Genomic DNA, 57,671 nt, shown 5'->3' on the forward strand with positions numbered 1-57,671 from the left:
AATGTTCGCCAATCACGTTGAAACCGCCAATGATTCGGCGCAGGACCGCCAGCCCGGCTGGGCCAACGCGCTCTGGCAAGCCACGACCGTCGCCAGCACCGTCACGAGCACCCTGGCCGAGACGGTCTGGTCGGCGGCACGCATATCGTCGGCCGGCCCCGCGGTCACCATGCGGTGCTACAGCACGGTGCGCGTACCTCTCGCCGCCGTCGACGCGGTGTGCGGCAAGTTCCGGGTAACCACCAACGACGTCGCGCTCGCCGCCATCACCGAGGGCTTCCGGGCCGTGCTGCTGCACCGCGGCGAACAACCGCGCGCCGGTTCGCTGCGCACCCTGGAGAAGGCCGACGACATCTCGGACAAGCTGCGGTATCTCCCGGTCGAGCACGACGATCCGGTGCAGCGACTGCGGATTGTGCACAGCAGCTTGAACCAGCCCAAGCAGCAGAACACCGGCCCCAGCATCAAGGGACTGGCCACCAGCTCCATGCCGTTTACCTTGTGCGCCAAGGCAGTTCGACTGGCACTGAGCCGACTACCACAACCTGGCATCGTGACGCTGGCCACCAACGCCCCCGGCCCACGGCACCGGCTGGAGCTGATGGGCGCAACCGTGGAACGCTTGCTGCCGATCCCGCCGACGGCTTCGCAGCTGTCCAGCGGGGTCGCGGTGCTGAGCTACGGCGACGAACTGATCTTCGGGATCACCGCCGACTACGACGCCGCACCCGAACTCCAGCAGCTCGCCACCGGGATCGAACGGGAGATGGCGCGACTGACGGCGCTCAGCGAGGACTCCGTCCTGCTGTTCACCAAGGATCGCCGCAGGCGCCGGACTCGCGCACTGCCCAATGGCGTACCCGCCGGTCACCCGACCGCGCGAGCGCGCCACTGACCCCACCCGGGCGGCGTTGCTCACCGTGAGAGGGTTGATCAATGCCATCGGTCACCATCGACCCGCGCCGCCACGACGTGGTGCTGTTTGACCCCGGGCTGGACGCACCGCAAGCCTTGATCGTCCAACTGCGCGATGCCGGTGTCGGCACCGGCACCTTCGGCTCGGACGGCGACACCCGGTCGGGGCGCGGTGTCGTCGTTGCGTCGAACGCGGCGGTGGCGACGGCCGCGCGCGATGGCGGCTTCGCGTTGGTCATCGAGGTAGGGGCCCCCGACGCCTGGAATGACATCACCGTACGCACCGGGGACCGGCGCATGTCGCAGCTTCCCGACGCATCGCTCCTCCTCGACGAGGAGATCCGGCGCCCGGCGGTGTTCTTCGATTTCGACGGCACGCTGTCCGACATCGTCGACGACCCGGACTCCGCACGGCTTGTCCCCGGCGCGGGCGACGCGCTGCAGCGGTTGGCCGCGCGCTGCCCGGTCGCGATCCTGTCCGGCCGCGACCTCGCCGACGTGACGGCACGCGTCGGCCTGCCCGGCATCTGGTATGCCGGCAGCCACGGCTTCGAACTGACCGCACCCGACGGCACCCACCACCAGAACGACGCCGCGGCCGCAGCCATACCGGTGCTGGAGCAGGCGGCCGCCCGGCTACGCGAGCGCCTCGGGTCGATCCCGGGTGTCGTGGTGGAGCACAAGCGATTTGGCGTGGCGGTGCACTATCGCAACGCCGCCCGGGATCGCGTCGGGGAGGTGGCGGCCGCGGTGCGGGCGGCGGGCCGGCGCGACGCGCTGCGGGTGACCACCGGCCGCGAAGTCATCGAGCTGCGTCCGGATGTCGACTGGGACAAGGGAAAAACCCTGTACTGGGTGATCGATCACCTGCACGGGCCGGCGGCTCCGACACCGATTTTTTTCGGCGACGACATCACCGACGAGGACGCATTCGACGCGGTACGCGACACCGGCATACCGATCCTGGTGCGGCACAACGACGATGGGGACCGGGCCACCTCAGCGCGGTTCGCACTGGACAGTCCGGCCCGGGTCGCCGAGTTCGTCGACCAGCTGGCCCGCCGCCTCTAACGGTCGCTGCCAGGTGGCGTCGCTCTAGCTGTACTGCCCAGGCAGGTTGGTCAACCGTGTGATGGGCGGGACCTTCCCGATCGCTGAGTGTTGCCGATGGTGATTGTAGGTATGCAGCCAGGGTGCTAATGCGGACCGGCGCTGGGCTTCGCTGTGGTAGTGACGGCTGAATGCCCATTCTGCTGCCATTGTGCGGTGGAAGCGCTCTGCTTTGCCGTTGGTCTGAGGCCGATATGGGCGGGTGTGTTTTGGCTTGACGCCGAGCTCTGAACACGCGTGTCGCCAGGCCTTGGACTTATAACAGCTGCCGTTGTCGGAAATCACTCGTTCAACGACGACTCCCCGCGCGCGGAACCAACTCACTGCTCGGCGTAGGACCGCTATAGCAGTGTCGGCGGTTTCATCGTCGTGGATCTCGGCATAGGCCGCCCGGGAGTGGTCGTCGACGACGGTATGGACAAAGGCGTGGCCGAGCAGCTCATCGCGATTGCGGCTGCGGCGGATGCCAGGCGTCGCCGCGCGATTCTTGCTGCCCTGCGCACGTCCGACGAACCGCCACCCGCCGCCAACAGGAATGTTGCCCAGTTTCTTGACATCGACGTGGATCAGCGAGCCTGGGTGTTCGTGCTCGTAGCGGCGAATCCGCTCACCCGTGCGGATATCGATGTGGGACAACCGGTTCAGTCGACACCGAACCAGCACCGCGTGAACCGTCGAGGCCGGCATCGACAGACGCGACGCGATCGCTAACGGCGAGAGGCGGTGCCGCCACCGCAACGCCACGATCCGCCGGACAACAACCTCTGGAGTGCGGCTGGGACAGTGGTGTGGCCGGCTCGACCGATCGCCCATCCCGACCACACCCATGGCCACATAGCGGCTAGCCCAACGCTTGGCGGTTGGCCAGGACACACGGAAATGTTCGGCTGCCCGGGCAATCGGCCAGCCTTCGTCAACAATGCGGCGCGCGAGCAACAACCGCCCACGAGGGGTCAATACGGCATTAGCGTGGACCACGAAGGTCTCCTGTTCGTTGTGGGTGCAGTGGTAGCAGCTCCACTCCACGACAGGAGACCTTCACCCATCAACGACCGCTACAGCGTGTCGTCACACTTCCTCAACCAACCTGCCTGGGCAGTACAGCTAGCTCGGCACGTATTCGACCGCGCCGTCGTCGAGCACTACCCGCCCCGCCTCGGCGCCCTCGGCACCGGAAGCCTCGGTGCGAAAGACCGCCTTGCCTTCCCCGGTGCGCCAGATCAGCGTCGTCAACGTCTCGCCGGGAAACACCGGCGAGCTGAAGCGCGAGTCGATCGAGGTGATGTTCGCCGCGAGCCCGTTGCCGAGCTCGGCGACCAGCGCGCGGCCCGCCACGCCATAACTGCACAGCCCGTGCAGGATCGGCTTCGGGAAACCGGCCAACTCCCGGGCGAACCACGGATCACTGTGCAGCGGGTTGCGGTCGCCGGAGAGCCGATAGATCAGCGCCTGGTCCTCGCGGGTGGGCAGCGCGACCTTGCTGTCGGGCTCGCGATCGGGGAACTCCGGGGCGACGGGACGCTGACCCGGGTGCCCGCCGAAACCACCCGCACCCCGGATGACGAAGGTAGTCGTCGTTTCGGCGATCAGCTCCTGCGAATCCGGGTCGGTGCCGCGGCCGCGCAGCATCACGACCGCGTTCTTGCCCTCGCCCTTGTCCTGAATGTCGGCGACCTCGGTGACCACCGACAGCTTGCCCGCCGCGGGCAACGGCGCGTGCAGCCGGATGCCTTGCGAGCCGTGTAACAGCATGGCCCAGTTGAACTTTCCGATCTTGCCCGCCGCCCCGAACGCGGGGCAGCAGATCACCGCATAGGTGGGCAGCACCTGCTGAGCGATCTCGTGGCTGTTCTCGGTGGTGAACGACAGGTCGTCGAGCCCGGCGCCCACCCCGAGGGCGTAGAGCAGCGTGTCCCGGTCGGTCCAGTCGAACAACATCGGCTCGGTCACCGCACCGATCGCACTCGGGTCAATCGCCATACGAGTCTCCTCTCGAGCTGCCAGATTCACGCTTTTCTGCACTCAACCATTGCAAACCCTTCCCCCTGGGCCTGTCGGCAGGGCAGGCTATCGACATGGCCACGCGCAGCTTGATCGGAAAGGCCTTCTGGAAAACAGGGGCCGTACTCGCCGCCACGCTCATCGTCGCTGCCTGTGGGGGATCGACGCAGGCACGCGCCATCACGTTGACGTTCATCCGAAACGCACAGACGCAAGCCGACGCCGACGGAATCATCAACACCGATCCGCCCGGCCTCGGCCTCACCGCCGAGGGCAAGGGCCACGCCCAGCAGCTCGCGCATCAGAGCGGCCGCAACGACTTCGACGCCGTCTACGCCTCCGCGATGGCCGACGCACAGCAGACCGCCGGGCCGCTGGCCAGCGAACTCGGCAAGCAGGTCGAAGTCCTGTCTGGCGTGCAGGCACTCAACGCCGGCTGGTACAACGGCAAACCCCAATCGATGGCGGCTGCGACGTATCTGTTGGCGCCGGCGGACTGGATCAACGGTGACGTCGCGGACAGCATCCCGGGATCAGTCAGCGGCAAGCAGTTCAACGACGAGTTCACTGCCGCGGTCAACAAGGTCTACAACAGCGGCCACAGCAAGCCGGTGGTGTTCTCCCAGGGCACGGCGATCATGGCGTGGACGCTGATGAACGCCCGCAACGGCAAGAGCAGCCTGCTGACCAGCCATCCCCTGCCGAACATCGGCCGCGTGGTGATCACCGGCAACCCGACCGACGGGTGGACGCTGGTCGAGTGGGACGGCATCCGCAACTTCAGCTGATCCCCGCTACCATGACTCCATGCGGTATGTCGTTACCGGCGGTACCGGGTTTATTGGTCGCCGCGTCGTAGCTCGCCTGTTGGACACTCGGCCCGACGCCGAGGTGTGGATTCTGGTCCGGCGCCAGTCGCTGGAACGCTTCGAACGCCTCGCCGCCCAGTGGGGTGAACGCGCCAAACCGCTGGTCGGTGAGCTGCCGGAGCTGGCGCTGACCGACGAGACGGTCGCCGAGCTGGGCCGGGTCGACCATCTGGTGCACTGCGCGGCGATCTACGACGTCACGGCCGGTGAAGCCGAACAGCGCGCCACCAACGTCGAGGGCACCCGCGCCGTCATCGGGCTGGCGCGACGCCTGGGCGCGACGTTGCATCACGTGTCGTCGATCGCCGTGGCGGGAGATTTCCCCGGTGAGTACACCGAAGACGACTTCGACGTCGGCCAGCAACTGCCCACCCCATACCACCAGACGAAGTTCGAAGCCGAACTGCTGGTGCGCTCGGAGCCCGGGTTGCGCTACCGCATCTACCGTCCCGCCGTCGTGGTCGGCGACTCCCGCACCGGCGAGATGGACAAGATCGACGGCCCGTACTACTTCTTCGGCGTGCTGGCCAAGCTGGCCATCCTGCCGTCGTTGACCCCGATCCTGCTGCCCGACATCGGGCGCACCAACATCGTCCCGGTCGACTACGTCGTCGAGGCGCTGGTCGCACTGATGCACACCGACGGCACCGATGAGCAGACATTCCACCTGACTTCGCCGAAAACCATTGGGCTGCGCGGTATTTACCGCGGAGTCGCCAAGGCCGCGGGCCTGCCGCCGCTGCGCGGCTCGCTGCCTCGTTCGGTGGCCGCACCGGTGCTGAAGGCCAGCGGACGCGCCAAACGGGTGCGCAACATGGCGGCCACCCAGCTCGGGATTCCGGCCGAGGTGCTGGATCTGGTCGACCTGATCCCGACTTTCGTCAGCGATACGACGCAAAACACCTTGCACGGCAGCGGAATTGAGGTCCCCTCGTTCGCCAGTTACGCACCCAAGCTGTGGCAGTACTGGGCCGAGCACCTCGATCCCGATCGCGCCCGCCGCGATGCACCGCACGGCCCGCTGCAGGGCCGGCACGTGATCATCACCGGCGCATCCAGCGGCATCGGACGGGCGTCGGCGATCGCGGTCGCCGAGCGGGGCGCCACGGTGTTCGCGCTGGCCCGCAACGGCTCCGCACTCGACGAGCTGGTCGCCGAGATCCGCGCGAACGGCGGTCAGGCCCATGCCTTTACCTGCGATGTCACCGACTCGGTATCGGTGGAGCACACCATCAAAGACATCCTGGGCCGGTTCGGTCATGTCGACTATCTGGTGAACAACGCGGGCCGGTCGATTCGCCGTTCGGTGGTCAACTCCACCGACCGGCTGCACGACTACGAGCGGGTGATGGCAGTCAACTACTTCGGCGCGGTCCGAATGGTGCTGGCGCTGCTCCCGCATTGGCGGGAGCGCCGATTCGGTCACGTGGTCAACGTCTCCAGCGCGGGTGTGCTGGCCCGCAATCCGAAGTACAGCTCGTATCTGCCGACCAAGGCCGCGCTGGACGCGTTCTCCGACGTGGTCGCCTCCGAGACGTTGTCCGACCACATCACGTTCACCAATATCCATATGCCGCTGGTGAAGACGCCGATGATCGCGCCGTCGCAGCGGCTCAACCCGGTGCCGCCGATCAGCCCCGGGCGGGCGGCGGCGATGGTGGTGCGCGGACTGGTCGAGAAACCGGCCCGCATCGACACTCCGCTGGGCACCCTGGCCGAGGCCGGCAACTACCTGTTGCCCAGGACTTCACGGCGAATTCTGCACCAGGTCTATCTGGGTTACCCGGATTCCGCTGCCGCGCTGGGTGTTTCGTCGGCTACCGGTGGACACGCACCGGCCCGCCGTCGGCCCAAACGCCCGGTGCGTGCCGTCGGCCGCATCGGGGTCCCCCGACCGGTCCGTAAGGCGATCCGCCTGGTGCCCGGGGTTCATTGGTGACGCAATCCTCGCCGGTGTTCGCCGATGTCGACACCGGCGTCGACGATGCGCTGGCCTTGATCTACCTGTTGGCCAGCCCTGACGCCGATCTGGTCGGCATCGCCTCGACCGGGGGAAACGTTGGCGTGCAACAGGTGTGTGCCAACAACCTGGGCCTGCTCGAGCTGTGCCAGGCCACCAGTGTCCCGGTGTCGAAGGGCGCCGACGAGACGCTGACCGGCCCGCTGCGAACGCCCTCGAAAGTCCACGGCCCGCGGGGCCTGGGCTATGCCGACGTGCCGGCGAGCGAGGCGGCGCTGACCGACTACGACTCGGCGACGGCCTGGGTGCGCGCGGCACGGGCGTTTCCCGGCGAGCTGATCGGCGTGGCCACCGGCCCGCTGACCAATCTGGCGCTCGCGCTGCGCGCCGAGCCCGCACTGCCAACCCTGTTGCGCCGACTGGTGATTATGGGCGGCTCCTACGACCACATCGGCAACACCACCGCCGTGGCGGAATGGAACATCAGCGTGGACCCGGAGGCTGCCGCCGAGGTTTTCGCGGCCTGGTCCGACGAAGGCCTTGGGCCGCAGCGGCTTCCGATCCTGTGCGGCTTGGATCTGACCCGAAACGTCGCGATCACACCGGAAGTCCTGGCGAGACTGGCAGCTAGCGCGGGGTCGACGTCGACGATCATGAGCGTGGACGACAAGCGGGGCACCCTGTCGACCGCATCCAATCCGGTGATCCGGGTGATCGAAGACGCGATGCGGTTCTACCTCGAGGGCTATTACGACAACGGACATGGATATCTGGCGCATCTGCACGACCCCTTGGCCGCGGCGGTCGCGCTGGACCCCGAACTCATCGCGACCCGTTCCGGGCGGGTGGACGTCGAGCTCGACGGCACCCTGACGCGCGGTATGACAGTGACCGACTGGCGTCGAGAACCCAACGCACGCATCGGTGTTGGCGTCGACCCGGCGGCATTCTTCGAACGGTTCATCGAACGCGTGGGGCCGTTCGCGCGCCGGCTCGCCCCGTAAAGGGGCCCGGGCCCGCACCCTCACGTTGACAGAACCGGCCAGCAACGTGGAATAGTTGGGTGTCTGCGCGGGGTTGCGTTAGTCAACACCGGGAGGACCTTCGCGATGACAGAGCTGGTTACGGGGAAGGCGCTACCGAATGTAGTGGTCACCGGCATTGCCATGACGACCGCATTGGCGACGGACGCCGAGAGCACCTGGAAGTTGTTGCTGGACAGTCAAAGCGGCATCCGCACGCTTGAGGACTCGTTTATCGAGCACTATGACCTGCCGGTACGCATCGGCGGGCACCTGCTGGAGGATTTCGACCACGGGTTGACGCGCGCCGAGCGGCACCGGATGGGCTGGCTGCCGAAGATGACCACCATTTTGGGCCGCCGGGTGTGGGAGAACGCCGGCTCGCCTGAGATCGACCCCAACCGATTGCTGGTGTCCGTGGGCACCGGCCTGGGCTCGGCCGAGCAAATCGTCTTCAGCTACGACGACATGCGGGCCCGCGGTATCCAGGCGGTTTCGCCGTTGGCGGTAGCGAAGTACATGCCCAACGCCCCTGCCGCGGCGATCGGGCTGGAACGACACGCCCGGGCCGGGGTGCTCACCCCGATTTCGGCGTGCGCATCCGGCTCCGAAGGCATCGCACAGGCGTGGCGCAATATCGTCCTCGGCGAGGCCGATATCGCCATCTGCGGCGGTGTCGAGGTCAAGATCGAAGCGGTCGCGATCGCGGCGTTCGGCCAGATGCGCATCGTGTTGTCGACGAAGAACGACGACCCGGCCGGGGCGTGCCGCCCGTTCGACCGGGACCGCACCGGCATCGTGTTCGGCGAGGCCGGCGCGCTGATGGTCATCGAGACCGAGGAGCACGCCAAGGCCCGGGGCGCCGACATCCTGGCCCGGATCATGGGCGCCAGCATCACCTCCGACGGCTTTCACATGGTGGCGCCGGACCCCAACGGCGCACGCGCCGGACATGCGATGAGCAGGGCGATTCAGCTGGCGGGGCTGACACCGGCCGACATCGACCACGTCAATGCCCACGCCACCGGCACCTTGGTCGGCGACCTGGCCGAAGGCAAGGCCATCAACAACGCGCTGGGCAACAACAAACCGGCCGTGTATGCGCCCAAGGCCGCGTTAGGTCACTCGGTGGGGGCGGTCGGCGCGGTGGAGTCGATCCTGACCGTGCTGGCGCTGCGGGATCGGGTGATCCCGCCGACCCTGAACCTGGAGAATCTGGATCCAGAGATCGACTTGGACGTGGTGTCGGGCAAGCCGCGGCCCGGCGATTACCGGTACGCGCTCAACAACTCGTTCGGATTCGGCGGCCACAACGTCGCCATTGCTTTCGGCCGGTATTGACACCTCCTTACTCGTAGATCCCTTCGAGGTACCACCGTCGCTGGCGATAGCACAGCAGCAATGCCCGCTCACTTTCCAGCAACACCTGGGCGCGGGCGCTGCGGCCCGCCGATCGGTCCGGATCCCACCACCGCTCGTCGACCGGCCACGGTCCGGTCCACCAGCGCAACGGGTCGTCCTGGCCGCGGGCGACCAGGCGCGCCGGATCGGCGGAGAACAACCCCCGGCTGGTCACTCGTATCGAATTTCCTTGGGCATCAAGCAATTCCACCGGATCGTCGAGCAATACCGCCGGCGAGGGGTCTGGCAGCCGGCCGGGCCACGGCAACCCCGGGTCGGCATGCGGCACCGGCTCGTCGCCCAGCGGAGTCAACGTGATGCGTTCGGCCGGCCCGCGGCCTCCGGACAGCACCGGCACCCGCACCGCTTCCGGGCCGAGCAGGCCCTGCACCCGCACCAGGGCGCGGCGGGCCCGCAGCCTGTCCTCCTCACCGAGGCCGCCCCATAACGGCAGCTGCAGCGCCTCGGCCGACACCACCTCCACCGCCTGCAGCCGCAGCACTGTCACCGGCGCCGTCGGGCGGGGGTTGCGGGCGGTCCGGTTGCTCAACCACCCGTCCAGTTGCCAGCGCACCCGATCGGCGGTGGCGTCCTCGGTCAACGGCTCAGCGCATCGCCATACCCGGTTCAGTTCTTCGCCGTTGGCGGTGACGGCGTGAATGGACAGCCGGGTGCATCCCACTCCGGCGGACATCAGCATCTGGTGCAGCGTGCCGGCCAGCGAGCGCCCGGCGAATGCCGCGGCGTCGACCCGGTCGATCGGCGGATCGCAGTCCAGCACCGCCTCGAGTTCGCCCGGCGGCTCGCGCCCGTACGGTCCCCGCTCGGGTTCGCCGCGGGCGAACCGGTGCGCGCTGCGCCCGTCGGCGCCGAACCGGGAAGCCACGTCGGTCGCCGACAGCGCGGCGAACTGACCGATGGTGCGAATCCCTAACCTCCACAACAGATCCGTGAGCTCCTCTCGCCCCGGACCGGACAGGCTCGGCTCGGTGGCCAGCTGCCGGATCGACAGCACCGACAGAAACTTCGCATCGCCGCCGGGCTCCACGACACGACCCGCCCGGGCGGCGAAGACCGCGGTGGACAGCTGGTCGGCGATCCCGACCTGGCACTCGGCGCCGGCTGCGGCCACCGCGTCGATCAGCCGTTCGGCGGCGTGGGCTTCAGACCCGAAATAGCGGGCCGCTCCGCGCACCGGCAACACCAGGAGGCCGGGCCGCAGCACCTCGGCGCGGGGCACCAGATCGTCGACCGCCGCTATTACCACCTCGAAGAAGCGGGCGTCGCGGTCGGCGTCGGCGGTGGCGACATGCAGTTGCGGGCAACGGGCCGCCGCCTCCCGGCGTCGCAACCCTCGCCGCACTCCGGCCGCACGCGCGGCCGACGAGCAGGCGATCACCCGGTTGGCCAGGGTGACCGCGATCGGGGTCGTCGTGGATTGGCCCGCTGCCGCCGCCGCCGCGACCGCGGGCCAGTCCATGCACCAAATGGCCAGCACCCGAGAGGACACCGAACTCACCCGGTTCGCGTTCGGCCGATCACCCGTCTCCCCGCGCACACCCCGCTGACCTGCAGCCGCACTCCGCTGATTCGCCCGAATCCGCAGACCGGGGTGTCCCGGTTACCCGCCGTGATCTCGTAGCCGCAGACCCGGGCGGCAAGCCGCGTCGGTGCCCCTTGCCAGTCGCCGTCGGTGACCAGCAGGGTGCAGCCCTTGATGCGGGCGCGAGCCACCACTGCCCGCGCCCGGGTCAGCGGCACCCGGCGCCCACCCAGACCGAGCACCACCAGATCCATGCCGTCGACGAGCACCGCGGCCACCTCCACCGGATCGGTCCCGGGATCCGGTATCACCGCGAGCCGGCTCAGATCCGCTCCCATCTCCACCGCGGCCAGCAGCCCGATATCCGGCTGACCGACGATGGCCGCGTTTCCCCCGGCCGCCGTCACCGCGGCGACCATGCTCAGCAGCAGCGATCGCGCCCCGGACAGCACCGCCACCGACCCCCGGGGCAGCTGTGTGGGTAGCGCCTCGGCCAGCCACCGCGGGACCGGCAGTTGGGCTTCCGTTTCCGGCAGCAGGTCCTCGTCGGCGGCGACGGGCCTCCCGGGCGATTTTCCGGACAACACCGCAATCTGGCGGCGTAGCGATTCGAGCTGTTCCGCACGATCCGGGTCGGAGGCGACAGCCGCCGTCATATAGCCTCCTACCAGCGGTTCCATGTCATTGTTCGAAAATATGTTCGAAGTAAACACCCACCCTCCGACAACCGTCAAGAAACGGGAGAGGCTGCTTTATGCGGTCGGTGCTGTTGTGGCTCCTGGTGCTTTTTTGTGGCGCGATCGTGACGCCCGCGCCGGCTCGAAGCGATTGCCAACCGGCCGAGTTCTTCCTCGCCGACAACGCCGATGCCCTGTTCGAGCCGCAGGCCGACCTGACGATCGCCCTCAACGGTGTCGCGGTCACGGGTTCGACGCCACTGGACGGGGTGTACTGGTCCCACGCGCGGCAGCGGATCACCGTGGAGCGTTCGCGCGAATTCCATCTGTGCGGCGCCGAGCCCGCCCTGCACGCCGCCGCCGAGGCACTGCGCCGCCAGTTCGACCAGGAATCGGTGCTGTCCTTCGACTACCTGCCACCGCACGCGGCGGCGCAGAACGCGATCATCATCACCGTGCCGGATGTCGACATCGAGCGCCTCGGCACCGCGCTGGCCGCCGATCTCCCGGCCTGCACCCGGCTGCGCGGCGGCTCCGTCACCGCGACCGACCACACCCTGATCCTGATTGCCACAAACGGCGATCGCGATATGGCCCGCCGGCTCGTCACCGAGGCCGGCGGCAACTGGCAAGCTGCCGAAATTGCTTATGGCAGAAGCGAATTCGTGGAGTAGTTATGGCAGTGTTGCCTCGGGCGTGAAACTAATTTCACATTCGCGCTCGAGCGTGAAGCTAACTTCACGCTCGGCGCGGGGCGCGCTAAACGCTATTCCCACTCGATGGTGCCGGGCGGCTTGCTGGTGATGTCCAGCACCACGCGGTTGACCTCGCGGACCTCGTTGGTGATCCGGGTCGAGATGCGTTCCAGCACCTCGTAGGGCACCCGGGTCCAGTCGGCGGTCATAGCGTCCTCGCTGGACACCGGCCGCAGCACGATCGGGTGCCCGTAGGTGCGCCCGTCGCCCTGCACGCCGACCGAGCGCACGTCGCCCAGCAGCACCACCGGGCACTGCCAGATGATGCTGTCCAGACCCGCGGCGGTCAGCTCCTCGCGGGCGATCGAGTCGGCACGCCGCAGCGTGTCCAGCCGCGACGCGGTGACCTCGCCGACGATCCGGATGCCCAGTCCCGGGCCCGGAAACGGCTGGCGCGCAACGATTTCCTCCGGCAGACCGAGTTCTCGCCCGACGGCGCGCACCTCGTCCTTGAACAGCAGCCGCAGCGGCTCGACGAGCTTGAACTTCAGGTCGTCGGGCAGACCGCCGACGTTGTGGTGGCTCTTGATGTTGGCGGTCCCGCTGCCGCCACCGGACTCCACCACGTCCGGATACAGCGTGCCCTGCACCAGGAAGTCGACGCCGGATCCGTCCTCGCCCACAATGTCTCGCACCGCGCCCTCGAAGGCCCGGATGAACTGGCGGCCGATGATCTTGCGCTTGCCCTCGGGGTTGGTGACACCTGCCAGCGCGTCGAGGAAGGTATCGGCCGCGTCGACGGTGACCAGGTTGGCGCCGGTGGCGGCGACGAAATCGCGCTGCACCTGTGCGCGCTCACCGGCGCGCAACAGCCCGTGGTCGACGAACACACAGGTCAGCCGGTCGCCGATGGCGCGCTGCACCAGCGCCGCGGCCACCGCGGAGTCCACCCCGCCGGACAGCCCGCAGATCGCATGGCCGTCGCCGATCTGCGCCCGCACCTGTTCGGTCAGCGCCTCGGCGATGTTGGCGGCCGTCCATTCCGCGCCGAGCCCGGCGAAGTCGTGCAGAAAGCGGCTGAGCACCTGCTGCCCGTGCGGGCTGTGCATCACCTCGGGGTGGTACTGCACGCCGGCCAGGCGCCGGGCCCGGTTCTCGAAGCCGGCGACCGCCGCACCCGGGCTGCTGGCCACCACGTCGAACCCCTCGGGCGCCGCGGTGACCGCGTCACCGTGGCTCATCCAGACCGGCTGGGCCTCGGGCAGGCCCGAATGTAATTCGCCGCCAAGCACTTTCAGCTCGGTCCGCCCGTATTCGCTGGTGCCGGTGTGAGCGACGGTGCCGCCCAGCGCCTGCGCCATCGCCTGAAACCCGTAGCAGATGCCGAACACCGGCACGCCGAGGTCGAACACCGCGGGATCCAGCTGTGGGGCGCCTTCGGCGTACACACTGGCCGGTCCGCCGGAGAGCACCAGCGCCACCGGATCCTTGGCCTTGATCTCGTCGATCGAGGCGGTGTGCGGGATGACCTCCGAAAAGACCCGCGCTTCCCGGACGCGACGGGCGATCAACTGCGCATACTGCGCGCCGAAATCGACCACCAGTACCGGTCGGGTCGCAGGTCCAACCGGGTCGAGGTCAGCAGGTTCAGCCACGGGCACGAGTCTAGTGGGGTCCGTCAGCCGTCCCCATTCGTTACCGGCCCGGGCCCTCGTCACAACAGGTTGGTCGGTTGTGCAATGCCGAATCGGCTGTTGGCGTAGCCCTTCAGGGCCGCCGGGCTGAAGTACGCGTGCTGGCCGAGGGTGTGCAGATCCCGGAAGCAGCGTTGCAGGGGGTGACTCGCGTGCACCGCGCCCGCACCGGTCAGGCCGAAGGCCGTATCGACCGCGTGACGTGACGCGCGCATCGCCTGTTGAGCGGCAAGCCGGAAGCCGGCGCGCTGCTGCAGCGAGGGCGGATCGCCGGCGCAGGCGGTTTCCCACAGGGCATTGGCTTCATCGAGCACGAAGGCGCGCGCAGACCTCAAACCCGCTTCGGCGCCGGCGAACTCGACCTGGGCAGCGGGATCCTTCGCGAGCGGCTCGGACGCCATGACGCGCAGCTTCGTCGTCGCGAAATCGGCGAATTCGTCAAGCGCGCGTCGCGCGATCCCGAGCGGGACACCGACCATACCGATCCCGGCGAGCGTGAAGAACGGAATCCGCCACAACGGGCCGTCGTGGCGGGCCGCCTGGAAGAACGGGCTGATGGTGTGTTCCTCGGCGACTTTGACACCGCGGGCGGCCACCTCGTTGCTGCCGGTGGCGCGCAACCCCAGGACGTCCCAATTGTCGACGATCTCGGTGTCGGCGCGCGGGAAGAACGCCAGGCGCTGGTCGGGTCCCTGGTCGGGGATCGTGCGCGGCGCATCGCCGTCGAAGACGAAGATCCCGCCCAGTATCCATTCGGCGTGGCGGCAACCACTGGCAAACGGCCACCGCCCGTCGACGTCGAACCGGCCGCCACCGTCCGGGACGGCACGACCGGTGGGCGCAAAGATCGTGGCCGACAAAAAGTCGGCGTCTGAACCGAATAGCGCTGTGGCGACCGAGGGTTCGAGCCAGGCGGTGAACGCCGGGGCACCGCCGCCGATGGCAGCGACCCAGCCGGTGGAACCGTCGGCACGCGCCAGTTCCTCGATCATCTGGATGTTCTCGGCCGGGGCCATTTCGAATCCGCCGAGCGAGCGCGGTTGTGACGCGCGGAAGATGCCGGCCGCGCGCAGGCGCTCGACCAGACCGAGCGGCAGTGTCCCGAGCGCCTCGGCGGCGTCGGCGCGCCGGGTGATCTCGGGTGCCAGTGCGCGCGCTACCGCGATGGAATTGTCGCCGTTCGACAGGCTGACGGCGGGGCATGTTGCACTTGTCATGTCACGTTCCCTACTTTAATACAGTAACTAGTATTCAATATAGGAGCATGTACTCAATTATGGGATCCGTCAACAGCCGCCCCCCGCGCCGATACGACTCGACCCGGCGGCGCCAACAGGCCCAGCACAACCGGGATGCGGTACTCGCGGCCGCCCGGCAGCGGTTCCTGGCCCAGGGCTACGCGGCGACGACGATCGCCGAGATCGCGCGGGACGCGTCCGTATCGGCCGAAACGGTGTACAAGACGTTTGCCACCAAGGCCGGCGTGCTCAAAGCGCTCTTCGATGTGTCCGTCGCCGGCGACGACGAGCCGATTCCGATGCTCCAGCGAGACGTGATCCAGAACGTGGCCAAGGAGACCGACGCGGCTCGCAAGCTGGAAATGTATGCCGAGCACCTGGCCGCCATCATGCCGCGCAGCGCTCCGGTCCAGCTGCTCGCGCGCGATGGCGCCGCGTCGTCGCCGGACGCCGGTGAGGTCTGGAAGCAGATCCGGCAGGAAACGCTGGCCGGCATGACGATGTTCGCGTCCGATCTCGCCGGGACGGGACAGCTACGAGTCGGGGCCAAACAAGCGCGCGACATCCTGTGGACCTATCACGCACCCGAGCTCTACGAGCTTCTGGTGCTCGAACGCGGTTGGCCGGCCGGCCGCTACGGCAAGTTCCTCGCCCAGGCCCTCATCGACGCCCTGCTCAAGACCCGGGACTGAGACCTAGAGCGAAAAGCTGGCACGCACCGCGTCGACGGCCGCCGAATCGCCCGTGACGGTGATGCGCCGCAACGCCGCCTTCTGCTTGGCTTCGCTCGCGCCCAGGCGGGCGGTCACCAGATCCGCGGCGCCCGCGGTGATCGTCACCGACGGCTCGCCGTGAGCACCCGCCAGGCGACCCTGCGTGACCGCGAAGTCGAAACGCCGGCCGTCGATCTCGGCCCGGCAGGTCGTCTCTAAGCCCGCCGCCTTGCCCGAGTCGAAGCCCAGCAGGATGCCGGCCAGGAACCCGCTCAGCGGCGTCACCGGGCCGTCGTCGATCGGATCCAGCCGGTCCAGGCCGAACCACGCGATGCTCTGAATGATCGGCAGCACCCGCTGCCAGCCCAGGTCGCTGAGCGTGTAGACGGTGCGCCCGATCGGCGCCGGCAGGTCGGTCCGGTCGATGAGCCCGGCGTCTTGCAGTTCCTTGAGGCGCTCGGCGAGCAGATTGGTTGCGATGCCGGGCAGTTCGGCGCGCAGGTCCCCGTAGCGGCGCGGCCCCCCGATCAATTCGCGCAGGATCAGCAGCGTCCAGCGTTCGCCCAAGACGTCGAGCCCACGCGCGATCGGGCAGTTCTGGTTGTAGTTGCGTGTCCGCACCACCCCACCGTACCAGCGGTAGACATCTTTTTCCATCTGTTGGTTGATTTATTTGTCTATTAGATTTACTGTCTTGTCCATGCGGAAAAACCTGGCGCTCACCGTCATCTGTCTCGGCGTCTTCGTCATCAGCGTCGACGCCACCATCGTCAACGTCGCCCTGCCCACGCTGTCGCGCGAACTCGACGCCGACACCTCGCAACTGCAATGGATCGTCGACGCCTACACCCTGGTGATGTCCGGGCTGCTGCTGTCGGCCGGCAGCTTCAGCGACCGCTACGGCAGACGGGGCTGGCTCAATGCCGGCCTCGTGCTGTTCGCGATCACGTCAGGGCTTGCGGCGCAGGCGAATTCAGCGGATCAGCTGATTGCGGCGCGTGCCGCCATGGGGGTGGGCGCGGCGGTGATCTTCCCGACCACGCTGGGCCTGATCACCAACATCTTCACCGACCCGGTCCCCCGCGCCAAGGCGATCGGGCTGTGGGCGGCGATGGTCGGGGTCGGGGTGGCCGTGGGGCCGATCAGCGGCGGCTGGCTGCTCGAGCATTTCTGGTGGGGCGCCATCTTCATGGTGAACATCCCGATCGCGGTGGTGGCCATCGTCGGCGGCATCTTGTTCGTGCCGACCTCCCGCGACCCCGCGGCACCACGCGTCGACGTTCCCGGGTTGGTCCTATCGGCGGCCGGCGTCACCGCGCTGGTCTACACCGTGATCGAGGCGCCGTCGTGGGGTTGGACCAGCACCCGTGCCGCGGTCGGATTCACCACGGCCGCCGCCCTTCTCGTCGGGTTCGCGCTGTGGGAGCGACGCAGCACCCACCCCATGCTCGACGTCACGGTCTTCGCGAACCGCCGGTTCTCCGGTGGCAGCCTGGCGGTGACCGCCGGCTTTCTGACCTTGTTCGGCTTCATCTTCGTCATCACCCAGTACTTCCAATTCATCAAGGAGTACAGCGCATTTGGCAGCGGCGTGCGGTTGCTGCCGGTGGCGATCTCCATCGCGGTGGCCAGCATCCTGGGGCCGCGACTGGTGGAGTGGATCGGCACGACCGCCGTCGTCGCCGGAGGACTGGCCGTGTTCGCGGCGGGCCTGGCCTGGGCATCGACCGCCGACGCCGCGACCAGCTACGCCGAGATCGCGGCGCAGATGCTGTTGCTCGGCGGCGGCCTGGGACTGACGTTTTCACCGGCCACCGAATCGATCATGGGATCGCTGTCGGCCGACAAGGCCGGAATCGGCTCGGCCGTCAACGACACCACGCGTGAGCTCGGCGGCACCCTGGGAGTTGCCATCGTGGGCAGCGTCTTCGCCTCGGTCTACGCCGCCCACCTGCGCGCCGCACCCGCGCTGGCCGCATTGCCGGCCGACGTCAGCACGGCGATGCGGAACTCAATGGCAGTGGCGCACAAGGTGATCGAACAGCTTCCCGCGGAGCACGCGGGCCCGGTGCGCGACGCCGTCAACCGCGCGTTCCTGGACGGCTTGCAAGCGGGTTCGCTGGTATGCGCGGGAATCGCGCTGGCCGCGGCGATCATCGTCGCCGGGCTGCTGCCGGCACGTGAGTTGGAAACGGCACGTCAGTTGGAAAGGGAAACAGCATGACCGCGAACGGAACTCAGTATTCGACCGGCCTGTCTCGGCATAACATCGAGCAGGCGTTGATCTCCGCCGGAAAGAACCTCGACCAGCTGGTGCCCGCCGACCTGGGCCTGCTGGAGGATTTCCACACCATGGGCCGCATCGCGACCGCCCAGCTGGTGGACCTCGCCGGGATCACGAGTGAGAGCAAGGTGCTGGACGCGGGCAGCGGGGTCGGCGGCACCGCGCGCTATGTCGCCGACCGCTTCGGCTGCACCGTCACCGCGGTCGACCTCACCGACGAATACTGCGACACGCACCGCTGGCTCAATCGACTCGTCGGGCTCGACGACCTCATCTCGGTCCACCAGGGCGACGTCACCCGAATCCCCTTCGCCGATGCCGGCTTCGACGTCGCCATCAGCCAGCACGTTCAGATGAACGTCGCCGACAAGGCGGGCCTGTACTCCGAAGCGCGCCGGGTGCTGGTCGACGGGGGACGTCTTGTCTTGTGGGACATCACCATTGGCGACGGTCGCGAACTCTCCTATCCCCTGCCATGGGCCGATCAACCCGCACACAGCCAGCTGGTCGGCCCCGACGACTTGCGCTCGGTGATCGAGTCGTCCGGATTCGTCGTCGAACAGTGGAACGATCTCACCGACCAGGCGGGCGCAATCATGCAAGCCCTGCTGGCCCGGCCCGCCAACCCGCTGGGCCTGCACGCCTTCGTGGCCAACTTCGCGCGCAAAGCCGAAAACCTGGCCGGCGCCTTGTCGGACGGACGGCTGCGGGTCATCCAGGGCGTCGCACGAGCCCGAGCGGGCTCGAACGTGGCAACGGGTTTGCCCGGCTGATCGGAACCGCCGTCCGCGCTCCCGGTATCGGACCGATCTTCGCCCGGCCGACATGGTTCGCGGCGGCGGGCGCGTCGCGAGAATGTGAGTTCGCTGGCGACCTGCGGGCAAGCATGGTGGAGTGGTATCGCCCGACTACTCCGACAGTGAGGATCCTCTGTGCTGGGTCTGCCCGAGAAGGTGCGTGCCTGTCTGTTCGACCTCGACGGCGTGCTCACCGATACCGCAAGCGTGCACACCAAGGCCTGGAAGGCCATGTTCGACGCTTACCTGTCCCAGCGAGCCGAGCGCACCGGGGAGCCGTTCGTTCCCTTCGATGCCGCCGCGGACTACCGGACCTACGTCGACGGCAAGAAGCGGGAGGACGGGGTCCGCTCGTTCCTGCACAGCCGGGGCATCGAACTGCCCGACGGCGATCACGACGACTCCGGCGCCGCCGAGACCGTTTACGGCCTGGGCAACCGCAAGAACGAGATGTTCCAAAAGGTGCTCGACCGAGACGGCGTCGAGGTGTTCGACGGCTCGCGGCGCTACCTGGAGGCGGCCTCGGCCGCGGGCCTGGGCATCGCCGTGGTGTCCTCGAGCGCCAACACCCGCGAGGTGCTCGAGATCACCGGGCTGGAACGGTTCGTCCAGCGACGCGTGGACGGCGTGACACTGCGCGAGGAACACATCAAAGGCAAACCCGCGCCCGATTCCTATCTGCGGGGCGCCCAGCTGCTCGACGTCACCCCGGACGCGGCCGCCGTCTTCGAGGACGCCCTGTCGGGGGTGGCGGCCGGTCATGCCGGTAACTTCGGCTACGTGGTAGGTGTTGACCGAGTAGGCCAGGCCGAAGATCTCCTCAAGAACGGCGCCGACATCGTGGTGACCGACCTCGCAGAATTGCTGGACGCATGATCAGCCAGGACGCCTTCCCGGTCGAACCATGGGTGGTCCGCGAGACGCGGCTCGACCTGAACCTGATAGCCCAGTCCGAATCGCTGTTCGCGTTGTCCAACGGGCACATCGGGCTACGCGGCAACCTCGACGAGGGCGAACCCTACGGCCTGCCGGGCACGTACTTGAACTCGTTCTACGAGATCCGGCCGCTGCCCTACGCCGAGGCCGGCTACGGCTATCCGGAGGCGGGTCAGACCGTCGTCGACGTGACCAACGGCAAGATCATTCGCCTGTTCGTCGAGGACGAACCGTTCGACGTCCGGTACGGCGAACTCCTCTCGCATGAGCGCGTTCTCGACATGAAGGCCGGGACGCTGACCCGCAACGCGCACTGGCGCTCGCCGGTCGGCAAGGAAGTCAGGGTCACCTCCACCCGGCTGGTCTCGCTGGCCCACCGCAGTGTCGCCGCCATCGAGTACTGCGTGGAGGCGGTCAACGAGTTCGTCCGCGTCACGGTGCAGTCGGAGCTGGTCACCAACGAGGACCAGCCGACGACGTCGGCCGACCCCCGGGTGGCGGCCATCCTGGAAAACCCGCTGGAGGCCGTCGAACACGACGAGACCGACTGCGGCGCCCTCCTGATGCACCGCACCCGGGCAAGCCAGCTGATGATGGCCGCGGGGATGGATCACATCGTCGAGGTTCCCGGGCGGGTCGAGGTCACCAACGACGCGCGTGCCGACCTGGCGCGCACCACCGTGATCTGTGGGCTGCGTCCCGGCCAGAAGCTGCGCATCGTCAAATATCTCGCGTACGGCTGGTCCAGCCAGCGCTCGCGGCCAGCGCTGCGCGACCAGGTCGCCGCCGCGCTGCACAGCGCCCGCTACAGCGGGTGGGACGGGCTGGTGAAGGCGCAACGGGAGTTCCTCGACGACTTCTGGGCCAACGCGGACGTGGAGGTCGAAGGCGACTCCGAATCCCAGCAGGCCGTGCGGTTCGGGCTGTTCCACCTGGTGCAGGCCAGCGCCCGGGCCGAACGCCGCGCCATCCCCAGCAAAGGGCTGACCGGAACGGGCTACGACGGCCACGCCTTCTGGGACACCGAGGGTTTCGTGCTCCCGGTGCTGACGTACACGCTGCCGCACGCCGTCGCCGACTCGCTGAGATGGCGGGCGTCGACGATGGATCTGGCCCGGGACCGGGCGAAGGAACTCGGCCTCGAGGGCGTCAGCTTCCCGTGGCGGACCATCCGGGGTCAGGAGTGTTCCGGCTACTGGCCGGCCGGCACCGCGGCCTTCCACATCAACGCCGACATCGCGATGGCCTTCGAGCGCTATCGCGTCGTCACCGGCGACCAGTCGCTGGAGGCGGACTGCGGCCTGAACGTGCTCGTCGAGACGGCCCGGCTGTGGATGTCGCTGGGGCATCACGACCGCCACGGCGTCTGGCACCTCGAGGGCGTCACGGGCCCCGACGAGTACACCGCGATCGTGCGCGACAACGTCTTCACGAATCTGATGGCCGCACACAATCTGGTCGTCGCCGCCGATGCCTGCAACCGTCACCCCGAGGCGGCCGAGGCGATGGGCGTCACCCACGAGGAGACGGCCTCCTGGCGCGACGCGGCCGACGCCGTCAGCATCCCCTACGACGAGGAGCTGGGCGTCCACCAGCAGTGCGAAGGCTTCACCAAGTTCGCCGAGTGGGATTTCGAGAACCGGCACAAATATCCCCTGCTGCTACACGAGCCGTATGTGCGCCTCTACCCGGCGCAGGTGATCAAGCAGGCCGACCTGGTGCTCGCGATGCAGTGGCAGAGCCACGCGTTCACGCCGGAACAGAAGGCCCGCAACGTTGATTACTACGAGCGGCGCACGGTCCGCGACTCGTCGCTGTCGGCGTGCTGTCAGGCCGTAATGTGCGCCGAGGTAGGGCATCTCGAGCTCGCGCACGACTACGCCTACGAGGCCGCGCTGATCGATCTGCGCGACCTGCACTCCAACACCCGCGACGGTTTGCATATGGCATCACTGGCCGGCGCCTGGATGGCGATCGTCGCGGGCTTCGGCGGCCTGCGCGACGACGACGGCATCCTCGAGATCGACCCAGCCCTGCCCGACGGCATCACGCGGCTTCGATTCCGGGTGCGGTGGCGCGATTTTCGGCTGATGGTCGACGCCAACCACAACGACGTCACCTACACCCTGAGCGACGGGGACAGCGGTGAGCTGGCCATCCGGCACGCCGGCGACGAACTCCTGCTCAAGACGGATGCACCCAAGACGATCGCGGTCCGTCAGCGCAAGCCACTGCTGCCACCGCCGCCGCAACCGCCCGGCTGCGAGCCCACGCACCGGCGTGCGCAGGCCCACCAGCTCGGGAGCAAGTAACCCCGGGCGGTTACACCACTGGCGCGCCGTCTTCAGTTGCGGCAGAGGCGATCTCGCTGTCCAACAGCTCAACGATGCGCGCCGTGACGGCGGCCGCGGTGGGGTGTTCCCACAGCAGCGTCGGCGGCAGTGCCAGCCCGGTCTGCTTCTCGAGCTGACGCCGCAGCGCGACCGTCATGATCGAGTCCACGCCGATCTCGACCAGCGGCATCCGGGCGTCGACGCTGTCGGCGGACAGGCCGAGTTCGGCGGCCACCGCGGTGAGGACCTGCTGCGTCACCCATTCCTCGGTGTCCATGTCGCCCGGGCCGACTTGTTCAAAGCCGTTCTGCTGCACCGAATCCGCGGCGACCGCGGCCGCGATGTCGGCAAGGATGGGTACCGACGTGGCATTCGGGAGCACCGGCAACACCACCGGGTTGGCCTCCTGCGACCGCATCGCGACGTCCAGGGCACGCAGCGCGTCGTCGGCGCCGATGGTGTCCATCCCCAGCGCATCCAGTTGCGCGGCAATGTATGCGGAGTCCGAGCCCATCCCGAGGCCGCGCCACGCCGTCCAGGCCACGCTGGTGGTGGCGTCGCCCAGCCCGCGCCGGTGCCGGGCCAGCGCGTCCAGGAAGGCGTTGCCGCAGGCGTAGGCACCCTGGCCGGGAAAGCCGGCCAGGTAGCCGCACGAGGAGTACAGCACCATCCAGTCCAGTTCCCCGGGCGCGAACATCTCGTGCAGGGCGAGCGCTCCGTCGACCTTCGGATGCATGGTCGTGGCGATCTCGTCGATCGTCGTATTCGCAAGGAACACACCGGCTTCCACACCCGCGGCATGAACCACGCCACGCACCGGCGGCAAGTCGGCCAGCACGGAGCGCAGTTCGCCGGCCGCGCCGGGCGCGGCGATGTCCAGGGCGACCGAGTGCACCCAGACGCCGCGCTCCTCGAGCGCGGACACCGCGCGAATCTGGCTTTGATTCTCCGCGGCGGCCCACGCCGAGCGTTCCGGGAGTCCGGACCGGGACAGCAGCACCACGCGGCGCGCACCCAGATCCGCCAACCGCTCGGCGATGCGCAGGCCCAGCACGCCGGTCCCGCCGGTGATCAGGTAGGTGCCGGCCGGTGTGCATTCCATCGCCGGTCCGGTGGCGCCGACGATATTGGCCAGCCGGGCAGTGTGCGCGACGCCGTCGCGAACCACCACCACGGCGTGGCCGCTGAGTGTGGCCAGCGCGCCGAGCGGCAGCCGGTCCTCGGCGAGGTCGAGCACGCCACCCCACAGCGTGGGATGTTCGGCGGCGGCCACCCTCGACAACCCCCACAGCGGCGACCGGCTGACGTCGGTGCCCTCGTGCACACCCTGGGTCAGGGTCCATAGTCGCGCCGAGATGCCTTTGTGCAGAAGCGCTTTGAGGGTCTTCAGCACGGTGTCGACTGCATCGACCGGACTGTCGCCGGCGCGCGGCAACACCAGCACCACGGCGTCGGAGCCCAGCTCGGCGGGGAGATCGGCGGGTGTGGCGCACACCCGGTGGGCGACACCGGCGGCCAACAGGTCGCGTTCGCACCACGTCTGGACGGCGGCATCGCCACCGAGCAGCACCACTTCGGCCGGCGTCGCGTCGACGTCGAAGGGTGTTGGTTGCCAGCCGATTCGGTGTATCACCCGAGACACGTCGCCGCCGGTGTTCTCGAGTTCCTCGAACGCCATCCCGGTGATTTCCACCAGCGGTCTCCCGGTGAGCGAGGCGATGGTGACGTCGGTACTGGTGCCCTGATCGCGTCGTCGGACGTGAAGCAGAATCGAATCGGAAGGCGCGCCAAGGACTCTCATCCGCTCGATGCGGGCGGGCATGCGCAGCCGGGGCGCGCCGTCGAACACCGTGGACGCCACCGAAGTGGCGGCATCGATGAGCCCGGCCCATGTCGACGGGTGTGACCCGTCCGGTTCGGCGCGCACCTGCGCGAGGAATTCGCCGGCACCGGCCCAGAGATCGACCACCTCCCAGCCGAAGCCCATCTCGGCGACACCCAGCTTGGCCAGCTTGTCCACCACACTGTTCGGCGGCAACTGTTCGGCGCACCGGACCCGGACCGCGGTCTCGTCTAGCCGGGGGACCTCGCGATCGTCGGTGACCGAAGCGATCGCGGTGCAGTGCGTCAGCCAGCCGCCGACCTCGGGCCCCTCGTCGTCGACCAGGCGTGTGGCAATGGCAAGCGCCCGATCCTGCAGCACCACTTGCACATCGCGGGTGCGCCCCGGCGCGACGGGGGTGCGCAGATGCACGTCCGTCACATCGGTGCCCGCGGCCGTCAGGAACGTGTTGAGCAGCACCGCGGCCGGCACGATCTCGGTGCCCTGCACCGGATGGTTGCCCGGGTAGGGCCGGGTCGTCATATCCAGCCGCGTCTCCCAGACCCGCGCGGGCACCGTGCCGGTGACCTCGAGCCGGCCACCGAGCAGGGTGTGGCTGTCGGTGTCGTGGACCCCGCGGCCCGCCGGCGGCGCGCTCGGGATCCGCCAGAAGTCGCGGTGCTGCCACTGCGTGCCCGGCAGGTCGGCGGCCCACGGCGTGGCGGAGGCGACACCGTCGCCGGCGGGTGCGCCGTAGCAGTGCAAGGCGGCGACCGCCGCGGCGACCGAACGCCGGGCGGGTTGGTCGCGGCGCAGCACGCCGACGGCGGCATGCTCGTCAATGTCCAAGTGCAGCAACGTTTCCGCGATGGAATGCGACACCACGGGATGGGCCGAGACCTCGAGGAAGAGCCGGTGCCCGTCCTCGGCCGCCGCGGAGACCGCCTCGGCGAAACGGACCCGGTCACGCAGGTTGGCGACCCAGTAGTCCGGACCACGCGGCGCCGGCGACCGCGGGTCGGCCAGCGCGGTGGAGTACAGCGGAATGCCGGCCGGCGATGGCGCCGGCAGCGCAGCGGTGAGCCTTGCCAGGTCGGCGGTGAGCGCGTCCATCGCCGGGCTGTGGAACGCGACGTCGGTTTTGACGCGCCGGACGACCAGGCCCTCGTCGCCCCAGCGGGCGGCCACCTCGTCGACGGCCGCGGCAGTACCGGACACCACGGTCGAGGTCAACGACGCGCTGATGGCCGCGACCACGTCAGTACGGGCGCCGAGCCGCTGTTGGGCATCGGCGAAGGACAGCGGCACCAGCGCCATCGCACCCTCGCCGATCACCTTGCGGAATCCGCGGGCGCGGTAGCACGCCACGGCGGCTCCCTGCGCCAGGCTGAAGACGCCCGCGGTCACGCACGCGGCGACCTCGCCGACGGAGTGACCGATCACCGCCGCGGGGCGCACGCCTCGCTCGCGCAGCACCGCGGCCAGGCCGACCTGCATGGCGAAGGTCAGTGCCTGCACCTGGTCGGTGCCGCCCAGTTCACCCGAGGTCAGCGCCTCGCGCGCGGAGAAGCCCAGTTCGGCGCCGAAGATCGGGTCGATCGCGTCGATCACGGCGGCGAACGCCGGTTCGCCGGCCAGCAACTCCTGGCCCATCTGCGGCCAGTGCGAGCCGTGGCCGGAGAACACCCACACCGCGCCCTCGGACGCGGCGGGCAGCACGCTGCCGCGCACCAGCGCGGCGTCGCGCCCGCCGGCGGCCAGCGTGCTCAACGCGTCGAGAAGTTCCCCGGTGCTTTCGGCGACCACGGCCGCGCGCACCGCTTCGTGGCTGCGGCGGGCCCACTGGGTCGCGGCGATTTCGGGCAGGGAGATCGCCCGGTCGCCGAGGTGCTCGGCCAGCGCCGTGGCGTGCGCGGCCAGCCTGCTCTCCGAGCGGCCCGACAGCGGAATGACCACCGGCACAACCGGTTCCGCGGGTTGCGGTGCGACCCTCGACGCGGGTGGCGCCTCCTCGAGTAGCACGTGCGCGAGCGTGCCGCCGTAGCCGTAGCTGCACACCGCCGCCCGGCGGGGATGGCCGGGCCGGCGCGACCAGGCCTGCGACTCGGTCGGCACCCGCAGGCCGCTGGTGTCCCAATCGACGGCCGGGGTGAGATTGCGTACGCCCGCGGTCGGCGGAATCCGCTGGTGGTGCAGGGCCAGTACGGCCTTGATCAGGCCGACGGCGCCGGCACCGCCCTCGAGATGACCGGTGTTCGGTTTGACTGAGCCGACGAGTGCCGGGTCATCGTCGGGCCGAGCGGCTCCGTACACCTCGGCCAGCGCCGCGACTTCGACGGGATCGCCTGTGGGAGTACCGGTTCCGTGTGCTTCAATGAAGTCGACGGTGGCCGGGTCGATGTCGCAGGACCGGCAGGCCAGCCGAAACAGATCGGCCTGGGCGGCGCCGTTGGGCGACATGATGCCGACCGTGCGACCATCCTGTGCGACCGCTCCCCCGCGGACCACGGCCAGCACCCGGTCACCATCGCGCACGGCGTCGGCGAGCCGCTTGAGCACCACCACGGCCGCGCCCTCACCGCGACCGTAGCCGTCGGCCGACGCGTCGAAGGTCTTGCAGCGGCCGTCGGGGGCCGTCGCGCCGGCCTGATCGAGCACGCGGGTCAACCCGGGGCCGATCAGCGCGCTGACGCCGCCGGCCAGGGCCAGCGCCGTCTCGCCGGAGCGCAACAGTTGGCAGGCCTGATGCACCGCAACCAGCGAGGCCGCGCACGCGGCGTCCAGCGCGACGCTGGGCCCGCGCAGATCGAGTAGGTGGGACACCCGGTTGGCGATCCCGCACAGCGAGGTGCCGATGCCCGTCCAGGCCTCGATGCCGGGCAGGTCTTCCATCAGCAGCTTGCCGTAGTCGTCGGAGTTCACGCCCATCAGCACGGCGGTGTCACTGCCGGCCAGCGACCGGGGCGGCACCCCGGCGTGTTCGAGCGCCTCCCAGCTGACCTCGAGGGCCAGCCGCTGCTGCGGGTCCATCAATTCGGCCTCGCGCGGGGAGACACCGAAGAACTCGGCGTCGAATCCCGCGAGGTTGTCGATGAAGGTGCCCCACGGTGTGGTCTCCTTGAGCACCGCGGCGTTGCGCGGGTCACGCCACAGGTAGGGCTCCCACCGCTCGGCGGGCACCTCACGCACCGCACTGCCGCCGGCCAGCAGGAAATCCCAGAAGGCCTGCGCGGTGGTGACATCACCAGCCAGGCGGCAACCGAGGCCGATGACGGCGATCGGTTCCGGCATCGCGTTTGTCGTCACACTCGGTGCCGAAAGTTGGTCATTGGAGCCACCATTCATTGTCATGTCAGTTAAATCCCAAGTGCGCCAGCGCGTTCATGCCTGTGTCAGACTGGCGACTATTTGTTTTTTGTCCACCTTGCCCACCGCGGTCTTGGGCAGCGAACGCATCGCCTCCAGCACGTCCGGCTTGCTGTGCACCGAGACGCCGCGGCCGTCCAAGAATCCGTTGAGCTCGGCCAGGGTGACCGGCTTATCCTTGAAAACTATTGCCGCGCAGATCTTTTCACCAAGGTACTGATCAGGCAGGGCGACCGCCGCCGCGTCGGCCACGGCCGGATGCGCGTGCAGGTGCTCTTCGAGGTCGGACGCCGAGACGGTCTCGCCACCCCGGTGGATGACGTCCTTGATCCGGCCGGTGACCTCGACGTACCCGGCCCGTGGTCCGTCGGCGAAGATCCGCACCCGGTCGCCGCTGCGGTAAAAGCCGTCGGGGCTGAACGAGCGGGCGTTGGCCTCGTCGGCGCGGTAGTACCCGTTGATCGTGTACGGCCCACGCACCAGCAGCTCGCCCTCCTCGCCGGGGGCCACCTCGTCGCCGTTCTCGTCGACGACCTTCATCTCGTCGTCGGGCGACATGGGCCGGCCCTGCAGGTTGTCCACCACGTCGACGGGGTCACCGGGCCGGGTGAAGTTCAGCATCCCCTCGGCCATCCCGAAGATTTGCTGCATGCCCGCCGTCAGGTTCTCCCGGATGAACCGCGCCTCGTCGGGCAGCAGCCGCGATCCGCCGACCTGGACCACCCGCAGCGAGGCCGGCAGCACCGGCTCCCAATCGCAGGCCTGGGCCCACAGCTTGGCGAGCGCGTTGACCAGACCCGTGACGGTGACCCGGTGCCGGTCGATCAGCGCGAAGCAGGCTTCGGGGCTGGGATCGTCGGTGAAAACCGTAGGGGCGCCGACGGTCATGGCACCCAGCAGCCCCGGGCAGGCCAGCGGGAAATTGTGCCCGGCCGGCAGGACCACGAGGTAGGCGTCGTCGCCGGTCATCCCGTAGGCCGCCGCGCACGCCGACGCGTTGTAGCGGTAGTCGTCGTGAGTCCGGGCGATCAGTTTGGGCAGCCCGGTGGTGCCGCCCGACACCAACAGCAACGCGGGCAGGCCCGGGTCCGGCGCCACGTTTGCCCGGACGTCCGGGCCCGCGTAGTTCTGCACCTCGGACCACGCCCGGAAATCGCCGGGTTCGCCGTCGACGAGCACCTTCGTCAACTGCGGCCGCTCGCGGACCAGCGCGGTGGCCAGCTCGCGGTAGTCGAAGCCGCCCGCCTTGTCGGTGATCACCATCCCAACCGCACCGCTGACGTCGGCGAAGTGACTCAGCTCGGCGGTGCGGTGGCCGGGCAGACACATCACCGGCACCACACCCGCGCGCAGCAATCCGAACAGCGCCAGCGCGAACTGGCAGGAGTTGGGCAGCTGCAGCAGGACCCGGTCGCCGGCGGCAAAGCCGAGGTTGGTCAGGCCGCCGGCGATACGATCGGCCAGCGCGTCGAATTCGGCGAAGGTGTAGTTGGTGTGGGCATCGGCGATGCCGCGGCGATCCGGCCAACGTTGCGCGGCCTCGCGCAAGATGGAGTCCAGCGGCAGCCCCGCCCAATAGCCGGCCCTCCGGTAGGCGTCGGCCCGGTCGCCCGGGAACGGGACGAATCCCGTTGCGAGGTCAACACTTTCGTCGTGTTTGACCTCGGCATCGGGATGGAATCCGGTGCTCATCGCGGTTAGCGCCCTTTCAGGGTAATTTAAGTCCGCAAACAAATATAGGGTAGCCTCCGCATAGTTAGGACAGCCTTCACTAATTGTTGAGAGGTTTCACACAATGGGTCGCGCCGCGACGAGCGCACTGAACGTTCGAGAGCAAGTCGCCGAACTGCTCGGCGTCACCCCCGACGCACTGGACCCCGAAGCCGACCTCATCGCCTCCGGACTCGACTCGATACGGATGATGTCGCTGTCCGGGCGGTGGCGCCGGCAGGGCATCGACATCGGTTTCGCATCCCTGGCCGAGAACCCCACCGTATCCGCATGGACGCGGCTGGTCGCGGCGCTCGGCGAAAGCGCGAGCGAGAGCGCTACCACCGACGAGCAGCCCGAAGCCCCGCACGACGATGACGGCGGCGACACCTTTCCCCTGGCACCCATCCAGCACGCATTGTGGCTGGGCCGCAACGAAGAACAAGCGCTCGGCGGCGTGGCCCCGCACCTGTATGTGGAGTTCGACGGCGCCGGCGTCGACCCGGAAAAGCTGCGCACCGCCGCGGCAGCGCTGGCCCGCCGCCATCCGATGCTGCGCGTGGAGATCCTGCCCGACGGCACCCAGCGGATCACCGACCGCACGCTGCCGGTCGAGGTGGTCGACCTGCGCGACCTCGACGCCGCCGGTGCCGAAGCGCGGCTGGCCGAGATCCGGGACGCGAAATCTCATCAGATCCTGCACGGCGAGGTCCTCGAAATCGCGCTGACGCTAATGGCCGACGGGCGCACCCGGCTGCACGTCGACATGGACATGTCGGCCGCCGACGCCGTCAGTTACCGCAACTTCATGGCCGACCTCGCCGTGTTCTACCGCGGCGGCGACCTGCCCGAGCTGGGCTACACCTATCGGCAGTACCGGGCCGCGCTGACGGCCGCCACCTCGGTGTCCGAGGCGGACCGTCAGTGGTGGGCCGAGCGGGTGCCGGACCTGCCCGAACCGCCGTCTCCCCCGCTGGTGCCACCGTCCGAGCAGGCCAATCCGCGCCGCAACATCCGGCTCTGGCACTACTTCGACGCCGACATCCGCGAGGCGCTGTTGGCCGCGGCGCACAAGCGCGGCATCACCCCGGCGATGGCGATCGCCGCGTCCTACGCCGGGACGCTGGCGCGCTGGTCCACCAATTCCCGATTCCTGCTGAACCTGCCGATGTTCGGCCGCGAGCCGTTCCACCCCGACGTCGAGAAACTCGTCGGCGACTTCACCACGTCGCTGATGCTCGACGTCGACCTCACCGACGCACCGACCGCGGCGGCCCGGGCCCGCGTCTTGCAGGAGTCGCTGCACGCCAGCGCCCAGCACTCCAGCTATTCGGGGCTGTCGATCCTGCGCGACCTGACCCGGCATCGCGGCATGCCCACGCTGGCGCCGTTCGTGTTCACCAGCGGACTCGGGCTCGGCGACCTGTTCGACGGCGAGGTCACCGAACAGTTCGGCAAGTGCGTCTGGCACATCTCGCAGGGGCCGCAGGTGTTGCTGGACTCCCAGGCCACGCCGTTCGACGGCGGCCTGCTGGTCAACTGGGACGTCCGCGCGGACGCGTTCCGGCCGGGCGTGGCCGACGCGATGTTCGCCTACCACGTCGCCGAGCTGATCCGGCTGGCCAACGACGACGACGCCTGGGAGGCACTCGACCCGCCCGCGCTCCCGCCCGAACAGCGCGCCCTGCGCGCCACGCTCAATGGCGTGACCACCGTGCCGAGCGCAGAAGCGTTGCACCACGGCTTCTTTCGCACCGCCGCCGCGCATCCCGATGCGCCCGCGGTGTACAGCAGCCTGGGCGACCTCAGCTATGCGCAGTTGCGCGAGCAGGTCCTTGCCGTGGCTGCGACGTTGCGGGCACGCGGGGTGGGACGCGGCGACGCGGTCGCGGTGCTGGGCCCCAAGACCGCAGAACAGATCCCGGCGCTGCTGGGCATTCACGCCGCCGGTGGGGTGTACCTGCCGATCGGCGTCGACCAGCCGGCCGACCGTGCCGCGCGCATCCTGGGCGGCGCGGGTGTGCACTCGGCGCTGGCGTGCGGGCCGCGCACGCCCGGGCTCGACGAACTGCCGGTTCCCGCGCTGACCGTGTCGGAAGCGATCGCGCAGGGCCTGCCCCGAGTCGACGACACCGAGCCGTCCGCCACCGATCCCGCCGACGTGGCCTACGTGCTGTTCACCTCGGGCTCCACCGGCGAACCCAAGGGCGTGGAGGTCAGCCACGACGCCGCGATGAACACCGTCGAGTTCATCAACTCCCACTTCGACATCGGCGCCGACGATCGATGCCTGGCGCTGTCCACGCTGGAATGCGACATCTCGGTGCTGGACATCTTCGGCATGCTGCGCGCGGGCGGCTCGATCGTGGTGGTCGACGAGGAACAGCGGCGCGACCCCGACGCCTGGGCGCGGCTGATCGAACAACACCGGGTCACGGTGCTGCACTGGCTGCCCGGCTGGCTCGAGATGCTGGTCGCGGTGAACTCGGGACGGATCTCCTCGGTGCGCGTGGTGCCCACCGGCGGCGACTGGGTGCGCACCGAGATGGTGCGCGCGCTGCGCGCCCAGGCGCCGGGGGTCCGGGTCGCCGGACTGGGCGGCGCCACCGAAACGGCCATTCACAACACCATCTGCGAGCCCGGCGAGTTGCCGCCGCACTGGGCCGCGGTGCCGTTCGGCCACCCGCTACCGAACAACGCTTGCCGCGTGGTGGCGGCGGACGGGTCCGACTGCCCGGACTGGGTTCCCGGCGAGTTCTGGGTCAGCGGGCGCGGCATCGCCCGCGGCTACCGCGGCCGGCCGGACCTGACGGACGGCAAGTTCGTCGAGCACGACGGCAAGAACTGGTATCGCACCGGCGATTTGGCGCGCTATCTACCCGACGGAACGCTGGAGTTCGTCGGCCGCGCCGACCACCGGGTCAAGATCAGCGGCTATCGGGTCGAACTCGGCGAGGTCGAGGGAGCGCTGAACCGGCTGGAGTCGGTCGACGGTGCCGTGGCCGCGGTGATCCCGGTCGCAGGGGACGCCAAACGCGAGCAGTTGGCCGCTTTGGTCCGGGTCACCGATCCCGCGCTGACGCCGGCGCAGCTGACGGCAGCGGTTTCCGGATTCGTTCCCCCGCACATGGTTCCCGACCTGATCGTGCTGGTCCCCGAGATCCCGTACACGGTCGGCGGCAAGATCGACCGCAAGGTGGCCGGCGAGCGGCTCGCGCTCGCCGTGCAGGAGCGCGCCGCCGATACCGCGACGGGTCAACGGGCCGCGTCGACGCCGCTGGAACGGGCGCTGGCCGATATCACCGCCGGCCTGCTGCGGGTCGCGTCGGTGAGCGCCGACGACGATTTCTTCGGCCTCGGCGGAGATTCGGTGCTGGCCACCCAACTGGTCGCCCGCGTGCGCGCCTGGCTGGACACGCCAACCGTGATGGTTGCCGACATCTTTGCCGCGCGCAGTGTGTCGGCGCTGGCCGCGCTGCTTCAGGGCCGCGAAGCGGGCAGCGACCGACTGGCCCAGGTGGCCGAGGTCTACCTCGAGGTGGCGGAGATGGAGCAAAACGAGGTGGCCTCCGCACTGGACTCCCCGGCGTCCTGACAACGGGCAATTTCGTCGAATTCCTCACTTGACCTGCTGCTTTGCGGCGGGAATGTGGTACGCCCATGACCCCTTGCCGAAACTGTAGCCATCCGACTACACTCGGGCTTAGTCAACTGACTACACCCGATGTTCAATCAAGGACTACTGCCATGACAGACCAGATAACCGTCACCAAGCTGGGCAGCCGGATCGGCGCTCGGGTCGACGGGGTGCACCTCGGCGGGGACCTCCACCCGGCCGCCGTCGAGGAGATCCGCCGGGCGCTGCTGACCCACAAGGTCATCTTCTTCCGGGGTCAGCACCACCTCGACGACCAGCAGCAGCTGGCATTCGGTGGGTTACTGGGCACACCCGTCGGGCACCCGGCGGCCGGCGCGCTCGCGGCCACCGGGGCACCGGTCATCACCCCGATCAACTCGGAGTACGGCAAGGCCAACCGCTGGCACACCGATGTCACGTTCGCCGCGAACTACCCGGCGGCCTCGATCCTGCGCGCGGTCACCCTGCCCAGCTACGGCGGATCGACGCTATGGGCCTCGACGGCCGCGGCCTACGAGGACCTGCCCGAGCCGCTCAAATGCCTTGTCGAAAACCTGTGGGCACTGCACACCAACCGCTACGACTACGTGCCCGCCGAGGCCACCCTGGCGATGACCGACGCGCAGCGCGCGTTCCGGCAGGCGTTCGAGAAGCAGGACTTTCAGACCGAGCACCCGGTGGTGCGGGTGCACCCGGAGACCGGTGAGCGCACCCTGATCGCGGGCAATTTCGTGCGCAACTTCGTCGGCCTGGACAGCCACGAGTCGAGCGCGCTGCTGGAACTGTTGCAGCAGCGAATCACCAAGCCCGAGAACACCATTCGCTGGAACTGGGAGGCGGGCGACGTCGCCATCTGGGACAACCGGGCCACCCAGCACCGGGCGATCGACGACTACGACGACCAGCCGCGGCTGATGCACCGGGTCACCCTGATGGGCGATGTGCCGGTCAACGTGCACGGCGAGCGCAGCCGGGTGGTCAAGGGCGCGCCGCTCGAGGTGATCGCGAGCTAGCCCGCGGTCGAGGTGACCGGATCGATCGGCAGCCAGCGCAGTGCGCCGGGCGCGTCGGCCGGCACCACCGGGTACTTCGGCGCGATCGGGTCCAGCCGGCGGTAGGTATCGCCCTGCAGCGGCCGCTCATCGTTCTCGCCCTTGTTCGGCCACAGTGAGGCGGCCCGCTCGGCTTGCGCGGTGATCGACAGCGACGGGTTGACGCCCAGATTCGCCGAGATCGCGGCGCCGTCCACCACCAGCAGCGACGGATAGCCGTAGACGCGGTGGTAGGGGTCGATGACTCCGTGCTCGGGGCTGTCGCCGATCACCGCGCCGCCGAGGAAGTGCGCGGTCAGCGGAATGTTGAACAGCTCGCCCCAGGTCCCGCCGGCGACGCCGTCGATCTTGTCCGCGATGCGCCGGGTGACCTCGTTGCCCACCGGGATCCACGACGGGTTCGGCTCGCCGTGCCCCTGCTTGCTGGAATACCAACGGATGCCCAGCTTTCCGCGCTTGGTGAATGTGGTGATCGAGTTGTCCAGATGCTGCATGACCAGCGCGATCACGGTGCGCTCGCTCCAGCGGCTGGGATTGAGCAGCCGCAGCATCTTGCCGGGATCCGCACCGGCGTTGTCCAGCAGCTGCCGCCAGCGCGGCACGTCGGTGCCTTGCGGGCCGGGGCCGTCGGTCATCAGGGTCTGCAGCAGCCCCATCGCGTTGGAGCCCTTGCCGTAACGCACGGGTTCGATGTGGGTATCGGCGGTCGGGTGAATCGACGACGTGATCGCCACCCCGTGCGTCAGATCCAGGTCCGGTGAGACTTCCAACCGCCCGGCGCCGACGATCGACTCCGAGTTGGTCCGGGTCAATACGCCCAAACGTGTTGAGAGACGAGGCAATCGGCCCGAATCCCGCATCTTGAACAGCAGATGCTGTGTCCCCCAGGTGCCGGCGGCCAGGATCAGGTGGCTCGCCGTGTAGGTGCGCCGGTCCCGGCGCAGCCAGCTTCCGGTGCGGACGGTGCGGACCTCCCACAGCCCATCGGAACGCTGCTCGAAGTTCTTCACCGTCGTCATCGGAATGATTTGCGCCCCAGCTGATTCCGCGAGACCCAGGTAGTTCTTCAGCAGCGTGTTCTTGGCGCCGAAGCGGCAGCCCGTCATGCAGCAGCCGCATTCCAGGCAGCCGGTGCGGTCGGGGCCCACGCCGCCGAAGAAAGGATCCGGCACCGTCTTTCCGGGCGTCTTGGTCCCGTCGGGCCCGAAGAACACCCCGACCGGGGTGGGCACGAAGGTGTCTCCGCAGCCCATCTCGTCGGCGACCTCCTTGACGATCCGGTCGGCGTCGGTGAAGGTCGGGTTCTCCACCACGCCCAGCATCCGCTGCGCCTGCCGGTAGTGCGGCATCAGCTCACTGCGCCAGTCGGTGATGTGGCGCCACTGCTGATCGTTGAAGAACGGATCCGGCGGCACGTAGAGCGTGTTGGCGTAGTTCAACGACCCGCCGCCGACCCCGGCGCCGGCCAGGATCATCACGTTTTTGAGCGGGTGAATCCGCTGAATGCCGTAGCAACCGAGCCTGGGCGCCCAGAGGAACTTGCGCAGATTCCACGACGTCTTGGCGAACTCGTCGTCGGCATAGCGGCGGCCGGCTTCCAAAACGCCTACGCGGTAACCCTTTTCGGTCAACCGGAGCGCGGTGACACTGCCGCCGAACCCCGAACCAATGATCAGGACGTCATAATCTGGCTTCATCCCCACCAGTATGAACTTACCGGCCAGTAACGAGCTAGCCCCTAAATCCCTACGGTCAGGCCGACCTTCTGGAATTCCTTGAGGTCACAGTAGCCGGCCTTGGCCATCGATCGGCGCAGGCCACCGAGCAGATTCAGGCTGCCGAACGGGTCGTCGGAGGGTCCGTTGAGCACCTGTTCGAGCGGCGGCCGCTCGCCGACGGCGATCTGCAGCAGCGCCCCGCGCGGCAACGACGGGTGTGCGGCCGCGGTGGGCCAGTACCAGCCTCCGCCGAGCGCCTCATCGCTTTCGGCCAGCGGGGTGCCCAGCACCACCGCGTCGGCACCGCAGGCGATGGCCTTGGCCAGCTCGCCGGAGGTGTGGATGTCACCGTCGGCCAGCACGTGCACGTACCGGCCTCCGGTCTCGTCGAGGTATTCGCGGCGGGCGGCGGCGGCGTCGGCGATCGCGGTGGCCATCGGCACGCTGATGCCCAGCACCTCGTCGCTGGTGGTGACACCCCGGGTGGAGCCGTAGCCGACGATGACGCCGGCGGCGCCGGTGCGCATCAGGTGCAGCGCGGTGCGGTGATCGAGTACACCACCGGCCACCACCGGCACGTCGAGTTCGGAGATGAAGGTCTTCAGGTTGAGCGGTTCGCCGTTGGAGGCGACCCGTTCGGCCGAGATGATCGTGCCCTGGATGACCAGCAGGTCGATGCCGGCCTGCAGCAGCACGGGGGTCAGTGCCTGCGCATTTTGCGGGCTCAGGCGGACCGCGGTGGTCACCCCGGCCTCGCGGATGCGGGCCACCGCGGCGCCCAGCAAGTCCGGGTTCAGCGGCGCCGCGTGCAGTTCCTGCAGCAGCCGGATCGACGCCGACGGTTCGGGCTCCTTTTCGGCGGCCTCGACCAGCTGCGCGATCTTGGCCTGCACGTCGGCATGCCGGCCGATCAGCCCCTCGCCGTTGAGCACGCCCAGCCCGCCGAGCCGGCCCAGCTCGATCGCGAACTCCGGCGACACCAACGCATCGGTCGGGTGCGCCACGACGGGGATCTCGAACCGGTAGGCGTCCAGCTGCCAGGTGGTCGACACGTCCTGCGACGAGCGGGTACGGCGGGACGGGACGATGCTGACTTCGCTGAGCTCGTAGGTGCGACGGGCGACTCTGCCCATCCCGATCTCGACCATGTTGAGTTCGCTGCTCACCGCGCGTAGTAGTTCGGTGCTTCGACGGTCATCGTGACGTCGTGGGGATGGCTTTCCTTGAGCCCGGCCGAGGTGATCCGGACGAACTGCGCCTGCTGCAGCACCTCGATGGTGGGCGAACCGGTGTAGCCCATCGCGGCGCGCAGGCCGCCGGTCAGCTGGTGGATCACCGACGACAGCGGGCCGCGGAACGGCACCCGGCCCTCGATGCCCTCGGGCACCAGCTTGTCCTCGGAGAGCGCGTCGTCGGCGAAGTAGCGGTCCTTGGAGTAGGACTTGGCTCCGCTGCGGCCCGCCATCGCGCCCAGCGACCCCATGCCGCGGTAGCTCTTGAACTGCTTGCCGTTGACGAAGATCAGCTCGCCGGGCGCCTCGGCGGTACCGGCCAGCAACGAGCCCAGCATGGCCGTCGATGCGCCGGCGGCCAGCGCCTTGGCGATGTCGCCGGAATACTGCAGTCCGCCGTCGGCGATGACCGGCACCCCGTGCGGTCCGCAGGCCGCGACGGCTTCCAGGATCGCCGTGATTTGAGGCGCGCCGACCCCGGCCACCACCCGGGTGGTGCAGATCGAGCCCGGTCCCACGCCGACCTTCACCGCGTCGGCGCCGGCCTCGACCAGCGCCAGGGCGGCCGAGCGGGTCGCGACATTGCCGCCGATGATCTCGACCTTCTCCCCGACTTCGGCCTTGAGTTTGCCGACCATTTCCAGCACGGTGCGGTTGTGCGCGTGCGCGGTGTCCACGATCAGCACATCAGCCCCGGCGTCGACCAGCATCATCGCGCGGACCCAGGCGTCACCGCCGACGCCGACGGCGGCGCCCACCAGCAGCCGGCCGTCGCTGTCCTTGGTGGCCAACGGGTGTTGTTCGGTCTTGACGAAGTCCTTGACGGTGATCAGCCCGGTTAACCGCCCGTGGCCGTCGACGATGGGGAGCTTCTCGATCTTGTTGCGGCGCAACAGGCCCAGCGCCGCGTCCGCGCTGACACCCTCGCGGGCGGTGATCAGCGGGGCCTTGGTCATCACCTCGGAGACCGGCCGGGTCTGGTCGACCTCGAACCGCATGTCGCGGTTGGTGATGATCCCGACGAGCGCGCCGGAGTCGTCGACGACGGGCAGGCCGGAGATGCGGAACCGGGCGCACAGCGCGTCGACCTGGGCCAGCGTGTTGTCCGGCCGGCAGGTGACCGGGTCGGTAACCATGCCGGCCTCCGAGCGCTTCACCATCTCGACCTGGCCGGCCTGTTCGGCGACCGGCAGGTTGCGGTGCAGCACGCCCATGCCGCCGGCCCGGGCCATCGCGATGGCCATCCGGGACTCGGTGACGGTGTCCATCGCCGAGCTGACCAGCGGCACCCGCAGCCGGATCTTCTTCGTTAGCTGGCTCGACGTGTCGGCGGTGGCCGGAACCACATCGGAAGCCGCGGGCAGCAGCAATACATCGTCGTAAGTCAGGCCCAGCATGGCCACCTTGTGCGGGTTATCTCCCCCGGTCGGCACGGCTTCGTCGGCCAGACCGCCGACGCGCAGGTAGGGGCTTGCGACCAGGTCGGAGCTGTCTTCGAGGTGGGACGTGCCACGGGACATCGGTGAAACCCTCCATACGCGCGCGGAGCGAGAAACCCATCCTATCGGTCCCGGGCGTCGGGGAGTTGCACCCGTTGGCGCGCCGCCCGGGCCAATCGGCGCGGGTCTGCCTGCTGGCGTTACCACGGCCTGGCTGCGTAGGCTAGGGGCGTGCGTGACCACCTCCCCCCGGGTTTGCCACCCGACCCTTTCGCGGACGACCCATGTGACCCGTCGGCGGCGCTGGACGCCGTCGAGCCCGGACAGCCGCTGGATCAACAAGAGCGCATGGCGGTCGAGGCGGACCTGGCCGATCTGGCCGTGTACGAAGCACTGTTGGCGCACAAGGGAATTCGCGGACTTGTGGTCTGTTGCGACGAGTGTCAGCAGGACCACTATCACGACTGGGACATGCTGCGGGCCAACCTGCTGCAACTGCTGATCGATGGCACCGTCCGCCCGCACGAGCCCGCCTACGACCCGGAGCCGGACGCCTACGTCACCTGGGATTACTGCCGCGGATATGCCGACGCCTCGCTCAACGAGGCGACGTCGGACGCCGACGGATTTCACCGGCGCCACTGAGCGATTGAGCTGCCTGTTTTCTTAGGGCGTATTACCGGGCGCGACCGATGACTAGTGCCGGTGGTGACTCGGAGCAGGACTTGGGGTTTGGCTGGGCGCGGGCAGGGTTGCGCTCGGGGTGATTGCCTTCGGAATCGACGAAACCTGGGACTGCGGAGCCGGAAGCACCGCGGAGCTCGGCGCGGGTGCGGCCGGCGGGAGCGTCGCGTTCGGATCCCGCGAATCGACTTTCGCGTTCAGCAGATCGATCTCGTCCAGCAGCTCTTTTCGGCCGGCGCTGTCGTTCAACGACTGCACGGTGCTGCTGACTTCCGCCAGCTGATTCTCGGCCTGGGTCCATTGACCCTTGTCGATCAGTTGCTGCACCTTCGCGAGATCCGCCTTGGCGGACAACATGGTCTGGTTCTGGTTGACCCGGGGCTCGTCGAAGAACATCGAGTGCAGGCCGTAGAGCGTCCCACCCGGACGCGCCTCGACCACCATGGCGCCGAACCCGCTGAGGGCGATCAACGTCGCCGCCACCGAGGCGACCGTTGCCAGGCCGCGACGGCTGCGCCGCTGCTCGATCATTCCGGCGCGCAGCGCCCCCACGGCTTCCTCCGGCGACACCAGCGCACTGGCCGGTGGCCAGCGCAAGTCGTCGCGCCAGTCCCCCAGCAGGGCGGCCAGCGCGTCGTCGTTGGGATCGTCGACGTCGATCGGCTGACGTTCGGCCAGCGCATCAAGGAGCAGATCGGTCCGGCTCAACTCGTCGAGCCCCGGTCGGTCTGTGAAACCAGATTCAGGCATAGTCCCCCGCCGCAACCATCTCGGATTTGAGCCGCGACAAAGCTCGGTGCTGTGCTACCCGAACGGCTCCTGGTGTCGCGCCGACGGCGGCGGCAGTCTCTTCCGCAGAGAGGCCGACGACGACGCGAAGGATCAGAATCTCGCGTTGCTTGGCGGGAAGGATGTCGAGCAATTCGTTCATCCGGCTGACCGAGTCGGCTTCGAGAGCGCGCTGCTCGGGGCCCGCCTCGGACGACCAGCGCTCGGGAACGGATTCGGACGGGTAGGCGAGATCGCGGCCGGCAGCGCGATGGGCGTCGGCCACTTTGTGCGCCGCAATGCCATATAGGAAGGCCAGAAAGGGGCGTCCTCGATCGCGGTAACGCGGCAGGGCCGTAAGCGTCGCCAAGCACACCTCCTGAGCCACATCGTCGGCTGTCAGGCCACCCCGCTCGACGGTGCCGACTCGCGCCCGGCAATATCGCACCACAATCGGGCGGATGGTCTCCAGCACCTCCCGTAGGGCGTTTCCGTCTCCCGCTACGGCTTCGGCAACCACAGCGTCGAGACGTTCACCTTGAATTGTCATCGACGGCGGTATCTCCAACGTTACAAACCGGACACATCGCGGGCTAACTCTCTCGATGACAATAACGGCCGAAAGCCGTTTCAGCCGGAAGGCCACGTTCCACCGGCGCGCCGCACCTGGCCTGCGCAGATATCCCTAATTTCAGCCATTTTGGGCGCGGAAATCGTGACGCTGCCGATATCAAACAGCAAGCAGGCCGATGCCCATCGCAGCGGTATCAGCCCCAGACGGCCGGTGGCGTCCAAAGCGACCTCGCCGACGGTGCGGGCGTGGTCGATCGCGCCCGCACTGCACAGCGCGGCGGCGAGCACCACGTCGCTCTTGACCCGGTGCCGCTCCGAGCCGTATTTCATGGCCCGCGCGAGCTCGACGGCTTGCTCGGCATGACGGACGGCGGCCGCGCCGTCGCCGCGTGCCATCGCCAATTCGGCAGCCACCCATCGTCGGCGCACCGGCAGCCGCTCAGGCACGCCCGCCGCCAACTCCAAGTCCGCGCGTGCCAACAATGTTGCGGCTGCACCGAAACGGCCGACGCCCAATGCGTCGGCCGCCAGTCCGATCAGCGCATCGGCGCGGGCTTCGGGATCGCGGCCCGCCAGCGCGAGGGCACGACCGTCCCAGCCCCGGGCCCGCGCGTGCCAACCGAGTTGGCGCAGAAACGATCCCTGCGTGCTGTGGGCCAGCGAGACCAAGCGGCCGGCCGAAACGCTGCGCCGTAACACCGCGAGGTCTTGGTAGGCGCTGCCGTAGCGGCCCTGCCCGCCGGCCGCGACGGCACGCAGCCAGAGTTCGCTTGACGTGGTCGCCGTCGGCAGCGGCCAACGGTCCGGCTGGTCTCCGAACGCGGCCGCGGCCAGCGTCGGGTCAACCGTCGAAGTGTGACGAGTTTCAATCACGGTGATAGTAGTAAACAGTTCGTGCTGTTGGTGTTACTGAAATGTTAATCACGATCAGCTCTGTAATAAATGGCTCTTCCTGGTCCTTGTGCTCTGAGCTGGGAAATCTCGGTTTGATCAAGTGCCTGGTAGCACCGTTCTCCTACGCCAAATGCGTGGCGGATGAACGCGGAGTTAATTCTGTTCCAACCCCTATATATTTTGTCACACTAAGCGCCTATTGACGGAAATTCACCGGCCCACCTAAGTTCTAGCAATGACGGGTAGTCATCGGTGACGCCGCCCTTAAATCAGTTGCACACTCACTTTGCGAACCCAAACCCCCCGTGGGTGCGCCGTGCAGGAGGGAACTAGCCATGCCACAGCCGGAGCAGCTACCTGGGCCCAACGCGGACATCTGGAACTGGCAACTGCAGGGACTGTGCCGCGGTGTCGACTCGTCGATGTTCTTTCATCCCGACGGCGAACGTGGCCGCGCCCGCATGCAGCGTGAGCAGCGCGCCAAGGAGATGTGCCGGCACTGCCCGGTGATCCAGCAGTGCCGGTCGCACGCACTCGATGTCGGTGAGCCGTACGGGGTTTGGGGCGGCCTGTCCGAATCCGAGCGCGACATGCTGCTGAAGGGCGACATCGGCCGCAACCGCGGCATCCGCCGCTCGGCCTAGTCCGGGGACGCGTCGACTCCAGCTGACGTCGTGCGTTGTCGCCGATCACCGGGTCGTCGTCACTAGAGTCCGAATATGGACATCTCGTGTGCATTCGCGACGTCGTCGAACACCCCGGCCCACGCGGAGCTCGCCGAAGCGCTGGGCTACCAGCGGGCTCTACGACTCTCCGGCCCTCTACCCGGATGTATGGATGATTCTCAGCCGCTGCGCGCAATGCACGTCGCGGATCGGCCTGGGGCCCGGGGTGCTCGTTCCGAGCCTGCGGCATCCGATGGTGAACGCCGCCGCGATCGCCGAGCTGGAAAGCCAGGCGCCGGGGCGCGTCGCGGTGGCGATCGGTTCGGGTTTCACCGGCCGGATGTCGCTGGGCCAGCGGGCCATGCCGTGGCGGCTGGTGGCCGAATACGTACGGTGCTTGCGCGCCCTGCTGGCCGGCGAAACAGCCGAGTGGGAGGGCGCGAAAATCGGTATGTTGCAGCTTCCCGGTTTCGGGGCGAAGCGACCGATCGAGGTACCGATACTGATCGGCGCCGACGGCCCGAAGGGGCTGGCCGTTGCGGCGGAACTCGGCGACGGCGTCTTCTCCGCGGCCGTTCCGCAGGCCGAGGCTGCCAAGATCGCCGACTGGCGGGCGCTGTTGTGCTTCGGGACCGTGCTCGACGACGGTGAGGAGCTGACCTCCCCGCGCGCCATCGATGCCGCAGGGCCCGCCGCGGCGGTTCTGTATCACGCTATGTATGAGCGCGGCGGTGCCGAGGCAGTCGACGCGCTGCCCGGTGGGCAAGGCTGGCGCGAGGCAATCGAGGCCTACCCGACCGACGAGCGGCACCTCGCGATCCATCGCGGACATCTCGTCAAGGCAAATGTGAGCGACGAGCTACACCTCGTCGAGCTGATCCCGTTCGCGAGCTCGATGGCGTTGACCGGCACCGCCGGCGAGTTGCCGGAGAAGATCGCCGGACTCGCCGCACAGGGCGTCACCGAGATCGTCTACCAGCCAGCCGGATCCGACATCGAGCGGGAACTCACGGTGTTCGCGTCGGCCGCCGGTCTGCGTGAACCGCCCTCATGATGGCCTCGGTCCGAGAAGAGTTGCCGGCCAACTCGAATGGAATGGTCCCCACACCGCCGGCCCGGCGCATGCGCCGTTCCTGCAGAAGCATCACCGCGGTGTAGCCAACGAACGCCAGTATCGATGCCCCGGCCTTATCGAGACTCCCTTGATCACCGACTTTCAAACATCCATTGGTACGCCGAGCGCACTGGCATTTCTGGGCTCCGATGCCGCCAGCTACATCAACGGAACCAACCTGCTCGTCGACAACGGATTCTCAGCAGCCGTCACCACCAACCAGATTGACTACTCAAGCTTGCCGGCGGTTGACGCATTGACCAACTCCTCGGCCTGATGGCCGTGCCGCATCAGTCGAGGATCCTTCGTGCGACGTTGGTGCTGACGAGGTCGAGGAGTTCATCACCGCGGCCGGCCAGGATGGTTCGGATTGCGTACAGCGAGAACCCCTTTACCTGCTCAGCGGTGATGGTCGGCGGGATGGTGAGCTCCTGACGCGCGGTGACCACGTCGATGACCGCGGGCCCGTCATGCGCGAACGCGACTTCCAACGCCGCGTTGAGGTCAGCGGGCTGTTCGACACGCTGCGCAAAGAGCCCGACCGCGCGCGCCACCGCGGCGAAGTCGACTGCCGCCAAGTCGGTGCCGAAGTTCACGATGCCGGCGGCCTTCATCTCCAACTCGACGAAACCCAGCGATGAGTTGTTGAACACAATCACCTTCACCGGCAGTCGATTCTGCTTGAGCGTCACCAGTTCCCCGAACAGCATCGTCAGGCCGCCGTCCCCCGCCAGCGCGACAACCTGCCGACCACGGTCAACAGTCTGTGCACCGATCGCGTGCGAGAGGGCACCTGCCATGCTCCCGTGCGTCGCCGACCCGATCAGACGGCGCCGACCGTTCATCGTCAGGTACCGGGCCGCCCAAATCGTGGGTGTGCCTACGTCATAGGTGAACACCGCATCATCGCTTGCCAGTTGACTGGCAAGCCGCGCAACGTATTCCGGCCGGATCGGCGTGCGGTCGCGGTCGTTGACCGCCAGATCGTCAAGCGACTTGCGGGTCCTGCGGTAGTGCTTCAGCGCGCGATCCAAGTGGTCTCGCTCGAATGCTGGGGAGAGCAGCGGCCGCAACGCGCTGATCGTGTCCTTCACCGTGCCAAGCAATCCGAGATCGACATGCGCGCGCCTGCCGATATGGCTCCCGTCGATGTCGACCTGAATGATGGTGGCGGCGGTGGGATAGAACTGCCGGTAAGGGAAGTCGGTGCCCAGCATCAGCAGCACATCGGCCTCCTTGATCGCCTTGTATCCGGAGGCGAAGCCGAGCAGACCGGTCATGCCGACGTCGTAGGGGTTGTCGTACTCCAGATGCTCCTTGCCGCGCAACGCATGCACGATCGGCGCCCCCAACGTCCCTGCGAGGTCAACGACTTCGTCGTGCGCCCCGGCGCACCCCGCGCCAGCAAGGATCGTGATGCGTGTCGAGCGGTTGAGCATATCGGCGGCCTGGCGCAACGGCTCGTGGGCGGGTCGCAGCACCGAGCGGGTAGCCAAAACCGGCCCGATCTTCCAGTCCGGGTCACTGAGCTGGCTCAGGAAAACCTCTCCCGGTACGACAACAACGGCGACGCCGCGCTGTTCGATCGCGGACCGCATCGCCATCTCGACAATGCGTAGCGCCATTTCCGGCTTGCTGACGAGCTCGCAATACACGCTGCACTCACGGAACAGCTCCTGCGGGTGCGTCTCCTGGAAGTACTGCGAACCGACTTCATCCAGCGGTATCTGCGCCGCGATCGCCAAAACTGGAACACGAGTGCGCTGCGCGTCGAACAACCCGTTGATCAGATGCAGATTGCCCGGCCCGCAGCTGCCGACACACACCGCCAGGCCGCCGGTCAAAGCGGCGTCGGCCGCGGCGGCGAAGGCCGCGGCTTCCTCGTGACGCACGTGTTCCCAAGCGATTCGGCCCGAGCGGCGGATCGCATCGGTAAATCCGTTGAGGCTGTCACCCGGTAGGCCATAGACACGTGCTATCCCGCTGCCTTCGAGTGCTGAAATGATGTGCTGCGCAACGGTTGGCAATGCCTCGTCTCCTCGATCATCGGGCGGTCACGCGCCGTCGAGGGTTCCGGGTTGGGCGGCCTCGGTGCTTAAGCCGTCGACTTCTCCAGGACGTGCACGCCGCACGCGGAACCGAGTCCGATCACGTGAGCCAGGCCCACCTTGGCATCCTTGATCTGGCGTTCTCCGGCCTCGCCACGCAGGTGGTGACAGATCTCCCAGACGTTGGCGATGCCGGTGGCCGCGATGGGATGGCCCTTGGACTCCAGCCCGCCTGACACGTTCACCGGAGTCGAACCGTCACGCCAGGTCGCACCCGAGTTGAAGAAATCCGCCGCGCCGCCCTCTTCGCACAGCATCAGGTTGTCGTAGTGCACCAGTTCGGCGGTGGCGAAACAATCGTGCAATTCGACGAGATCGAGGTCGGCTGGGCCGATGCCCGCCTGCTCGTATGCGATCGTGGCGGCCTTTCGGGTGAGCGTGTTGACGTTCGGCAACACCTGACAGCCTTCTTCATAGGGGTCGGTCGTCAGGACCGACGCCGACACCTTCACCGCGCGCCGCCGCTGTTCGAGCGACAGCGACTTCAGGGTCTCGCCGCTGCACACGACCGCGGCCGCCGCACCATCGCAGTTCGCCGAGCACATCGGGCGCGTGTTCGGGTACGCGATCATGACGTCGTTCATGATCTGCTCGAGGGTGAACCGCTTTTGGTATGACGCAAGCGGATTCAGCGTGGAGTGGGCGTGGTTCTTCTCGCTGATCTTCGCGAACAACTCGAAGCTGGTGCCGCCGTACTTGTGGCCGTATTCGACCCCGATCTGGGCGAAGACGCCCGGCATCGTCTCCGTACCGATCCTGCCGTCGATCCCCGCGACCGCTCCATAGCGGCCGGCCGGCGTCCAGGTGTCAGCGTCCTTCTTCTTGGCCCCGCCCGCCAGCAGACCGGCACCCGCGAGCTTCTCGACACCGACCGCCAGGCCGTAGTCCACCTCGCCGGCCTTGACGGCCATGATGGCGGTGCGCAGTGCGGTGGCACCGGTGGCGCAGGCGTTGGCGACGTTGTAGACGGGGATGCCCGTTTGGCCGATCTGCTTCTGAAGCTGTTGCCCGACACTGGCATTCGCGTTCATCAGGTTGCCCGCGGCGAGCACACCAATGTCGGCCATGGTGACGCCCGCGTCCGAAAGCGCGCCCATGGCGGCCTCGGCCGCCAGGTCGACGGTGTCGAGTTCGGGGTGCTTGCCGAACTTGGTCATGTGGATGCCGAGGATCCAGACCTCATCGCTTGCGCTCATCACTGCTCCTTGGTTGCCGAAACGGGTTCGAAACCGAACCCGACCGCCTCCGTGCCCTCGGAGTCGGTGCCGATCGAGTGGGTGGCGAGACGTACTTTCATGCCGTCGAAAACGTGCTCGGGGTCGGGCTCGACGTTGATGAGGTTGGCACGCACCTGGGTTCCGCCGCAGTCGACCACGGCGGCCACGAAGGGGGTAGGGATACCGGGCGCCGCGAACGCAACGATGGTGAACGCGCGCACCGTGCCCTCGGTCACGACCGGGACGGTCCTGAATTCGGTGGCAAAGCACTTGGCGCAGGCGTTTCGCCGGTCGAAGTATCGGGCACCGCAGTTGACGCATTCCTGCGCGACCAGACGCGGTTTGTCGTCGTCCAGCACCAGATAGTCGACCAGCGGGATCTGTCCGGCCATGCGCACCTCCGTCGTTGGTGTCCTCGACGTTATCGCGAGACCGCCGACCCCGATAGCCTGGGCCGCATGACAAGCCAGAGCGACAAGGACGCGGCGTCGGCCGAGGGCACGGTGACCGTCACGGAGACGGGCACGGGCACGTACACGCAGCAGATCACCGCCGGACACCACCTGCTCGTTGCCGACGAGCCACGGCCGACCGGCGACGACGCCGGGCCCACGCCGTACGACCTACTGCTGGCCGCGCTGGGTTCGTGTACCTCGATGACGGTGCGGATGTACGCCAACCGCAAGGGCTGGCCACTGGAGCGGGTGCGAGTAACGTTGCGGCACTCGCGTATTCATGCGCAGGACTGCGCCGAGTGCGAAACCAAGTCCGGTTGGATCGATCACATTGATCGGGAGATCGAGTTGACCGGCGATCTCGACCAGACACAACGGGATCGGCTGTTGCTCATCGCCGAACGTTGTCCCGTCCATCAGACGCTGACCTCGGAAGTCCGGGTCGCCACATCATTGCGCGTTCCGCAATAGATTCGGGTAACTCCCCTCCCCGAAGGTGATTACTGCACCTTCTCTACTCGACGTAATATATCGTTATCTTGACGATCGTAACTATTTCATGGCACCGTCAAAGGGTGCTCAACTCGAGTCCAGTGGCCCTGATCACCGGTGCCGGCCGCGGCATCGGTCGTGCGTCGGCGGTGCGTCTTAGCGCGGCGGGCTACCGCGTCGCCCTGACCTCGCGCAGCGAAGACCAACTCCACGAAACCGCCCGATCCTGTTCCGGCGAGGCGCTCGTGCTGCCGGACGACATCACGTCCACCGACGCCATCGACCGCGTCTTCGACACGGTCGAGGAAGCGTGGGGCGGCGTCGACGTCCTGGTCGCCAATGCGGGTGCGGCAACCTCGGCTCCCGTTTCCAGGACCACCGACGAACAGTGGGCCCAGATGCTCGACCTGAACCTCACCGCGCCGTTTCGTTGCATTCGGCGGGCCCTTCCCACCATGGTCGAGCAGGGCCACGGCCGCATCGTGGTCGTGGCTTCCGTCGCCGCCAAGAAGGGTGAGCCCTACGTCAGCGCCTATACCGCCAGCAAGCACGGCGTACTGGGCGTCGTCCGCTCGGCGGCGGCCGAGGTCGCGGCCAAGGGAGTCACCGTCAATGCGGTCTGCCCGGGCTACGTCGACTCGTCGATGACACAGCACACCATCGCCAACATCGCGACGGCAACCAACTGCACGCCGGAGGAAGCACGAGCAGTGCTGGAGGCCAAGCAACCCAACCGGCGCCTGGTGACGGTCTACGAGGTAGCCGAAGCAGTCTGGCTGTGCGTCACGAACTCCGCCCTCAACGGGCAGGGCATCACCATCGACGGCGGAGGAGTCCAGTCGTGAGTCTCGAGTTCGTCAACCCGCCCGAATTGGGCACCCCCAAGGGCTTTTCGCACGCCGTCGTGGGCACCGGGTCAATCGTGTTCCTGGCCGGGGAGACGGCACTGGACGCGTCGGGGCGCATCGTCGGCGAGAATGTGGCCGCGCAATTCGAGCAAGCCCTGGGCAATCTGCTCACCGCACTCGCGGCCGCGGGCGGCACGCCCTCGGACCTCGCCAGCCTGACGATCTACATCGTCGATATGGACGACTACCGAGCCAACTCCCGCGCCATCGGCGCCGTCTGGAAGCGACTCGTCGGCACTCAATACCCCGCCATGGCGGGCATCGGTGTCGCGCGCCTGTGGGACGCCGAGGCGCTCGTCGAAGTGCAGGGATACGCCGTCCTGCCCGCCTGAGCGTTCCCGTGGTCACCCCGGGGCCGCCATCTTCTATGTCTCTTTCTTGACTATCGTCATTGACAGTCCATACCACGTACCGCACACTGCACTCGAGTGGTTTCTTCCAGGAAGGACGCGATGCCGCCACCCTCTGCCCACCACGACACTTTTTGCCGAGACAATCTTCCGGCCGAAGGCGACTGGCCCGAGCTGCTCTTCGACCTGCCCGGCCTGGAGTACCCCGAGCGGCTCAACTGCGCCGTCGAGCTACTCGACGATGTCGCCGACCGCGTCGGCGCCGATCGGCCATGCCTGTTGGCACCCGGCTCCGCGGTGTGGACGTATGGCGACCTGCGTCGCGTCTCCAACAAGATCGCGGCGGTGCTCACCGAAGATCACGGGATCGTCCCGGGAAATCGTGTCCTGCTCCGCGGCCCGAACAATCCGTGGCTGGTCGCCTGCTGGTTCGGCGTGATCAAGGCCGGCGCGGTGGCGGTCACCACGATGCCGATGCTGCGCGCGGGAGAACTGGCCGACATCGCCGAAATCGCCGCCGCCGACTTCGCGCTCTGCGACGCCCGTTTCGCCGACGAGCTGGACTCGTCGGGCATTGGGGGACTGCGCGTCGTGGAGTACGGCGCCGGCGCCGGTCTCGACGCCGCCATCAAGGACAAGACCGCGGAGTTCAGGCCGGTCGACACCTCAGCGGAAGACGTTGCCCTGCTTGCCTTTACATCGGGCACGACCGGCCGCCCCAAAGCCACGATGCACTTCCACCGCGACATCTTGGCGATTGCCGACACCTTCTCGGCGCACATCCTCAAGCCGGTGGCCTCGGACATCTTCACGGGAACTCCGCCGCTTGCGTTCACCTTCGGCCTAGGCAGCCTGGTCGTGTTCCCGCTGCGCGTGGGCGCCTCAACCCTGTTGCTGGAGAGGGCGACTCCCGACCAACTCGCCGACCTCATCGCGGAGCACCGGGTATCGGTCTGCTTCACCGCACCCACGGCCTACCGCTCGATACTGACCTCCGGCAAGGCCAACCAACTCTCGACGCTGCGCCGGGCGGTCTCCGCCGGAGAACATCTCCCCGCGGCGACGTGGCAATCGGTCTTCGACGCAACCGGCATTCGCCTGATCGACGGCATCGGGGCGACCGAGATGCTGCACATCTTCATCGCGTCCGCCGACGAAGATCCGAGGCCAGGTTCCACCGGGCGCGCCGTACCCGGCTACGTCGCAACGGTTCTCGACGAACACGGCCACCCCCTGCCCCCGGGGACTCCGGGGAGACTCGCGGTCAAGGGCCCCACCGGCTGTCGCTACTTGCGCGACGATCGGCAACACGAGTACGTGCAAAACGGCTGGAACATCACCGGCGACACCTTCGTCCAAGATGCCGATGGCTACTTCTGGTATCAGGCTCGCAGCGACGACATGATCGTGTCCTCGGGCTACAACATCGCCGGCCCCGAAGTCGAAAACGCCCTGCTCGCACACCCGGACGTGAGCGAGTGCGGTGTGGTCGGCCTCCCGGACGAGAGCCGGGGTCAACTTGTCACCGCCTTCGTGGTGCTGCGCGAGGGAGTAGACGGCACGGAAGTTGTTGCGACGCAACTGCAGGAGTTCGTCAAGCAACGCATCGCTCCCTACAAGTACCCGCGCCGCGTGGTCTTCATCGAGCAGTTGCCCAAGACGGCCAGCGGCAAGTTGCAGCGCAAACGGCTTCAAGAACTGGAACCGAGCCGGAGCACCCAACACGCCCACTGACGACTTCGTCCATCGGGACCGATATATACGATATTTGACGCTCGTAATTTATAGGGCATATAATACCCTCGTCGCCCGAATTCCTACAGGAGGCCAGTGTGCGTATTGCAGTCGTCGGTGGCGGTCCGGGCGGCCTGTACTTTTCGGCCCTGGCCAAGCAGCTGGGCCCGGACAACGAGATCACGGTGTGGGAAAGGAATGCCGCCGACGACACCTTCGGGTTCGGCGTCGTCTTCTCCGACGAGACCCTCGGCGGGATCGAGCACGCGGACAGTGAGATCTATCGGCGGATGGAGCAGGAATTCGCGCGCTGGGACGACATCGACGTGCATTTCCGCGGTGAGACGATTACCAGCGGGGGCCACCGTTTCGCGGCCATGAGCCGCAAGCGGCTGCTGCAGATTCTCCAGGAACGTTGTGCCGGCCTCGGCGTGAGCGTGCATTTCTGCACCGAGGCTCCGAATGTGAAAATCCTTGGCGCGACGCATGATTTGGTCGTAGCATCCGACGGCGTCAATTCGGTGGTGCGTTCGGCCTACGCCTCGTCCTTCGAGCCGCGGCTCGACCACGGTGCGTGCAAGTACATGTGGCTGGGGACCAGCAAGGTCTTCGACGCGTTCAAGTTCTATATTCGCGAAACGCCGTACGGCGTGATGCAGGCGCATGGCTACCCGTTCGATGCCACGGGTAGCACCTTCATCGTCGAGATGAGGGAAGACGTCTGGCGCGCAGCCGGGTTCGACATCTTCGCGGCACGTGATTTCGCACCGGGTGAGTCCGACGAGAAATCCATCGACGTGGTCAAGGACCTGTTCGCCGACGTCCTCGACGGCCACGAGGTGATGGCGAACAACTCCAAATGGATGAACTTCGCCACCGTGCACAACGAGCACTGGCGGCACGACAACATCGTGCTCCTCGGCGATGCCGCGCACACTGCCCACTTCTCCATCGGCTCAGGCACCAAGCTCGCGATGGAGGATGCCCTGTCCCTGGCCGCCTGCCTGCACGAACACGATGACGTTGCCGTCGCGCTCAACGAGTACAAAACCGAGCGCAAGGCGGTCGTGCTGTCTACCCAGCGCGCAGCCCGGGCGAGCCTCGAATGGTTTGAGAACCTCAACCAATACGTCGACCAGCATCCCCAACAGTTCGCGTTCAACATCATGACCCGCAGCCGCCGGGTCACCTACGAGAACCTGCAATTGCGCGATCCCGAATTCGTTGCGCGCGTCAACGACTGGTTCGCCGCCGAGCACCTCTCCCACCGGCCCGACACCCCGCCGATGTTTCAGCCGTTCCAACTCGGCGAGTTGCAGCTGGCCAACCGCGTGGTGGTGTCCCCGATGGACATGTACCGTGCCCAGGCCGGCATGCCCAACAACTTCCACCTGGTCCACCTCGGCGGCAAGGCGCTTGGCGGCGCCGGCCTGGTGATGACCGAAATGGTCTGCGTCAGCGAGACAGGCCGGATCACCCCCGGCTGCGCCGGCATATGGACCGACGAACAGGCGTGGGCCTGGCGGCAGGTCACGGACTTCGTACACGCGGACACACCCGCGAAAATCGGTGTCCAGCTTGGTCATTCCGGCCGCAAAGGCTCCACGAAGCTCATGTGGGACGGTATCGACCAGCCGCTCGACGAGGGTAACTGGGAAATCGTGGCCCCGTCGCCGCTCCCGTACCAGCCGGATGTGAACCAGGTGCCCCGGGAACTCACCGAAGCGGACCTCGCGCAGATCAAACAGGACTTCGTCGACGCGGCAAGGCGATCCGACGAGGCGGGCTTTGATCTGCTCGAGCTGCACTGCGCACACGGCTATCTGCTCTCGTCCTTCATTTCCCCGGTCACCAACCAGCGCACCGACCAGTACGGCGGCGACCTGGCCAGTCGGCTGCGCTACCCGCTGGAGGTGTTCCGGGCGGTACGGGAGGTGTGGCCGGCGCACAAGCCGATGACGGTCCGTATTTCCGCGACCGACTGGGTCGACGGCGGAATCACCGGTGACGACGCGGTTTTCATCGCCCAGGCCTTCAAGGATGCCGGCGCCGCCGCGATCGACGTCTCATCGGGCCAGGTGACTCCCGCCGAGACGCCCGCCTTCGGCCGGTCCTATCAGACGCCCTTCGCGGACAAGATCCGCAACAACGTCGACATACCCACGATCGCGGTCGGTGTGATCTCGTCGCACGACGACGTGAATTCCATTGTGCTGGCCGGGCGGGCCGATCTGTGCGCGCTGGGCCGGGTTCATCTCTACGACGCCAACTGGACGCTGCACGCCGCCGCCGAACAGGACTACGCGGGCCCCGGTGCCCAATGGCCGAAGGCCTGGCGAGCCGGCCGGCGCAAACCGCAGACCGGCCGCACCGACGGCCCCAAGCCGCGCCTGCAACTGATCCGCGAGGGCGTGACCGGCACCCGACACGACCGGTGGCGGCCCGCCCAGCAGGAGAGTCGATGACCGTGCTCAGCGCCCACGAGAGCGCGTACACGCGGCGGATACGCGAGTTGGCGCAGACCGAGTTGCTGCCGCTGCTCGACCACGGCGGCGACGGCCGGGTGAACCGCGCGCTGCTGGCGGCGATGGGTAATCACGGACTGCTTCGCGACCTGTTCGGCGGATCGCCCGACGAGCCCCCCAGCGACGCCGCGGCCATGCGACTTTGCCTGCTGCGCGAGACCATCGCCGGTGTGTCGACCGAAGCGGAGACCGCGCTGGCGCTGCAAGGTCTCGGTTCGTACCCGATCCTGCAGTCGGGTCGACGCGAGGCCGTCGAACGGTGGATCCCGGGGGTGGTGCGCGGTACCACGGTCGCGGCCTTCGCGCTGACCGAGCCCACGGCCGGTTCCGACGCGGCCGCCCTGGCGCTGACGGCCGCGCGCGACGGCGACGGGTGGCGATTGAGCGGGGAGAAGATCTGGATCTCCAATGCGCCGGAAGCCGACGTCTACACCGTGTTCGCCCGCACCACACCGGATGCGGGCGCTCGCGGCGTCACGGCGTTCGCGGTGGCCGGCAACGCCGCCGGCCTGTCCGGTGAGCACCTCGACTTGCTGTCACCGCACCCAATCGGCCGGCTTCGCTTCGACGATGTGCGCGTCGAGCCCGCCGACGTGCTCGGCGAGGTCGACGCCGGGTTCAAGGTGGCGATGCGCACCCTCGACCTGTTCCGCCCCAGCGTCGGCGCGTTCGCGGTAGGGATGGCGCAGGCGGCGCTGGACGCCACGATCGACCACGTCGCCACGCGACACGCGTACGGCGCACCGTTGGCGACTCAACAGTCGATCGCGCACAAACTCGCCGACCTGGCCACCCAACTGGAGGCCGCGCGGCTGCTCGTGTACACCGCTGCCCGCACGTATGACGGCGGTGCCACCCGCGGCGAAATCACCCGGCGCGCAGCGATGGCCAAGCTATTCGCCACCGAAGCCGCTCAGGTCATCGTCGACCAGTGCGTCCAGCTGCACGGCGCCTACGCCTTACGGCGCGGCCATCTGCTCGAGCACCTCTATCGCGACGTCCGCGCGCCCCGCATCTACGAAGGTGCGTCGGAAGTGCAGCGCTCCATCATCTCCCGTGAGCTGTTCCGAGAAAGGACGACACCGTGACCCGGTTCCGAGCATCCGTCCCGCTGACGGCGACGTGGAAGAACTTCGACTTCGCCGTCGAGGGTCCCGTCGCCACCGTGACGTTGAGTCGTCCCGAAAAGTTGAACCCGCTCACGTTCGAGTCCTACGCCGACCTGCGCGACCTGATCGCCGAACTGCCACATCATCGCGGCGTCAAGGTCCTGGTGATCCAGGGAGCGGGACGGGGTTTCTGCGGTGGCGGCGACGTCAACGAGATCATCGGCGAGCTGATCAAGATGAAGGCCGGCGAACTGATGCAGTTCACAAAGATGACCGGCGACGTCATCCGCGCCATGCGCGAGTGCCCGATCCCGATCATCGTCAGGATTCAGGGCATCGCAGCCGGGGCGGGCGCGGTCATCGCGCTCGCGGCGGACTTCCGGATCGTGGGCCGCTCAGGGCGTTTCGCTTTCCTGTTCACCAAGGTCGGGCTGTCCGGCGGCGACATGGGCGCGGCCTATCTACTGCCCCGTGTCGTCGGCCTTGGCCGCGCCACCCAGCTACTGATGCTGGGCGACACGATCGATGCCGAGACCGCCGACCGCTACGGCCTGGTCTCACAGCTCGTCGACGACGAACTGCTCGACGAGTCGGTCGCCGCCCTTGCCCACCGGCTCGCTACCGGCCCGAGTCTTGCTCTGTCACAGACCAAATCGTTGCTGACACGCGAGCTGGAAATGTCGCTGTCGGCTGCGATGGAACTCGACGCGATGACCCAAGCATTGCTGATGACCACCGACGACCACGCCGAGTTCCACGCGGCGTTCAACGCCCAGCGCCCACCCGCCTGGAAGGGACAGTGATGGACCCCGTCGATTTCCTGCAGAGCGACGACCTGCTCTCGGACGAAGAGCGTGCCATCGGCCAGAGCGTGCGCGACTACGCGCGGGCCGAGCTCGCGCCGCACGTGTCAGACTGGTACGAGTCCGGCACGATCCCGGTCGAGATCGCCCGGGGCCTAGGAAAACTCGGCCTGCTCGGCATGCATCTCGAGGGCTACGGCTGCGCCAACACCACGGCCACCGCCTACGGCGTCGCATGCCGCGAACTCGAGGCAATCGACTCGGGGCTGCGCAGCCTGGTTTCCGTGCAAGGGTCGCTCGCGATGTTCGCGATCCACCACTGGGGCACCGAACAACACCGCCAGGAGTGGCTCCCGCGAATGGCGACCGGCGACGCGATCGGATGCTTCGGCCTGACCGAAGCCGACGCGGGCAGCGACCCCGGTTCGATGCGCACCCACGCAAAGCGAGACGGTGACGATTGGATACTCAACGGCTCGAAGATGTGGATCACCAACGGCACGATCGCCAGCGTCGCGATCGTATGGGCGCAAACCGACACGGGTATACGTGGTTTCGTCGTCCCAACCGACTCGCCCGGCTTCAAGGCGCACGAGATCGGCCGCAAGCTGTCGCTGCGGGCATCCGTCACGGCCGAGCTTTCCCTCGACGATGTCCGGCTGCCGTCCTCGGCGGTCTTCCCGGACGTCCGGGGCCTGAAGGGACCGCTGTCCTGCCTGAACGAGGCACGGTACGGCATCCTGTGGGGTGCGGTCGGCGCCGCGCGGGCCTGCCTGTGTGAAGCCCTCGAATACAGCCTCCTGCGAACACAATTCGGCAAGCCATTGGCCGCGTTCCAACTGACGCAACGCAAGCTCGCCGACATGTCGATCGCGGTGGCCAATGCCGCTCTCACCGCCGTCCAACTCGGCCGGCTCAAGGACACGCACTGCATCACGCCCGAACAGATCAGCCACGGCAAACTCGCCAACGTCCGCTCGGCCCTCGAGGTCGCTCGCACCGCGCGCGCCGTGCTCGGTGCGGCCGGCATCACCCTCGATCACTCGGTGATGCGGCACATGAACAACCTCGAGACGGTCGCGACCTACGAGGGCACCGAGGAAATGCACACGCTCAGCATCGGGCGTGCGCTTACCGGCATCGCCGTGTTCCGCTGACCGATTGGCAAGTCAGCCAGACGATTTACGTCGGGGCGGCGTACCGGTTCTCGCGCGCCTTCCGTGGATGACCGCCAGCGCATGTTTCTGCGCCAACGGGCGCAGTACCTTGTTCAGCTCGCCGAACAACTCGCCGGCCGCCTCGCCGTTCCACGCCGGCGGCAATAGCGACAGCGGCAGGCCGGGATCACGGTACGGCAGCTGACGCCACTGGGTCAGCATCTGCACGTACGTTTGAAACGCCTCCTCGGGGCTGAACCCCTCGGCCGACGACCGATAGAGGGCCGACCGATAGCGGTGCAGGAACTCGGCATACAGCTCGGTGAGTTCTTCCAGGTTCCACCACACGTGGACTTTCGATCGAAGGTCGCTGAATGCGACGTATCGACCGCAAAAGATGTCGACGTATTCGAACAACCCCCTGCGTTGCAGGGCATGACGGGTCTCATCCGCAAGGTTTCCCGGTGCCAGCCAGACCCCGGGCGCCACGGTGCCGAAGCCGAGGCGGGTGAGGCTCGATCGCAGGGAATGCCGCTTTTCCCGCTCGGATTCGGGCACCGAGAAAACCACCACCACCCATCCGTCTTCGATGGTGGCTCTGCGGCGTTCGAAGATCCGGACGTCGCCCTCGGCCAGCACCTCCAACGTCGACGCGGACACGGCGTAGCCCGCGGTGTCCGCGTGATGCTCGCTGATCAGGACCCCACGACGCTTGAGGCGTGAGATCGCCGAACGTACCGCCGGCCCCTCGCCGCCAAGATCGGCCATCAGGTCGACCACCGAGGCGACGGACAGCCAATTGCCCTCGGCACGCGCGTAGAGGCCGAAGATCGTCAGAATCTGCTGAGCGAGGCGCGCGTCCCGACCACCGCCGGTCCGAGCCGAGTGAACCGCTGAGGCCATGCGAGCACCCTACCCGGGTTCGCATCGCGTTTGGTTGACGGCGGTCACGCCTTCGCGCGCGCCGGCACTCAGTCGGCGGGCGGACGCGGCGCCGGGCTCCCCGTCAACGCGATGTAGACCGCGTCGATGTCGAGGTCCAGGTCGACCCTGCGGTGGACGAACCGCCATCCTGACGGAGTGCGGGCGAAGGCGTCCGTATACCGACCGCTCGTCACCAAATCCCAGGTGCTCTTGTCCTTCTGGCGCTTGGCCAACAGCAGGGTGGCGACTTGCGTCGCCCGGTCACCGCTGACGTCGACGATGGCGTCGAGCGTCATGTGCACGGTTCCGTAACCGAGTCCCTCGGCGGCCGCCATCAACTCCTGACGACCCGACAGTACGGGAAGCCCAACCAGCTCCATGGTGCCCTCGGGTACAAACGTGTCGGCGAACGCGTCGATATCGCGGTCGTCGACGGCGCGTGAGTACCGGGCGGTGAGATCACGGATGGCGATCCGATCTTCGGCAACAGACACGATGAGATTCCTTAATTAGACGGAGTGAACGCGACGTGGACCGCGGTCGGGCTGAACAGGAAACCACCCTGCAAGCCGCTGAATTCGACGTCCTGGGCGAGACGGAGGTCGGGAAGACACCGAAGCATTTCTTCGGTGGCGATCCGCATCTCAGCGCGTGCCAGATGCATACCGAAGCACTTGTGGATGCCGTCGCCGAAAGCAAGGTGCCGGTTGGCATTCGGCCGCTCGACGCGAAACTCATCCGGAGAGTCGAACACGTCGGGGTCACGATTGGCCGCACCGAAATTCATCATCACTCGGGCGTCCGCCGGCAAGTCCACGCCGTGTATCTGAGCGGGACATGTCGTCTTGCGCCCAATCGCGTGGAGCGGCGAGTAGATGCGCAACGTTTCTTCAACCGCATTGGGGATCAGCTCCGGCCGCTCGATCAGCAAGTCACGCCGGGCCGAATCGGATCCGAGCAGGTATGCCATGCTCGCCAGCGCCGCCACCAGCGAGTGGTGCCCGCCGAGCGTCATAGTCACCACGTA

At 67.8% G+C, this 57,671-nt stretch carries 46 protein-coding genes and 1 pseudogene (2 of these 47 only partly in view); 26 read left to right on the forward strand and 21 right to left on the reverse strand.

All coding sequences use genetic code 11. The features are described from left to right. Together G6N55_RS11470 and otsB are read left to right on the forward strand one after the other, a co-directional pair. Positions 1-895, forward strand: partial view of a wax ester/triacylglycerol synthase family O-acyltransferase gene (locus G6N55_RS11470; protein ID WP_085219911.1) — the 3' portion only. Its footprint begins 473 nt before the window's first position; the window shows 895 of its 1,368 coding nt (coding positions 474-1,368); its start codon lies off the left edge, out of view; the stop codon is at positions 893-895. Between the two features lie 41 nt (positions 896-936). Beyond that, positions 937-1,986, forward strand: a complete 1,050-nt coding sequence (gene otsB, locus G6N55_RS11475) for a trehalose-phosphatase (protein ID WP_085219910.1) — start codon at positions 937-939, stop codon at positions 1,984-1,986. Between the two features lie 24 nt (positions 1,987-2,010). On the opposite strand, the gene G6N55_RS11480 is transcribed toward otsB, so the two are convergent. Together G6N55_RS11480 and G6N55_RS11485 are read right to left on the reverse strand one after the other, a co-directional pair. Continuing rightward, positions 2,011-3,003 (reverse strand): IS481 family transposase, encoded by a 993-nt coding sequence (locus G6N55_RS11480; protein WP_163667700.1) that lies wholly within the window; start codon positions 3,001-3,003, stop codon positions 2,011-2,013. Positions 3,004-3,129: 126 nt separating this feature from the next. Continuing rightward, complete coding sequence (locus G6N55_RS11485; RefSeq protein ID WP_085219682.1) at positions 3,130-4,005, reverse strand: MaoC family dehydratase; 876 nt, start codon at positions 4,003-4,005, stop codon at positions 3,130-3,132. Positions 4,006-4,100: 95 nt separating this feature from the next. Here G6N55_RS11485 and G6N55_RS11490 point away from each other — a divergent pair, with 95 nt between their 5' ends. The 4 genes from G6N55_RS11490 to kasB all read left to right on the forward strand — a co-directional run bounded on the left by G6N55_RS11490 (position 4,101) and on the right by kasB (position 9,218). Next, positions 4,101-4,814: a histidine phosphatase family protein gene (locus tag G6N55_RS11490; RefSeq protein ID WP_085219680.1), complete on the forward strand. Its 714-nt coding sequence runs from the start codon at positions 4,101-4,103 to the stop codon at positions 4,812-4,814. 19 nt (positions 4,815-4,833) lie between these two features. Next, entirely contained in the window at positions 4,834-6,834 is a 2,001-nt protein-coding gene (locus G6N55_RS11495) for an SDR family oxidoreductase (RefSeq protein ID WP_085219678.1), read from the forward strand. Continuing rightward, positions 6,831-7,859: a nucleoside hydrolase gene (locus tag G6N55_RS11500; RefSeq protein WP_085219676.1), complete on the forward strand. Its 1,029-nt coding sequence runs from the start codon at positions 6,831-6,833 to the stop codon at positions 7,857-7,859. Before G6N55_RS11495 ends, G6N55_RS11500 begins: the two co-directional genes overlap by 4 nt. Before the next feature lie 105 nt (positions 7,860-7,964). Continuing rightward, positions 7,965-9,218, forward strand: coding sequence for a 3-oxoacyl-ACP synthase KasB (gene kasB / locus G6N55_RS11505; RefSeq protein WP_085219674.1), 1,254 nt, complete (start codon positions 7,965-7,967; stop codon positions 9,216-9,218). 7 nt (positions 9,219-9,225) lie between these two features. Here the strand turns inward: kasB and G6N55_RS11510 are convergent, their stop codons facing one another. Together G6N55_RS11510 and G6N55_RS11515 are read right to left on the reverse strand one after the other, a co-directional pair. Beyond that, on the reverse strand, positions 9,226-10,758 hold the full coding sequence (locus G6N55_RS11510; protein WP_085219672.1) for a DNA polymerase Y family protein: 1,533 nt from the start codon (positions 10,756-10,758) through the stop codon (positions 9,226-9,228). Positions 10,759-10,793: 35 nt separating this feature from the next. Beyond that, entirely contained in the window at positions 10,794-11,477 is a 684-nt protein-coding gene (locus tag G6N55_RS11515) for a hypothetical protein (RefSeq protein ID WP_085219697.1), read from the reverse strand. 98 nt (positions 11,478-11,575) lie between these two features. On the opposite strand from G6N55_RS11515, the gene G6N55_RS11520 reads away from it, so the two are divergent. Further along, positions 11,576-12,172: a hypothetical protein gene (locus tag G6N55_RS11520; RefSeq protein WP_085219670.1), complete on the forward strand. Its 597-nt coding sequence runs from the start codon at positions 11,576-11,578 to the stop codon at positions 12,170-12,172. Between the two features lie 92 nt (positions 12,173-12,264). On the opposite strand, the gene guaA is transcribed toward G6N55_RS11520, so the two are convergent. Beyond that, the gene (gene guaA / locus G6N55_RS11525) at positions 12,265-13,848 is read right to left on the reverse strand and encodes a glutamine-hydrolyzing GMP synthase (RefSeq protein ID WP_085219695.1); all 1,584 of its coding nucleotides are present in this window, start codon (positions 13,846-13,848) and stop codon (positions 12,265-12,267) included. Between the two features lie 59 nt (positions 13,849-13,907). Then, positions 13,908-15,104, reverse strand: a complete 1,197-nt coding sequence (locus tag G6N55_RS11530; RefSeq protein WP_085219668.1) for an acyl-CoA dehydrogenase family protein — start codon at positions 15,102-15,104, stop codon at positions 13,908-13,910. A 47-nt stretch (positions 15,105-15,151) separates the two neighbouring features. Between G6N55_RS11530 and G6N55_RS11535 the strand changes: the two genes are divergently transcribed. Further along, positions 15,152-15,817 (forward strand): TetR/AcrR family transcriptional regulator, encoded by a 666-nt coding sequence (locus tag G6N55_RS11535; RefSeq protein ID WP_197747396.1) that lies wholly within the window; start codon positions 15,152-15,154, stop codon positions 15,815-15,817. A 3-nt stretch (positions 15,818-15,820) separates the two neighbouring features. Here the strand turns inward: G6N55_RS11535 and G6N55_RS11540 are convergent, their stop codons facing one another. Next, on the reverse strand, positions 15,821-16,459 hold the full coding sequence (locus G6N55_RS11540) for a winged helix-turn-helix transcriptional regulator (protein WP_139826641.1): 639 nt from the start codon (positions 16,457-16,459) through the stop codon (positions 15,821-15,823). Between the two features lie 79 nt (positions 16,460-16,538). On the opposite strand from G6N55_RS11540, the gene G6N55_RS11545 reads away from it, so the two are divergent. The 4 genes and pseudogenes from G6N55_RS11545 (at position 16,539) to G6N55_RS11560 (ending at position 22,167) form a co-directional block, all read left to right on the forward strand. After that, positions 16,539-18,062, forward strand: coding sequence for an MFS transporter (locus G6N55_RS11545; protein ID WP_085219662.1), 1,524 nt, complete (start codon positions 16,539-16,541; stop codon positions 18,060-18,062). Continuing rightward, positions 18,059-18,895 carry a class I SAM-dependent methyltransferase gene (locus tag G6N55_RS11550; RefSeq protein ID WP_085219660.1) on the forward strand — a complete coding sequence of 279 codons (837 nt, stop codon included), beginning with the start codon at positions 18,059-18,061 and terminating at the stop codon, positions 18,893-18,895. The genes G6N55_RS11545 and G6N55_RS11550 overlap by 4 nt, the downstream gene beginning before the upstream one ends. 113 nt (positions 18,896-19,008) lie before the next feature. Continuing rightward, positions 19,009-19,795 (forward strand): annotated as a pseudogene (locus G6N55_RS11555) (beta-phosphoglucomutase family hydrolase). Then, a complete protein-coding gene (locus G6N55_RS11560) occupies positions 19,792-22,167 on the forward strand; it encodes a glycoside hydrolase family 65 protein (protein ID WP_085219656.1) in 2,376 nt (791 codons plus the stop codon). The pseudogene G6N55_RS11555 and the gene G6N55_RS11560 overlap by 4 nt, the downstream one beginning before the upstream one ends. 10 nt (positions 22,168-22,177) lie before the next feature. Here G6N55_RS11560 and G6N55_RS11565 read toward each other — a convergent pair whose 3' ends face one another. Then, positions 22,178-27,301, reverse strand: a complete 5,124-nt coding sequence (locus tag G6N55_RS11565) for a type I polyketide synthase (RefSeq protein WP_232078980.1) — start codon at positions 27,299-27,301, stop codon at positions 22,178-22,180. Positions 27,302-27,391: 90 nt separating this feature from the next. Then, positions 27,392-29,068 (reverse strand): (2,3-dihydroxybenzoyl)adenylate synthase, encoded by a 1,677-nt coding sequence (locus G6N55_RS11570; RefSeq protein ID WP_085219652.1) that lies wholly within the window; start codon positions 29,066-29,068, stop codon positions 27,392-27,394. A 103-nt stretch (positions 29,069-29,171) separates the two neighbouring features. Here G6N55_RS11570 and G6N55_RS11575 point away from each other — a divergent pair, with 103 nt between their 5' ends. Together G6N55_RS11575 and G6N55_RS11580 are read left to right on the forward strand one after the other, a co-directional pair. Continuing rightward, positions 29,172-32,681 carry a non-ribosomal peptide synthetase gene (locus G6N55_RS11575; protein ID WP_085219651.1) on the forward strand — a complete coding sequence of 1,170 codons (3,510 nt, stop codon included), beginning with the start codon at positions 29,172-29,174 and terminating at the stop codon, positions 32,679-32,681. Between the two features lie 152 nt (positions 32,682-32,833). Further along, positions 32,834-33,736: a TauD/TfdA dioxygenase family protein gene (locus G6N55_RS11580; RefSeq protein WP_085219649.1), complete on the forward strand. Its 903-nt coding sequence runs from the start codon at positions 32,834-32,836 to the stop codon at positions 33,734-33,736. Here G6N55_RS11580 and G6N55_RS11585 read toward each other — a convergent pair. From G6N55_RS11585 to guaB, 3 genes are read right to left on the reverse strand one after another with little or no spacing between them, the layout of a single operon-like run. After that, complete coding sequence (locus tag G6N55_RS11585; RefSeq protein WP_085219647.1) at positions 33,733-35,472, reverse strand: GMC oxidoreductase; 1,740 nt, start codon at positions 35,470-35,472, stop codon at positions 33,733-33,735. The genes G6N55_RS11580 and G6N55_RS11585 overlap by 4 nt on opposite strands. Positions 35,473-35,513: 41 nt before the next feature. After that, positions 35,514-36,641, reverse strand: a complete 1,128-nt coding sequence (locus tag G6N55_RS11590) for a GuaB3 family IMP dehydrogenase-related protein (protein ID WP_085219693.1) — start codon at positions 36,639-36,641, stop codon at positions 35,514-35,516. Positions 36,642-36,655: 14 nt separating this feature from the next. Then, a complete protein-coding gene (gene guaB / locus G6N55_RS11595; RefSeq protein WP_085219645.1) occupies positions 36,656-38,245 on the reverse strand; it encodes an IMP dehydrogenase in 1,590 nt (529 codons plus the stop codon). A gap of 150 nt (positions 38,246-38,395) precedes the next feature. On the opposite strand from guaB, the gene G6N55_RS11600 reads away from it, so the two are divergent. Continuing rightward, complete coding sequence (locus G6N55_RS11600) at positions 38,396-38,809, forward strand: DUF5319 domain-containing protein (protein ID WP_003879523.1); 414 nt, start codon at positions 38,396-38,398, stop codon at positions 38,807-38,809. A gap of 51 nt (positions 38,810-38,860) precedes the next feature. Here G6N55_RS11600 and G6N55_RS11605 read toward each other — a convergent pair whose 3' ends face one another. The 3 genes from G6N55_RS11605 to G6N55_RS11615 all read right to left on the reverse strand — a co-directional run bounded on the left by G6N55_RS11605 (position 38,861) and on the right by G6N55_RS11615 (position 41,062). After that, positions 38,861-39,598, reverse strand: a complete 738-nt coding sequence (locus G6N55_RS11605) for an anti-sigma-D factor RsdA (protein ID WP_085219643.1) — start codon at positions 39,596-39,598, stop codon at positions 38,861-38,863. Further along, on the reverse strand, positions 39,591-40,166 hold the full coding sequence (locus G6N55_RS11610) for a sigma-70 family RNA polymerase sigma factor (protein ID WP_085219641.1): 576 nt from the start codon (positions 40,164-40,166) through the stop codon (positions 39,591-39,593). Before G6N55_RS11610 ends, G6N55_RS11605 begins: the two co-directional genes overlap by 8 nt. 80 nt (positions 40,167-40,246) lie before the next feature. Further along, positions 40,247-41,062, reverse strand: coding sequence for a hypothetical protein (locus tag G6N55_RS11615; protein WP_085219640.1), 816 nt, complete (start codon positions 41,060-41,062; stop codon positions 40,247-40,249). 356 nt (positions 41,063-41,418) lie between these two features. Here G6N55_RS11615 and G6N55_RS11620 point away from each other — a divergent pair, with 356 nt between their 5' ends. The 3 genes from G6N55_RS11620 (at position 41,419) to G6N55_RS11630 (ending at position 43,139) form a co-directional block, all read left to right on the forward strand. Then, positions 41,419-41,727, forward strand: coding sequence for a WhiB family transcriptional regulator (locus tag G6N55_RS11620; protein ID WP_085219638.1), 309 nt, complete (start codon positions 41,419-41,421; stop codon positions 41,725-41,727). Positions 41,728-41,920: 193 nt separating this feature from the next. Next, a complete protein-coding gene (locus G6N55_RS11625) occupies positions 41,921-42,802 on the forward strand; it encodes an LLM class flavin-dependent oxidoreductase (protein ID WP_232078981.1) in 882 nt (293 codons plus the stop codon). A gap of 148 nt (positions 42,803-42,950) precedes the next feature. Beyond that, positions 42,951-43,139, forward strand: coding sequence for a hypothetical protein (locus G6N55_RS11630; RefSeq protein WP_085219637.1), 189 nt, complete (start codon positions 42,951-42,953; stop codon positions 43,137-43,139). A gap of 13 nt (positions 43,140-43,152) precedes the next feature. Here the strand turns inward: G6N55_RS11630 and poxB are convergent, their stop codons facing one another. The 3 genes from poxB to G6N55_RS11645 form a co-directional block, all read right to left on the reverse strand. Beyond that, on the reverse strand, positions 43,153-44,889 hold the full coding sequence (gene poxB, locus G6N55_RS11635; RefSeq protein WP_085219635.1) for a ubiquinone-dependent pyruvate dehydrogenase: 1,737 nt from the start codon (positions 44,887-44,889) through the stop codon (positions 43,153-43,155). A gap of 68 nt (positions 44,890-44,957) precedes the next feature. Beyond that, on the reverse strand, positions 44,958-46,166 hold the full coding sequence (locus tag G6N55_RS11640) for a thiolase family protein (RefSeq protein ID WP_085219633.1): 1,209 nt from the start codon (positions 46,164-46,166) through the stop codon (positions 44,958-44,960). Next, positions 46,166-46,579: a Zn-ribbon domain-containing OB-fold protein gene (locus G6N55_RS11645; RefSeq protein WP_085219631.1), complete on the reverse strand. Its 414-nt coding sequence runs from the start codon at positions 46,577-46,579 to the stop codon at positions 46,166-46,168. Before G6N55_RS11645 ends, G6N55_RS11640 begins: the two co-directional genes overlap by 1 nt. A gap of 66 nt (positions 46,580-46,645) precedes the next feature. Here G6N55_RS11645 and G6N55_RS11650 point away from each other — a divergent pair, with 66 nt between their 5' ends. From G6N55_RS11650 to G6N55_RS11685, 8 genes are all read left to right on the forward strand, one after another. Continuing rightward, positions 46,646-47,113 (forward strand): OsmC family protein, encoded by a 468-nt coding sequence (locus tag G6N55_RS11650; RefSeq protein WP_085219629.1) that lies wholly within the window; start codon positions 46,646-46,648, stop codon positions 47,111-47,113. 104 nt (positions 47,114-47,217) lie between these two features. Beyond that, a complete protein-coding gene (locus G6N55_RS11655; RefSeq protein WP_197747397.1) occupies positions 47,218-47,979 on the forward strand; it encodes an SDR family NAD(P)-dependent oxidoreductase in 762 nt (253 codons plus the stop codon). Next, complete coding sequence (locus G6N55_RS11660) at positions 47,976-48,374, forward strand: RidA family protein (RefSeq protein ID WP_085219627.1); 399 nt, start codon at positions 47,976-47,978, stop codon at positions 48,372-48,374. The genes G6N55_RS11655 and G6N55_RS11660 overlap by 4 nt, the downstream gene beginning before the upstream one ends. A 120-nt stretch (positions 48,375-48,494) precedes the next feature. Then, positions 48,495-50,126, forward strand: a complete 1,632-nt coding sequence (locus G6N55_RS11665; protein ID WP_085219690.1) for an AMP-binding protein — start codon at positions 48,495-48,497, stop codon at positions 50,124-50,126. A 98-nt stretch (positions 50,127-50,224) separates the two neighbouring features. Next, a complete protein-coding gene (locus G6N55_RS11670; protein WP_085219625.1) occupies positions 50,225-52,591 on the forward strand; it encodes a bifunctional salicylyl-CoA 5-hydroxylase/oxidoreductase in 2,367 nt (788 codons plus the stop codon). After that, positions 52,588-53,739, forward strand: a complete 1,152-nt coding sequence (locus G6N55_RS11675; protein ID WP_085219623.1) for an acyl-CoA dehydrogenase family protein — start codon at positions 52,588-52,590, stop codon at positions 53,737-53,739. Before G6N55_RS11670 ends, G6N55_RS11675 begins: the two co-directional genes overlap by 4 nt. Further along, positions 53,736-54,563, forward strand: a complete 828-nt coding sequence (locus G6N55_RS11680) for an enoyl-CoA hydratase family protein (protein WP_085219621.1) — start codon at positions 53,736-53,738, stop codon at positions 54,561-54,563. The genes G6N55_RS11675 and G6N55_RS11680 overlap by 4 nt, the downstream gene beginning before the upstream one ends. Beyond that, on the forward strand, positions 54,563-55,720 hold the full coding sequence (locus G6N55_RS11685) for an acyl-CoA dehydrogenase family protein (RefSeq protein WP_085219619.1): 1,158 nt from the start codon (positions 54,563-54,565) through the stop codon (positions 55,718-55,720). The genes G6N55_RS11680 and G6N55_RS11685 overlap by 1 nt, the downstream gene beginning before the upstream one ends. A 12-nt stretch (positions 55,721-55,732) precedes the next feature. Here G6N55_RS11685 and G6N55_RS11690 read toward each other — a convergent pair whose 3' ends face one another. The 3 genes from G6N55_RS11690 to G6N55_RS11700 all read right to left on the reverse strand — a co-directional run. After that, on the reverse strand, positions 55,733-56,623 hold the full coding sequence (locus tag G6N55_RS11690) for a PaaX family transcriptional regulator (protein ID WP_085219617.1): 891 nt from the start codon (positions 56,621-56,623) through the stop codon (positions 55,733-55,735). 68 nt (positions 56,624-56,691) lie between these two features. Continuing rightward, on the reverse strand, positions 56,692-57,138 hold the full coding sequence (locus tag G6N55_RS11695; RefSeq protein WP_163667280.1) for a nuclear transport factor 2 family protein: 447 nt from the start codon (positions 57,136-57,138) through the stop codon (positions 56,692-56,694). An 11-nt stretch (positions 57,139-57,149) separates the two neighbouring features. Next, positions 57,150-57,671, reverse strand: the 3' portion of a protein-coding gene (locus G6N55_RS11700) for a cytochrome P450 (protein WP_163667283.1). 666 nt of this gene lie beyond the right edge of the window; only the last 522 of its 1,188 coding nucleotides appear in the window; its start codon lies beyond the right edge, outside the window; its stop codon occupies positions 57,150-57,152.

Source organism: Mycobacterium florentinum (genome assembly GCF_010730355.1).
Lineage (GTDB): Bacteria > Actinomycetota > Actinomycetes > Mycobacteriales > Mycobacteriaceae > Mycobacterium > Mycobacterium florentinum.

Excerpts from the sequence above, each read along its gene's own strand:
- G6N55_RS11650 (WP_085219629.1), top strand. The coding sequence starts at position 46,646 with ATGACAAGCCAGAGCGACAAGGACGCGGCGTCGGCCGAGGGCACGGTG.
- G6N55_RS11515 (WP_085219697.1), bottom strand. The coding sequence starts at position 11,477 with ATGACGGCGGCTGTCGCCTCCGACCCGGATCGTGCGGAACAGCTCGAA.
- G6N55_RS11590 (WP_085219693.1), bottom strand. The coding sequence starts at position 36,641 with ATGGTCGAGATCGGGATGGGCAGAGTCGCCCGTCGCACCTACGAGCTC.
- G6N55_RS11565 (WP_232078980.1), bottom strand. The coding sequence starts at position 27,301 with ATGCCGGAACCGATCGCCGTCATCGGCCTCGGTTGCCGCCTGGCTGGT.
- G6N55_RS11520 (WP_085219670.1), top strand. The coding sequence starts at position 11,576 with ATGCGGTCGGTGCTGTTGTGGCTCCTGGTGCTTTTTTGTGGCGCGATC.
- G6N55_RS11585 (WP_085219647.1), bottom strand. The coding sequence starts at position 35,472 with ATGAAGCCAGATTATGACGTCCTGATCATTGGTTCGGGGTTCGGCGGC.
- G6N55_RS11675 (WP_085219623.1), top strand. The coding sequence starts at position 52,588 with ATGACCGTGCTCAGCGCCCACGAGAGCGCGTACACGCGGCGGATACGC.
- G6N55_RS11625 (WP_232078981.1), top strand. The coding sequence starts at position 41,921 with ATGATTCTCAGCCGCTGCGCGCAATGCACGTCGCGGATCGGCCTGGGG.
- G6N55_RS11605 (WP_085219643.1), bottom strand. The coding sequence starts at position 39,598 with ATGCCTGAATCTGGTTTCACAGACCGACCGGGGCTCGACGAGTTGAGC.
- G6N55_RS11575 (WP_085219651.1), top strand. The coding sequence starts at position 29,172 with ATGGGTCGCGCCGCGACGAGCGCACTGAACGTTCGAGAGCAAGTCGCC.
- G6N55_RS11490 (WP_085219680.1), top strand. The coding sequence starts at position 4,101 with ATGGCCACGCGCAGCTTGATCGGAAAGGCCTTCTGGAAAACAGGGGCC.
- G6N55_RS11550 (WP_085219660.1), top strand. The coding sequence starts at position 18,059 with ATGACCGCGAACGGAACTCAGTATTCGACCGGCCTGTCTCGGCATAAC.
- G6N55_RS11495 (WP_085219678.1), top strand. The coding sequence starts at position 4,834 with ATGCGGTATGTCGTTACCGGCGGTACCGGGTTTATTGGTCGCCGCGTC.
- G6N55_RS11640 (WP_085219633.1), bottom strand. The coding sequence starts at position 46,166 with ATGAGCGCAAGCGATGAGGTCTGGATCCTCGGCATCCACATGACCAAG.
- otsB (WP_085219910.1), top strand. The coding sequence starts at position 937 with ATGCCATCGGTCACCATCGACCCGCGCCGCCACGACGTGGTGCTGTTT.
- G6N55_RS11685 (WP_085219619.1), top strand. The coding sequence starts at position 54,563 with ATGGACCCCGTCGATTTCCTGCAGAGCGACGACCTGCTCTCGGACGAA.
- G6N55_RS11610 (WP_085219641.1), bottom strand. The coding sequence starts at position 40,166 with ATGACAATTCAAGGTGAACGTCTCGACGCTGTGGTTGCCGAAGCCGTA.
- G6N55_RS11485 (WP_085219682.1), bottom strand. The coding sequence starts at position 4,005 with ATGGCGATTGACCCGAGTGCGATCGGTGCGGTGACCGAGCCGATGTTG.
- G6N55_RS11690 (WP_085219617.1), bottom strand. The coding sequence starts at position 56,623 with ATGGCCTCAGCGGTTCACTCGGCTCGGACCGGCGGTGGTCGGGACGCG.
- G6N55_RS11530 (WP_085219668.1), bottom strand. The coding sequence starts at position 15,104 with ATGACAAGTGCAACATGCCCCGCCGTCAGCCTGTCGAACGGCGACAAT.
- G6N55_RS11560 (WP_085219656.1), top strand. The coding sequence starts at position 19,792 with ATGATCAGCCAGGACGCCTTCCCGGTCGAACCATGGGTGGTCCGCGAG.
- G6N55_RS11645 (WP_085219631.1), bottom strand. The coding sequence starts at position 46,579 with ATGGCCGGACAGATCCCGCTGGTCGACTATCTGGTGCTGGACGACGAC.
- kasB (WP_085219674.1), top strand. The coding sequence starts at position 7,965 with ATGACAGAGCTGGTTACGGGGAAGGCGCTACCGAATGTAGTGGTCACC.
- G6N55_RS11535 (WP_197747396.1), top strand. The coding sequence starts at position 15,152 with ATGTACTCAATTATGGGATCCGTCAACAGCCGCCCCCCGCGCCGATAC.
- G6N55_RS11510 (WP_085219672.1), bottom strand. The coding sequence starts at position 10,758 with ATGGACTGGCCCGCGGTCGCGGCGGCGGCGGCAGCGGGCCAATCCACG.
- G6N55_RS11665 (WP_085219690.1), top strand. The coding sequence starts at position 48,495 with ATGCCGCCACCCTCTGCCCACCACGACACTTTTTGCCGAGACAATCTT.
- G6N55_RS11580 (WP_085219649.1), top strand. The coding sequence starts at position 32,834 with ATGACAGACCAGATAACCGTCACCAAGCTGGGCAGCCGGATCGGCGCT.
- G6N55_RS11620 (WP_085219638.1), top strand. The coding sequence starts at position 41,419 with ATGCCACAGCCGGAGCAGCTACCTGGGCCCAACGCGGACATCTGGAAC.
- G6N55_RS11545 (WP_085219662.1), top strand. The coding sequence starts at position 16,539 with ATGCGGAAAAACCTGGCGCTCACCGTCATCTGTCTCGGCGTCTTCGTC.
- guaB (WP_085219645.1), bottom strand. The coding sequence starts at position 38,245 with ATGTCCCGTGGCACGTCCCACCTCGAAGACAGCTCCGACCTGGTCGCA.
- G6N55_RS11570 (WP_085219652.1), bottom strand. The coding sequence starts at position 29,068 with ATGAGCACCGGATTCCATCCCGATGCCGAGGTCAAACACGACGAAAGT.